Genomic DNA, 55,201 nt, shown 5'->3' with positions numbered 1-55,201 from the left:
CGAACTCGGCGCCCCGGTTCTCGACGATCGCCTCAAGGAAATGCACTTCGGCGAATGGGAACTGCGCCCCTACGCCGACATCGGCACCGCGATCGACACCTGGGCCGACGACCCCCTGGGCTTCCGCGCCCCCGGCGGCGAATCGGCGCGCGACATGAGCGTGCGGGTCTTGCACTGGCTCGACGCCCTGCGCGCCGCAGCGCCCGCTGCCCCCGTCGTCGTGGTCGCCCACGGCGGCCCGCTGCGCGCGATCGCCGGCCACCTGCTGGGCCTGCCCCCCGAACGCTGGCTGGGCCTCGATTTCGCCTGCGGCCACGTCGCGCGCCTCGACGTCGAAGACTGGGGCGTCGTGCTGAGGTGGTTCAACCGCTGAAACATCGCGCACTACCCGGTTCGTGGGATAATCGCAGACTTTTCAACGCGCTGCCCGTAGCAGTCCTTCCCTGATGCTGCCTTCCCTGCCCGATTTTTCCGCCGGTCGCGTCCTCGTCGTCGGCGACGTGATGCTCGACCGCTACTGGCACGGCTCGACGACGCGCATCTCGCCCGAGGCGCCGGTGCCGGTCGTCAAGGTAGAGGGGGACGAATTCCGCGCCGGCGGCGCCGGCAACGTCGCGCTCAATGCGGCTTCGCTCGGCGCCGGCGCCGAGATCGTCGGCCTCGTGGGCCGCGACGAGGCCGCACGCCTGCTGCGCGAGCGGCTCGAATCCGGCGGCGTCGCGTGCCGCCTGCTGGAAGCGCCGCAACACCCGACGATCACCAAGCTGCGCATCATCAGCCGCCACCAGCAACTCATCCGCCTCGACTTCGAGGACAACTTCGCGGTACTCGAGAGCGCCGGCATCGAGCAGGCTTTCGAGGACGCGATCGGTGCGAGCGGTGCGGTGGTGCTATCCGACTACGGCAAGGGCACGCTGGCGCAGGTCGGCAGCCTGATCCGCGTCGCGCGAGAACGCCGGGTGCCGGTGGTGGTCGATCCCAAGGGCACGGACTTCGGCCGCTACTGCGGCGCGACCGTGATCACCCCGAACCTGTCCGAATTCGAGGCGGTCGTGGGCCATTGCGCCGACGAGGCGACCCTGCGCCAGCGCGGCGAGGCGCTGCGTGACGCGCTGGATCTCGAGGCCCTGCTCGTCACCCGCTCCGAGCGCGGCATGACGCTGCTGCAGAAGGGCCAGGCGCCGCTCGACCTGCCGACCCGCGCACGCGACGTGTTCGACGTCACCGGCGCGGGCGACACGGTCGTCGCGGTGCTCGGCGCGGGGCTCGCCTGCGGCCTGTCGCTGCCCGACGCGACGGCGCTCGCCAACGTCGCGGCCGGGGTCGTCGTCGGCAAGCTCGGCACGGCCACCGTCAGCCGCGAGGAACTGCGCGACGCGCTCGGCGCCGCGCACTGATCAAGGAGTCATCATGTACATCGTCACCGGCGGCGCCGGCTTCATCGGCAGCAACATCGTGCAGGGCCTCAACGCCCGCGGCATCACCGACATCCTGGTCGTCGACGACCTCACCGACGGCCGGAAGTGCCTCAACCTCGCCGATGCGCACATCCGCGACTACGCGGACAAGGACGACTTCCTGCGCCGCCTCCAGGCCGGCGAGGACTTCGGCCGCATCGAGGCGGTGTTCCACGAGGGCGCCTGCTCCTCAACCACGGAGTGGGACGGGCGCTTCGTGATGAGCGTGAACTACGAATACACCAAGGCCCTGTTCGCCTGGTGCGTCGAGCGCGGGATTCCCTTCCTGTACGCGTCCTCGGCCTCGGTCTACGGCATGGGCCCGACCTTCCGCGAGGCGCGCGAATTCGAGCGCCCGCTGAACATGTACGCGTACTCGAAGTTCCTCTTCGACTGCCACCTGCGCCCCCTGATGCCGAACATCAAGAGCCAGGTCGCGGGCCTGCGCTACTTCAACGTCTATGGCCCGCGCGAGCAGCACAAGGGCAGCATGGCGAGCGTCGCCTACCACTTCAAGAACCAGCTCGCGGAAAGCGGGCGGCTCCGCCTCTTCGAAGGCTCGGACGGCTACGGCCCGGGCGAGCAGCGGCGCGACTTCATCCACGTCGATGACGTCGTCGCGGTGAACCTGTGGCTGCTCGACAACCCGCAGGTGTCGGGCATCTTCAACGTCGGCACCGGCCGCGCCCAGAGCTTCAACGAAGTCGCGCGCGCCGCGATCAATTGGAGCAAGGCGGCCGGCGGAGGCGGCGGCATCGACTACATCGCCTTCCCCGAGCACCTCAAGGGCCGCTACCAGAGCTTCACCGAGGCCGACATGGGCGCCCTGCGCGCCGCGGGCTACGCGAGTGAATTCATGCCGGTCGAGGTCGGCGTGCCGAAATACATGGAATGGCTGGCGCAGAACCTGGGATGACGCAGCTGCGGCAGGTCCTGGTGGTCGGCCCCTCGTGGGTCGGGGACATGGTGATGGCGCAGAGCCTCTTCATGACCCTTCAGGCGGAGGGCCCGTGCGAGATCGACGTGCTCGCGCCGGGCTGGTCGCTGGCGATCCTCGAACGCATGCCCGAGGTGCGCGGCGGCATCGCGATGCCGCTGGGCCACGGCCAACTGGGCCTCAAGGAGCGCTGGCGGCTCGGACGCGAACTGGCGAAGCGCCGCTACGACCAGGCCATCGTGCTGCCCGGTTCGCTGAAGTCCGCGCTCGCCCCCTTCTTCGCCGGCATCCCGCGGCGCACCGCGTTCCGCGGCGAGATGCGCTACGGCCTCGTGAACGACATGCGACCGCTCGACAAGGCCGCGCTGCCGATGACGGTGCAGCGCTTCGTCGCGCTCGGCCGTGCCGCCGGCAAGCCCCTGCCGCAGCCCTTCCCGCGCCCGCGTCTGGTCGCCAACCCGGCCAACCAGACGCGCCTGTGCAGCGAACTGGGCCTCGACGCGGCGCGCCCCGCAATCGCCTTCATGCCCGGCGCCGAGTACGGCCCCGCCAAGCAGTGGCCGCTCGCCCACTATGGCGCGCTCGCCGCGCTGCTCGTCGCACGCGGCTACCAAGTATGGGTGCTGGGCTCCGCCAAGGACGCCCCCGCCGGCGAGGAGATCGCCGCGCACGCGGGAGAGGGCAAAGGTGAGGGCGTGCATAACCTGTGCGGCCGCACCCAGCTCGGCGATGCCGTCGACCTGCTGGGGCTATGCGCCGCGGCGGTCACCAACGACTCAGGGCTGATGCACGTCGCTGCGGCGCTGGACCGGCCCCTGGTCGCGGTATACGGCTCCTCGACCCCCGACCACACGCCGCCGCTCTCCGAGCGCGTCGCGGTGCGCTACCTGCGTCTCGAATGCTCGCCCTGCTTCAAGCGGGTGTGCCCGCTCGGCCACACCCGCTGCCTGCACGAGATCACGCCCGACAGCGTGCTCGCCGCCCTCGTGACGCTGGGCGTCGCGGCGCAGGACGCGCGCGGAGCCGCCTGATGCGCGTCCTGGTCATCAAGACCTCGTCGCTCGGCGACGTCATCCACACGCTGCCGGCACTCACCGATGCCGCGCGTGCGATCCCCGGCATCCGCTTCGACTGGGTCGTCGAGGAAGCCTTCGCCGAGATCCCGTCCTGGCACCCGGCCGTCGACGAGGTGATCCCGGTCGCGGTGCGACGCTGGCGCAAGTCGCCGCTGGCGGCGCTGCGCAGCGGCGAATGGCGGCGCTTCACGCGGCGCATGCAGCAGGTCCGCTACGACGCGACGATCGACGCGCAGGGCCTGATCAAGAGCGCCTTCCTGACACGCTACGCCAGCCGCCCCGTGCACGGCCTGGACCGCAATTCGGCGCGCGAGCCCTTCGCGACGCGCTTCTACACCCACACCCACGCGGTGCCCATCGGCCGTCACGCGGTCGAGCGCGTGCGCGAACTCTTCGCCCGCGCGCTCGGCTACCCGCTGCCCGAAGGCCCCGGCGAATACGGCCTGGACCGCCGCCGCGTGCTGCCGCCCGGCCGCGATGCCGGCGATTACCTGCTGTTCCTGCACGGCACGACGTGGACGACCAAGCACTGGCCGGAAATCTATTGGCGGCGTCTGCTCGAGCTCGCCCGCGACGGCGGCTGGGCCGTGCGCCTGCCCTGGGGCAACGACGAGGAGCGCGCGCGCGCCGAACGCCTCGCGCGAGACCTACCGAACGTCAGTGTGCTGCCGCGCCTAAAGCTCGCCGGCATCGCCGCCCAGCTCGCCGGCGCGCGCGCTTGCGTCGCCGTCGACACCGGCCTCGGCCATCTCGCCGCGGCCTTCGACGTGCCGACGCTGTCGCTTTTCGGCCCGACCAACCCCGGCTTCACCGGCGCCTGGGGGCACAATCAGTTCCATTTCGCCTCGAACCTACCCTGCGCCCCCTGCCTGCAGCGCCGCTGCACGCACGAGCCGAGCGCCGACGAGCGTGCCCGCTTCGACCTCGCCACCGAACAGCCGCTGTGCTTCACCCGCCTCGCGCCGGATCGCGTGTGGCGCGCGCTGCAGTCGGTGATCGCCGACGGCACGCCGTGCGAGGAAGCCCTGTGCGCCACGCCGGACCCGGACGACGGCCGCCCGGTGCTACGACCCGTATTCGACCGCAAGGCCCGCTGATGCAGCTCGCGTTCTGCCTGTACAAGTACTTCCCCTTCGGCGGCCTGCAGCGCGACTTCCTGCGCATCGCGCTGACCTGCCAGGCGCGCGGCCACGACATCCGCGTGTACGCCCTCGAATGGGACGGCGAAGTGCCGCCCGGCTTCGAGCTCGTGCGCGTGCCGGTGAAGGCCTTCGCGAACCACCGCCGCTACGCCAAATTCACCGAGTGGGTGCAGGCCGACCTCGCGCGCCGCCCCGCCGACCGCGTCGTCGGCTTCAACAAGATGCCGGGCCTCGACGTGTACTACGCCGCCGACCCGTGCTTCGAGGACAAGGCGCGCCGCCTGAGGAAACCCCTCTACCGCTACAGCCCGCGCTACCGCCACTTCTCGGCCTACGAGCGCGCGGTATTCGCACCCGAGGTGCATACCGAGATCCTCACCATCTCGCCCGCACAGCAGGCCCTCTTCGCCAAGTACTACGGCACGCCGCAGCGCCGCTTCCACCCACTGCCGCCGGGCATCGCGCCCGACCGCCGCGCCCCGGCGAACGCCGCCGAGATCCGCGCCGCCTTCCGCCGCGAGTTCCGCCTCGGCGACGACGACCTGCTCATCGTGCAGATCGGCTCCGACTTCCCGCGCAAGGGTCTCGATCGAACGCTCGCGGCGATCGGCGCCCTGCCCGAAGCGCTCAAGCGCCGCACCCACCTCGTCGCGCTCGGCGCCGACGATCCCAAACCCTTTCTCGACCAGGCGCGCACGCTGGGCATCGCCGAGCGCGTGTCGCTGCCCGGCGGACGCAGCGACGTGCCGCGCTTCCTGCTCGGCGCGGACCTGTTCACCCACCCGGCGCGCCACGAAAACACCGGCACGGTGCTCCTCGAAGCGCTCGTCGCGGGACTACCCGCGCTGGTCAGCGGCGCCTGCGGCTACGCCCACTACATCGCGGACGCCGATGCCGGCCGAGTCATCGCAGAACCTTTCGACCAGACCGCGATGAACGCTGCCCTCGCCGAGATGCTCGGCGATGACGCTGCACGCGCCCAGTGGCAGCGCAACGCCCTCGCGTATGCGGACAGCCACGACCTCTACAGCCTTCCCGAGCGCGCCGCCGACGTGATCCTCGGTTCGCGCAGATGAACACGGTCGTCCTCGCCGAGCCCTTCGCCACCCTGTGGGCGGGTCGCGACCCTTTCGAGGCCGCCGCCGCGCTCACCGGCACGGTGGTGCGCGATCTCGAAGGCCGGCGCACCTTCCGCTTCGAGGTCGAGGGACGCGGCTATTACGCCAAGCTGCACCGCGGCGTCGGTTGGGGCGAAATCCTCGAGAACCTCGTGCGCCTGCGCCGCCCGGTGCTCGGCGCCGAGAACGAATGGCGCGCGATCCAGGCCTTCCACGCGCACGGACTGGGCACGATGACGGCGGTGGCCTACGGCGACCGCGGCCACGGGCCGGCGCGGCGCGAGTCCTTCCTGATCACCGAGGCGCTGGAACCGACGGCGGACCTCGACACCTACACCCGCGGCTGGGCCGACAGCCCGCCGCCGGTCGCGCTCAAGCGTGCGCTGCTCAGGGAGGTCACGCGCATCGCGCGCGGCATGCACGAGGCCGGCATCAACCATCGCGACTTCTACCTCGTGCACTTCCTGCTCGATCTCGACCCGCCGCCAGCGCCGGACCGCCTGCGCCTGTCGGTGATCGACCTGCACCGCGCCCAGCTGCGCGAACGCACACCGCGGCGCTGGCGCGACAAGGACCTCGCGGCGCTGTACTTCTCGGCGCTCGACATCGGCCTCACGCAGCGCGACAAGCTGCGCTTCCTGCGCGACTATTTCCCCAGCCCGCTGCGCGAAACGCTCAAGCGCGAAGCCCGCCTCCTCGCCCACCTCGAACGCGAGGCCGCCCGCCTCAAGCGCCGCTACGCGCGCAAGTTCGCCCACCGGCCGGCGTTACAGCGATGAGCAGTTGGAAGCTGAACGCGGACTACCTGCGCACCAACGGCAATGAAGCCGCGTTGCGCGCCGCCTTCGGCTCGCTCGACGCGGTGTTCGCGCTCACCGGCCAGCGGGTCGCGCGCGACCCACTCTCCGAAGTGCTGAAGGTCGAGGTCGCCGGCCGCCACTACTACGTCAAGCGCTACCACGGCGCCGGCAAGCACCTGCGGCGCTGGCTGGGCCGCCCGCGCGTGAAGGCGGAATGGCAGAACCTGCGCCACTTCGCCGCCTGGGGTATTCCGACCGCGACGGTCGTCGCCTGGGGCCTGGAGCGCAAGCTGGGCGCCTTCGACCGCGGCGCGATGATCACCGCCGAGCTGGCGCGCACGACCGACCTCGCCCGGCTCGCCAATACCCGCGACGCACGCCTCAAGGACCGCCGCTGGGTCGCCGGCGTGTCGCGGCAGCTCGCGGACATCACACGCACGCTGCATGCGCACAGCTTCGCGCACAACGACCTGAAGTGGCGGAACCTGCTCGTCGATGAAGGCAGCGGCGGCAATCAACCACGTCTTTTCCTCATCGACTGCCCAGGCGGCACCTTCTGGTGGGGCCCCTTTCTCGCCTACCGTGTGATCAAGGACCTCGCCTGCCTCGACAAGGTCGCCAAATATCACCTCACGCGCACGCAGCGCCTGCGCTTCTACCTCGACTACGCCGACAAACGCCGTCTCGACGCGACCGACAAGGCTCGCATCCGGCGCATCACCGCCTTCTTCGAAGGACGCGAGTAAGGTGAAGGACGACTTCCTCGCCGATTCCGCGCGCGCGCTCTTTGCGCAGCACGGCCTCGACCGCTTCGACGCGCTGTGGGCGCTCGAACTTGACCACGTGGATGCCCCCAACACAGGCCGCGGCGGCTGGAGCAGCGTGAGCCGCCTGGAGCTCGCGGACGCCAACGGCGCGGTGCAGGCCTTCTACCTCAAGCGCCAGATCGACCACCTCAGCCGCAGCCTGCGCCACCCACTCGGCGAAGCCACTTTCGCGCGCGAATTCCGCAACATCCGCCGCTACCAGCACGACGACGTACCGGCGCTCGAAGCGGTATTCTTCGGCCAGCGCCGCATCGCCGGCAAGGTCTGTGCGCTGCTCGTCACGCGGGCGCTCGACGACCACAAGCCGCTCGACCGCTGGCTCGCCGAATGGCCGGCGCTGCCGCGCGCGACCCGCCGCGCGATCGTCGACGCCGTCGCCGGCCTCGCGCGCACGCTGCACGGCGCGGGCCACCTGCACAATTGCCTGTATCCCAAGCACCTCTTCGTGCGTGTCGACGGGGGCCGCGCCACGGCACGCCTGATCGACCTCGAAAAGACGCGCCGCATCGTCCTCGGCACCCGCGACCGCGCACGCGACCTCGACGCACTGAACCGCCACACCAGAGGACCGGCGGCCACCGAGCGACTGCGCTTCCTGCTGCGCTACCTGGGCCGCGACTCCCTCGACGATGCCGCCACACGCCTCGCAGACCATATCCTGCGCCGCCGCCATCGCAAGGCCGCCCGCCGATGACCGACCGTCTTCAATCTGCGCGAACCGCGGCTGACGTTCCGCTCGCGGACGCGGCCACGCTGCGCGCAGCCGGGCGCGCCCCCGCCGTGCCCTTCCGCGTCGCCCTCACCGACGGTCGTGAACTCGTCATGAACCGCCTGCTGCGCGTGCTGCCCGGCAGGCGCGTCGTCGGCGACAGCCTGCTGGACGGACGGCGCGTGCTCGCCAAGCTCTTCATCGACAAGAACAGCGCCCGCCGCGCCGAACGCGAACGCCAGGGCATCGCGGCACTCGCCGCGGCCGGCATTCCGACCCCGGCCCTCATCGCCGCGGCCGCGCTGCCCGGCGGCGGCCACCTGCTCACGACCGAGTTCCTCGACGGCGCGACGACGCTGCTCGAACACTGGCGTCCCCTCGCCGACCGCCTACCCGGCGACGTCGATGCATGCGAGTTGCTCGTGCCGGCCTTCCGCCTGCTCGGCCGGCTGCACCGCGCCGGGCTCGCCCACGACGACCTGCATTTCGGCAATTTCCTGCTGCACAACGGGCATCTTTACATCATCGACGGCGACGCCGTGACAACTGCCCCCGCCCCGCTCGCCGCGAAGCCTGCCGCGCGCGACCTCGCGATGCTGATCGCGCAGTTGCCGCGCGCCTGGGATGGCGCGATCGCGCCACTGCTCGCCGCCTACCGCGACGGCGGCGCGCAGAGTCTCGACGCGGCCGTGCTCGCCCGCGCACTGCGCCACGAACGCGCCTGGCGCTTGCGCGACTACCTCGCCAAGACCGGGCGCGACTGCACGCTCTTCCGCGTGCATCGCAGCCTGCACCGCTTCGAGGCGGTCGTGCGCACGGAGGCCGACGCCCTCGCCCCGCTGCTCGCCGACCCCGACCACTGGGTCGAAACCGGCCACCCGCTCAAGCGCGGCAACACCTGCACCGTCTCGCTCGTCGAACTCGGCGAGCGCCGCTTCGTCATCAAGCGCTACAACCTCAAACACTTCGGTCACGCGCTCTCGCGCGCCTGGCGCCCCACGCGTGCCTGGCACTCGTGGCGTGAAGGGCACCGACTCGCGCTGTTCGGCATCCCCACCCCCAGGCCGCTGGCGCTGATCGAGGAGCGTTGGGGCCCGCTGCGCGCCCGCGCCTGGCTCGTCACCGAATACTGCGGCGGCCCCGACATGCTCACGCACCTGCGTGCCGACGAGGAGCCCGCCCCCGCGGAAGCCGCGTCCCTCAAGACGCTCTTCGACACCCTGTATCGGGAGCGCATAAGCCATGGTGATCTGAAGGCCACCAACCTGCTGTGGGACGGCAACAAGGCCCTGCTGATCGACCTTGATGCCGCCCGTCAGCACGCTACAATCGTCGGCTTCCACCGTGCCTGGCGCCGCGATCGCGCCCGCTTCCTGCGCAACTGGCCCGCGGATACGCCACTCCATCGCTGGCTCGCCGCGATGCTGCCCGGCCGCCCCTGAGCGCACTTTGACCCGCGAACACCCATGCTCCTGACCGATTGGCTCCAGTCCCGCCGCGTGCGCTACCTGCTCGGCGGCACCGCCCTGCTCTTCGCCGTCTTCGCGCTGCTGCGCGGCGCCTTCCTCGCCGGCTTCGCGGACTTCGACGCGATGGGCAACATCGACAGCGAGCGCATCGTCGAGGCCGTCGGCATCGGCCTGCGCTTCGATCTGCGCCTGGCGATCCTGATGATGCTGCCGGTCGCGCTGCTGGCCTTCCTGCCACGCGCGAACCTCGTACGTTGCAGCCTCGTGCGCGGGCTGTCGCGCCTGTACCTGGCCCTCGCGGTGTTCGTGGTGCTGCTCATCTACGTGCTCGACTTCGGCCACTACGACTACCTCGGCCTGCGCGTCAATTCGACCATCCTGCGCTTCCTCGGCAATAAGGACATCTCGGCAGGCATGCTGTGGCAGAGCTACCCGGTGCTGAAGATCACCGCCGGCTGGCTCGCGGCCTCGCTCCTCGTGCTGTGGGCCGCGATCCGTCTCGAACGCCGACTGCTCGACCGGCCGGCACGGATCAATCCGACCTTCTCGCGTGCGGCCGTCGGCGCGTTCGCGCTGGCGATCCTGACCTTGCTGGGCCTGATCGGCCGCGTCACCAGCATCAACCCCTCGAACCCCGTCCCGCTGCGCTGGAGCGACGCCTTCGTGTCCGGCAACTCGGCGGTCGGCGCGCTGGGCCTGAACCCGGTGATCTTCATCTACGACACCATCCGCACCCCGCAGGAAACCTTCGACCGCGCCCAAGTCGCCAAGCACTACGAGCTGATGACGCGCTACCTCGGCGTCACCGAACCCGACCCCGAGAAACTGAACATCACGCGCCACATCGGCCCCCAGCCGCACAGGCTGCAATTCCAGCGCGCACCCAACGTCGTCTTCGTGATGCTCGAATCGCTCGGCGCGAGCCGCGTCGGCAGCTTCGGCAACCCGCTCGACCCGACGCCCAACCTCGACGCAATCGCGCGCGACGGCTGGCTGTTCCGCAACTTCCACGTCCCGGTCTCCGGCACCGCCAAGACCGTGTGGGCCAGCATCACCGGCATCCCCGACGCCGCCCGCGCCGAGAGCGCGACGCGCAACCCCTTCATCAGCAACCAGCACACGCTCATCAACGCGCTAAAGGAACATCGCAAGGTGTACGCGATCGGCGGCAGCGCCGGCTGGGCCAACATGAACGCGCTGATCCAGAGCAGCATCGACGGCATCGAACTTTTCGAGGAAGGCGCGTGGAAGTCACCCAACGACGACGTGTGGGGGATCTCCGACCTCAACCTATTCCGCGAGAGCAGCGCGCTGCTGAAGGACGACGCGAAGAAACGCCCCTTCTTCGCCTACCTCCAGACCGCCGGCAATCACCGCCCCTACACCATTCCCGCCGACAACGAGGGCTTCGAGATCCGCAAGCCCTCGCTGCAGGCAGTGCAGGACGCCAGCTTCCAGGACGTCGACCAGTACAACGCAGTGCGCTTGCTGGATCACAACATCGGCCGCCTGATGGAGATCGCCAAGCGCGACGGCTGGTTCGACAACACCATCTTCGTGCTCTTCGGCGACCACAACGGCCGCATCAGCCGCCTGCCCTTCATGCCGCCCGCGTTCGAGCAGTTGAACCTCGAGAGCACCCACGTCCCCGCGGTGATCTACGCGCCCAAGCTGCTGAAACCGCGCGTCTTCGAGGAAGCCGCGAGCCTCGTCGACCTGCTGCCGACCATCGCCGGGCTGCTCGGCGTCGAGTACCGCAACGGCGCACTCGGCCGCGACCTGCAGCTCCCCGCCCCCGAGGGCGAGCGCGCCGTGCACGTGATCCTGCGCGAAGGCGCCTTTCCGCTGATCGGTGCCGTCACACGCAGTTTCCTTGTGCAGATGAACCACGACGGCAGCAAGGCGACCATGCACGACCTCGCGTCGAAGACCCCGACCGACAACGTCGCCGACGCCCACCCCGAGGAATTTGCCCGCCTCGCGGCGCTCGCGCGGGGGCTGCACGAAACCTCGCGCTTCATGATGTACGACAACCGCCGCGCCGCCCAATGAACGTAGGGCGGGAGTAGCACGGCGCATCCCGCCACGCGGCCGACGAACAGGCACGCCGGGACAACCCGGCTACGACCGGCGGGATCTGCCGCGCGCCTCCCGCCTTAACAGAACGCGGCGACCTTAACCGGCGGCCGCCCCTTCACCCTGCTCCGCGAACTGCATCGCATGCAGCCGCGCATACGCGCCATCGTGCGCGAGCAGTTCGGCATGCGAACCGCGCTCGACAATGCGCCCCTGCTCCATGACCATGATCACGTCGGCCTTCTCGATCGTCGACAGCCGGTGTGCGATCACCAGCGTCGTCCGTCCCGCCATCACGCGGTCGAGCGCTGCCTGGATGTGGCGTTCGGACTCGGTATCGAGCGCCGAGGTCGCTTCGTCGAGGATCAGGACTGGGGCATCCTTCAGCAGTGCGCGTGCGATCGCCAGACGCTGGCGCTGGCCACCCGACAGCATCACCCCGTTCTCGCCGATCTCGGTATCGTAACCCTGCGGCAGGCGTTCGATGAACTCCGCCGCAAAGGCCGCCTGCGCGGCGCGCTCGACGGCCTCGCGCGGCGCCCCGGCGAGGTCGCCGTAGGCGATGTTGTTCGCGACCGTGTCGTTGAAGAGCGTCACCTGCTGCGTCACGAGCGCGATGTGGCGGCGCAGATTCATCAGCGTGTAGTCCTCGACGTCCACGCCGTCGAGCAGGATCCGCCCGCTTTCGTGATGGTAGAAGCGCGGGATCAGGTTCGCGAGCGTGGACTTGCCACTGCCGGAGCGCCCCACCAGCGCGACCATCTGCCCCGGCTCGACGGCGAAGTCGATGCCGTCAAGGACCACCCGATCACTGCCCGGATAGCGGAAGCTGAGGTCGCACACCTCCAGCCGCCCGCTGACCCGCTCGCGTTCGACCGTGCCGCGGTCCTCCTCGGGCGGCGTGTCGAGCTGCTCGAAGATGCTCTCGGCCCCGGCGACGCCCTTCTGGATCGTCGAGCTCACTTCCGACAGCTGCCGGATCGGCTTGGGCAGCAGCCCTGCCGCGGTGATGTAGGCGACGAGGTCGCCCGCCGACGCGTCGCCGCGCAGCCACAGCACGAGGAACAGCAGCACCGACATTGCCGTGTAGCTCACCAGCTGCAGCATCGGGGTATAGGTCGCGCCGGTCTTCACCATCCTGAGTTGCTTGCGCGTGTTGTCCTCGCTGGCCGCGCGGAAGCGCCGCGACTCGTAAGCCTCGCCGCCGAAGCTGCGCACCACGCGGTAGCCCTGGATGGTCTCGGACGCGACGTGCGTGACGTCGCCCATCGCCGCCTGGATCTTCTTGCTCTGCTTGCGGAACTTGCGGCTCGCGCTCGTCACCATCAGCCCGATCACCGGCAGGATCGCGAGCATCACCAGGGTGAGCTTCCAGTTCATCCACAGCAGGTAACCGAACAGGAACACGATCGTGAGCCCCTCGCGGATTACGACCTTGATCGCGTCGGTGGCCGCGCCGGTCACCATCGTCACGTTGAAGGTGATGCGCGAGATCAGGTGCCCGGAGTTGGTCTCATCGAAATAGCGGTTGGGCAGTCGCAACAAGCTGTCGAACAGCGCCAGCCGCAAGTCCTGCACGAGGCCCAGCGAAACCTTGGCGAGGAAATAGTTTCCCAGGTAGGAACCCAACCCCTGCCACACCGCGATCGCCACAATCAGTACTGGCACTGCCTTCATCAGCGGCAGGGATTCAAGCAGCGGCACGCCGGCGAAGGCCGCCGCATCGGGATTCGACAGCCCGTCGACGAAATACTTCAGGATGCCCGCCAACATCGGCTGCGACGACGCGAAGATCAGGAAGCCGACGATGCTCAGCGCAAACGCCGGCACATAGGGCCGGACGTAGCCCAGCAGACGGAAATAGATCTTGAGGCTGGAAGCGGAGTGCGTTTCTTTGGTGCGCTTCAAGTTGTAGGGCTTCCGGAAAGGGGATTCGTGCACTGCCGCGAAATCCGGCCTGCACTGCAACATGCGGGTTAAAATTGTACCTTTGATTCCTCCGGCAGCGCCCAGTGACTCCACTCAACCGTGAAGCCTTTTCCGCCTTGCGCAAGGGCGCGACGGTCATCGAGGCCGACCCGCGCGGCGAAAAGGTCCTGCGTCTCGCCGACGGCTCCTTCCTCAAGCTCTTCCGCCGCAAGCGCTTCCTGTCCTCGGCGCTGTTCTTCCCGCCGGCGGACTGCTTCCGGCGCAACGCCGAAGCGCTCGCCGCGCGCAACATCCCCTGTCCGCAGGTGCTCGACACCTACGACATCGACAGCGAACGCAAGACCGCGGTGCGCTACTGGCCCCTGCCCGGCGATACCATCCGCAGCCTGCTCCCCGGCTTGGGCCCCGATGAGCGCGCCGCGCTGCTGCTGCGCCTCGCGGGCTTCATCGCCAAACTCCACGACGAAGGCATCTACTTCCGCTCGCTGCACCTAGGCAACGTCCTCTTAATGCCCGACGGCGAATTCGGCCTGATCGACGTCTCCGACATGAGCGTGCAGTGCAGCCCGATCAGCCGCCACAAGCGCGTGCGCAATTTCCGCCATGTGTTCCGCTACAAGGCCGACACGCGCCTCATCAACGAGGCCGGTGCGCTCAGTTTCCTCGCGCACTACAACGCAGCGTCCGGCATCCATCTTGAACCGGAACACATGACGCGCATGCCAAACCTCAACCGCGCCGGCTGACCGCGTCGCGGGCGCGGTAGTAGGACTCCAGAGCCGGGCGGCCGCTGTCGAGCACGGCCATCAGCGTCGGAATCCAGAAGAACACCCACAGCGTGCGCGGCGACACGATCACCCCCGGCGTCGTCGTCGCCACGCCGGCCCAACCGACGAGTGCGACCAGCATCCAGCGCGAACGGCTCCGCCAAGTCGTGACGAAGAACACGGCGGCCAGTGCGAGGAAAAGCGCCAGGGCGATCGCTCCGCCCTCGTAGAGAATCGAAACGTAGGCGCTGTGGGCGTGGAAGAACTGCCCGAGAAAACGATAGTCATCCTTGCCGCATCCGACCCAGATGCTGCAATCGGACGACAGACGTCGCAACGCATCGAGCCAGATATCGAGGCGGAAGCTCAAGCCGCGTTCAAGCAAGGTACCGTCCAGCCCGGAAAACGACAGTGTCGCCAACGCGGCCGCTGCCACGATCAACCCGGCATAGACGAGGCGACGCTGAACGAGGTAGGCGGCGAAGAAGGCCGCAAAGCCGATGAGCGCGGAGCGGGCCTGAAAGACGATCGCGCACATTCCGCAAAGTGCAGTCAGGAGCGCGAAGGCGCCCCAGAAGAGCCAACGCGGACGAGACGCCAGACGACGCTCAACGTAAAACAGCCACAGAAATGTGAACGAGGAAGCCATCAGCAGCGCCGCATAGACGGGGTTCTGCCCCTGCCCCCACAGCGCCACGCGTGGCCAGACATCGAGCGTGTCGAGCAGGCGTATCCAGTCGAAGACGGCGTAGGCGAACATGCCTGCGCTGACGAGCGCGAACGCGCCAAACGCCGCAACCACTCCGCGCCCCCGCCGATCCAGCATCGCACAGCATAAGAACAACACGGCGAGGTACGATGAATCCTTCAGGAAGGCGATATCGACGAGGCTGAGCCAGGCCGCGAGCAGCGCGTAGACGACGGAGAACGCGGGCGCCACGCGAAACAGATCGAGCGCCACGCGCGGCCGATACAGCCACCATGTCAGCGCCGGCAGGCCGAGGCCGGCGTAGAAGATGTTGTTCGATGCCTTGGACGAAATCGGCGCGTAGAACGACGCGCAGAAGACGAACAGAATGACGGACCCCAGCCAGTATCCTGCACGGCCGTCGCGCAAATCCAGCTTTAGCAAGAAGACCTCAGAGCGACGGAAACACGGTCAGCAGATTGTCCTTGATAGCCTCTATGCCGGGGCGTCCACAAGCCCCGACGAGCGCACCGAATTCGCCATCGACGCGCGCAAGGATATCCTCCGGAGAGAGGCAGGCGGGTTCGTCGATGCCGAACGCCGAGTAGTAGTCGGCGAACTTGTAGTCCGAGATCTTGCCGCGCGAGATCGCGATGCGTCGATTTGGAACCCCGAAGGCGTCCGAGACGATCAGCCCATGCATGCTCGACGAAACGATGAAGTGGCACTCCTGGACCGCCCTCAGAACTTCTTCGACCGGCCAGTAGACATCGATGACCTTCACCCCGGGCAACGCACCGACGTGCCCGACGATGGGCGCCGCCTGATCGACGTAGTGCGGAATGAAGCCAAGGGTGAAGCGCTTCGCAGGCTTCGGCCGGCCCGCCCACCAACGATCCGCGAGCAGACCCGGATCTCCCTGCGCCACTCCTTTCAGCCCCGCGCCCGCTTCGATCTGCTCGCGGGTGAGGCGGCCGCGCACGGCGTGGTAGTGATGCCGCGCCGAGAACACTCGCTCCGGTGCGTCCGTGCCGCTTCCCCAGACATGCAGGCGGCGCGGCAGGAAGAAGCGCTTCGCCTTCTGTTCGCGGTTCATGATGGAACCGATCGCCATCATGTCGGCCTTGTCGATGGGCGCGTATTCGACCGGTTTGCGCGCAGCCATCTCGACGATCAGCGGCGAAAGGTAGTCGCCGAAATTCCTCTGCCCCGGATCGTCACGCCCCTTGCCGCGACACCAGTACAACTTGATGGCCATGCTCAATTCGCCTCAATAACCCAATAGTTCGTAGTCGCGCTCATACACTCGGCGGATCCGATCGACAGTGCGGGACTCGAAGGTGAGTGCCTGCGGGCGCTCGGCCGAAACATTCACGGACTCGAGACCCGACCCCACACCGAGGCGCGCGCAAACCTGATGAAAATCGTCCGTGATCGTTTCCTGGCGCCCAATGAAATCCATGCGGACTTCACCGAGCGAATCGCATAGGAAGCGCCATTGCGGTGCGAAATGCATCTGCCGATGGGCGTTTTCATCGCACAGCCAGTGTTGCACGAATCGGTCGAAGCTGTCGTAACGCATCGCAAGCTGATGCGCGGCAAAGTCTCGCTCAATGCTCTTGTTCGAACGCAAGTATCGATACGCCGAATAGGCGCGGTCGAGAGGGTTGCGAACGAAACAGAACTTGTACGCCGAAGCGAAAAAGTCAGGAAAGCTCCGCTCGTAAAACCACAAGGGCATGTGGCCGTGGGTGCGTTGCTGAAAAAGCGACTTCTTGACGCTGCTACCGGCACACTTGGGCACGTGGATGAAGATGCAACGCTGACGTTCGAAGTCCACGGGCAGGCGGACGTTATCCGAGAGGATCTTGTCGATGGCGCCGCGATCGACCACCGAGAACCGGTTCAGAATCGTCTCTCGGACTGGCTTGGGAAACAACTTCCAGAGGTACTTTCTCATCGGTATTCGTATTCGCCTGCTTGAGGCGCCGCCGCATATGCGTGCGGGCTGCGCCGGAACGGGTATCAAGGCTCAAATGCCTAGGCTCTGCCGAAGTTTGTCGATCCAATTAAGCGGACGCCGAGCGCGCAAAGGGGGCACCAAGGCCTGCGCGATACGGGCGCCAAGAACATCAAACCGGTACTGGGTTTCGGCCAAAGATTGCCCGGCTGCAGCGATGCGAGCTGCAAGCGATGAATCCGCACGCAAGCGCGCGAGCTTCGCACTCACCTCGGCAGCATCACGATACAGCACGATATTCTCCATGTCGCGAAGACCCAGCGCGACGTTCTCCTGCTCGCCCTGGTCGTAGGCGAACAGCACACAGCCGCAGGCCATCGCCTCGAAATTCTTGATCATGTATTCGCCGATGCCGGCATCGGCACTGATGAAGAAGCGGATGCGGTTGAGCATGCGCAGATACTCGTCGCCGGACGCCGTGCGGGTGATCAGGAGCTGCTCGCGCGCCGCGATGTCGTCGAGCGTGCGGCGACGCTCGGTATACACTGAACTCTTGGTGCTACCGACGAATGCTAGCTCGACATCGCGCTCCAGGCCGAGGTTGCGCAACATCGTCTGGTCGTAGCCCTTGGGCACGAACACCGCATCGGTGCCTTCGGCGCGCAGCTTCTGCGCGACCGTGTATCCGGAACTGATTACGCGCGCCCACGGCAGTCGTGCATAGTGACGGCTGAACGCCCCCTGGTACTTGCCGGGAAAGTAGTTCTGGCAGGCGTCGTGCTCAAGGATCACGAGATTCGGGACCGTCCTGATGAACGGGACTTGTCGGATCTCCTGCTTGAAGCGCAGGAAGAACACGATACGCTCGTAGTCTTCGACCCGGACATTGCGCCGGAAATAACGCCGCAAGTTGGCCTGGTCTTCGCGACTGAGCCAGCGTAGGTCGCAATCGGCGTGTGCGGCGATGCCCTCGTACAGGCGGTCGAGGATCACGCGCTGCTCCTTCTGGACTAGCAGCAGGATCTTCATGCCGCGCCCTCGCCGAGCGGGTGAAAGCCCCCCGCATCGACGGCCCATCGACCCGAGGCGGCGAGCGCGGCAAGCGAGGTGCTGTCCGGCACCGGCAGGCTCTTCCACGCATGCTTCTTCCAGACGACGAAATGCAGGTAGGGAAAGATGCGGTCGCCGTCGCGATCGTTGCTCAGGCGGCCGCGCTCCCAGAACCAGCGCTGAGGAAAATCGAAGCCGCCGTCAACCCATGCGACCTTTGCCCCGGGCGTGCTGAATGCCTCCACGAACTCCGCGCGCCGGTACCACGCATTGAGCAGGCGCGGCAGATGCGCGACGCGATCAGGCAGGTTCTTGTAACGGATGAAGATCCGGCTGAAGGCGCCTTCGTCGAGCGCGTGATGCGTTGGGTCGCTCATGCGTCGCTGCCAATCCCGCATGCGGAAGAAGAGCTCGCGCAGATCCTTGGTGTTCCTCACTAGGCAGCAGTGGCCCGACACGCGCCGCGCGTGGGTCGCAAAAAGGTCCTTGCTCGCGAGACGCTCCGCGGTGAAATACGCCCGAAGGTCGCCCCACACGAGGTCCAAGTCGCCAAAGGCCCAAAAATCGTAGCCGCGCAGCTCCTCGGCATGGATGTAGCCGAAAGCCGGCTTCACGTCGCACAGCTTGTAGGGGTTCTGCGGCGCAAAGGGGATCCCGAGGGCGTGCGCAACGCGGGCGCAGTAGTCCTCGTAGGCGGTCTCGACGACGCGCACATTGGGCGGACAGTCAGGGATCGGACCACAGTCGGAGAAGATCAGCCAGTCCAGAGTCGGGTTGGCGCGGCAGCTCTCGACGAAGAATGGCATCCAGAACGGCCAGCGGCCGAAATACGGCACAACGAAGCAGATCGACGGCAGCTGCACGCTCATCGTAGCCACTCAGCTTCACCGAGCACCGCCCGGACCATAGGTAGCGTGAAGAAGCGGCGCCGCGCTGCCTCGTCGGAGAAATGCTTGAAAAGGCGCGCGATGCCCCGCTCGACGAACAGCTCACGCTCGGCGGCGGGTCTGCGCGCTGCCTTGACGATCAGGCCGGCAAGGGCCGCCGCGTCGCCCAGCGGGAACAGCTCACCGGCATCGCCGACGACTTCCGGCGCCCCGCCGCAGTCGGTGGCGACCACCGGCACGCGGGCGGCCATGGCCTCGAGCAGCACCATGCCGAAGGGCTCATGGTCGGAACTGAGGGCGAACAGGTCGAAGGCCGAAAAGGCGCGGCGGGCATTCGGCACCTGCCCGAGGAAACGCACCCGCGCGGCGATGCCCAGTTCGGCGGCGAGCCTGCGCAGGTCGCCCTCGAGCCGCCCCTTGCCGAGGATTGCCAGCAGCGCATCGCCCGGCATCTCCGGCAGGGCACGAGCAAAGCCCCGCAGCAATGTCGCCTGGTCCTTGTCCGGGTGAAGACGCCCGACGTTGCCGACAACGAAGGCGTCACACGGCAGCCCCAGCAACTCGCGCGCAGCGTCGCGCGGCAGCACGTCGGCACGTACCGCATCGACGTCGATGCGGTTGTGCAGCGTCTCGATGCGATCGGGGGCCCACGACGGCACCCCACGGCGGATGTCGTCACGGATCGCGTCCGACACGCCGAGCAGGCCCAGGCGCTTGCCGAACCAACGCGCGAAGAGCTTGTGCGTGAGCCGCTCGTAATCGCCAAAGGCGTGATGCACGCCAATCACCGGCAAACCGGTGGCCCAGCAGGAAATGTGGATTGGTTTGAATCGGTGCGCGAGAATCAGTGCGAACTCCCGCCTGGCGATGATCCCGCGCAAGCGATGCATCGCGTCGAGCTTGAGGCCGCGCACGTCGGCACCGTCGTAGTCGAAATAGATCACCTCGTCCGACGCCGACAGCGCGGTCACTTCATCGCTGGGCGGATCCGTCAGGTACACCGTCGTGACCTTGTACGGCGAATCCTTGAATAGCACTGCGTACTGACGCGCGACGTCGCCGAACGGCCCGTAGTGGCAGTGGCAGAACTGCAGGATGCGGCGCTCAGCCAAGGGCTGCACCGTTCTTCACGACCAGCACGTCCTCCATGATGAGGTACTGCAGGTCGGAACCGAAGAACATGTTGAGTGCATCGGTCGGCGAGCAGATCATCGGTTCGCCGCGGCGGTTGAGCGAGGTGTTGAGCACGACGCCGTTACCCGTGAGCTTCTCGAGCTCCAACATCAGCTCGTAGTAGCGCGGGTTGTACTCGCGCTTGAGAACCTGGGCGCGCGAGGTGCCGTCCTCATGCACGACCTCGGGCACGCGCGCCTTCCACTCCTCCGCGACCTCGAAGGTGAAGGTCATGAAGGGCGCGGGGTGGTCGGTCTGCAGCATCTGCGGACCGACGGTGTCGAGCATGCTGGGGCAGAAGGGGCGCCAGCGCTCGCGGAACTTGATCTGCTCGTTGATGCGGTCGGCCACGCCTGCCGCGCTCGGGCAGCCGAGAATGGAACGTCCGCCGAGCGCGCGCGGGCCGAACTCCATGCGCCCCTGGAACCACGCCACGGGGTTGCCGTCGGCGAGGATCTGCGCGATGCGTGCGGGCATGTCGTCGATCTTCTGCCAAGCCGGCTGCGCCGGATGCTTCGCGCAGGCGGCGATGACGTCCTCGTTCGTATAGCACGGCCCGAGATAGACGTGCTCCATCTTCTCCACCGGCACGCCGCGCGCGACCGAGACGTAGGCTGCCGCACCGACCGCCGTGCCGGAGTCGCCCGAGGCCGGCTGCACGAAGAGCTCGCGCAAGTCGGGGCGCGCGATGATCTTCTGGTTGAGCTTGACGTTGAGCGCGCCGCCGCCCGCGAACGCCAAGCGCCCGGTGTCGCGCAGGATGTCGCCGAGGTAGTGGTCGATCATCTTGAGCGACAAGTCCTCGAACAGCTTCTGCATGCTCGCGGCGTAGTGGATGTAGGGCTCGTCGGCGATGTCGCCGGCGCGCTTGGGCCCCAGCCAGTCGATCAGCTTGGGTGAAAAGTAGTAGCCCTTGCCGTTTTCCTTGTAGCGGCGGAAGCCGATCACGTTGGCGTAGTCGGTATCGACGACGAGTTCGCCGTTCTCGAATTTCGCCAGGCGCGAGAAGTCGTACTTGTCCGGGTCGCCATAGGGCGCCATGCCCATGACCTTGTATTCACCGTCGAGCATCTCGAAGCCGAGGTACTCGGTGATCGCGCCATACAGGCCGCCGAGCGAATCGGGATCGTAGAACTCCTTGATCTTGTGGATCCTGCCGTTCTCGCCGTAACCGAAGAAGGTCGTCGCGTACTCGCCCTTGCCGTCGATGCCGAGGATCGCGGTCTTCTCGGTGAAGCCGGAGCAATGGTAAGCACTCGACGCGTGCGCGAGGTGGTGCTCGACCGGCACGATCTCGGTCTTTCTGACGTCGAAGCCGAGCTGCGCGAGGCACCATTCGATGCGTTTCTTGTAGCGATGGAAGCGCCGATTGCCGGTCAGGATCGCATCAAGGCCGCGGTCCGGAGCGTACCAGTAGCGCTTCGCGTAGTGCCAGCGCGCCGGCTCCATGATGCTGATCGGCGCGAACGGGATCGCGACCGCATTGACGTCCTTCGGCTTGATGCCGGCAAAGTCGAGACAGAATTTTGCCGCCTCGTAGGGCATGCGGTTCTTGGCGTGCTTGTCGCGAACGAAGCGCTCTTCTTCCGCCGCAGCGACGAGCTTGCCGCCGACATACAGGGCGGCGGAGGGGTCGTGCGTCAGGGCGCCGGACAGGCCGAGAATGGTCAGAGCCAAGGGTGAAGCCTCAATATAGTCGTCGCGCTGACACCTGAAGATACGTCGGCGCATTCATCGCGAAAAATCTTTGAAGTATACCCTCCCACAGGGGGCACTCACAGGACTATCGTCCGGACGTGTAACACATTCCTTATCATCGCGCCTCGCGATTTCCATCTGCCGCGACTTACCGACGCCGACGCACACCCCCTCCACACCCTGGGGAACGGCAGAGCGCCGTCAAGGAACCGGAAGATCGCATCCCACAAGAAGACGACTCAATGGATGCACTCCTTTCAGCCATCGACGGCTACGTCTGGAGCCCGGCGCACGTGTATGTGCCACGGCGTCGGCCGGCATTTCTCGATCCGCACCCGTTTCATGCAGGTCCGCGGCTTCAACGCGATGATCCGCCTGATGTTCCAGCGCAAGAGTGCGGACGCCGGCGTGTCGTCGCTCCGGGCGCTGGCAATGGCGCTGTCGTGCCGCGTGGGCACCGGCAGCATCGCCGGTGTGGCGACCGCGATCACCTTCGGCGGTCCCGGTGCGGTGTTCTGGATGTGGATGACTGCCTTCCTGGGTGCATCGACCGCCTACATCGAATCGACGCTTGCCCAGATCCATCGAGATGGGGCACGCATACACGCAGGACGCGGTCGAGTCGGTGATGCCCGGTGTCCGCGAGCTTCCTCGCGCTGGCGCTGATGTTCTTCGCCGTCACGACCATGGTCGCGTACTACTGCATCGTCGAGACCAATCTCGCCTGCATCAAGCGCAAAGTGCATCGCCCGTGACTGGTGTTCGTGCTTCGCATCGTGATGATGGCGGCAGTGACCTACGACTCGGTACGCAGCGCCGGCGCAGCATGGGATCTCGGCGACATCGGCGTGGGCATCCTGGCGTGGCCCAACATCATCGCCATCCTAATCCTGCCGAAGCCGGCGCTCATCGCGTTGCGCGACTACGAGCAGCAGAAGAAGGAAGGCAAGGATCCGGAGTTCCGCCTGGAAGAGCTGGCGATCCGCAACGCGGATTTCTGGGTCAATCACCGCTGATCAACCTCGGCGAACGCCGGGCGGGCGCTGCAGCCCTCCCTCCGCCCTGGCGTTTCTCGCTGCCGACGAGGGGTTGAGAATGCCCCTCAGTGCGCCTCGTCCCAGTTGTCGCCGACGCCGACCTCGACCAGCAGCGGCACCGCCAGATCGGCGACGCCGCACATCTGCGCCGGCAGTTCCGCGCGCACGCGCTCCAGCTCGTCGCGCGGCACCTCCAGCACCAGTTCGTCATGCACCTGCAGGATCAGGCGTGATTTCAGTCCCGCAGCGGGCAGCCATGCGTGCACGGCGATCATCGCCTTCTTGATCAGGTCCGCCGCCGTGCCCTGCATCGGCGCATTGATCGCCGCGCGTTCGGCGGCCTGACGGCGACCCACCTGCTGGGCGCGGATCTCGGGCAGGTAGAGGCGGCGACCGAACACCGTCTCGACGTAGCCGCGCTCCTTCGCCTCGGCCTTCACGCGGTCCATGTAGGCAGCGACCCCGGGATAGCGCGCGAAGTAGCGGTCGATCCAGCCCTGCGCGGCGGCGCGGTCGATGCCCAGGTTCTTCGCCAGGCCGTGCGCGCTCATGCCGTAGATGAGTCCGAAGTTGATCACCTTGGCGTAGCGGCGCTGCTCGCTCGTGACTTCCGCCGGCGTCACACCGAAGACCTCGGCGGCGGTCGCGCGGTGCACATCCTCGCCCTGCGCGAAGGCTTCCAGCAGGCGCGCGTCGCCCGACAGGTGCGCCATGATGCGCAACTCGATCTGCGAATAGTCCGCGGACACGATCAGATGATCGCGCGGCGCGATGAAGGCCGCGCGGATGCGCCGTCCCTCGGCGGTGCGGATCGGGATGTTCTGCAGATTGGGATCCGAACTCGCGAGCCGGCCCGTGACCGCGACCGCCTGCGAGAAGCTCGTATGCACGCGCCCGGTCTTCGGGTTGACCATGCGCGGCAGCTTGTCCGCGTAGGTGCTCTTCAGTTTCGCGAAACCACGATGTTCGAGCAGCAGCTTGGGCAGCGGATAGTCGTCGGCGAGCTGCTGCAGCACCTCCTCGTCGGTCGAGGGCTGGCCGGTGGCGGTCTTCTTCACGACAGGCAGGCCGAGCTTGCCGAACAGGATCTCACCCAGCTGCTTCGGTGACGCGAGGTTGAAGGGCTGGCCGGCCAGGTTGTGCGCCTCGCGCTCCAGCTCCATCAGGCGGCGCCCCAGCTCCTCGCTCTGCTGCGCGAGCAGGAAGGCGTCGATCAGCACGCCGGTGCGTTCCATATCGAGCAGCACCTGCATCGCCGGCAGCTCGATGTCGCGATACAGCGCCGCCAGCGCCGGCACCGCTTCGAGTTGCGGCCACAGCTTGCGGTGCAGGCGCAGCGTGATGTCGGCGTCCTCGGCGGCGTATTCGGTGGCGCGGTCGATGGCGACCTCGTCGAAACCGATCTGCTTGGCGCCCTTGCCGCACACGTCGGTATAGGGGATCGTCGTCAGGCCGAGATGGCGCTTCGCCAGCGAATCCATGTCATGTGACTTGTCGCTCTCCAGCACGTAGGACTGGAGCAGCGTGTCGTGCGCGATGCCGGCGAGGCGGATGCCGTGATTGGCCAGGACATGCGCGTCGTACTTGAGGTTCTGCCCGAGCTTGGCATGCGCAGCCGATTCGAACCAGGGCTTCAGGCGCGCCAGCACCTCGGCGAGCGGCAGCTGATTGGGCACGTCGGGCCCGCGGTGCGCGAGCGGCAGGTAGGCCGCCTCGCCGGCGACGATCGCGAAGGACATGCCGACGAGCCGCGCGGCCATCGGATCCAGACTGGTCGTCTCGGTATCGAAGGCGACGAGCGCGGCGCCGTCGAGCTTTGCCGCCCACGCGTCGAAAGTCGACCAATCGAGGATCGTCGCATACCCGCCGCGATGCGCCCCCGGCGCCGCAGGGGGATCGTCGCTCACGACCGCTTCGCCCGCCGCGGCAGGCGCGGCCGCCGCACCCTCCCCATCCAGATCCCTCAGCCAGCCACGGAACTCGAACCGCTCGTAGAGCGCGCGCAGCGCCGCCTTGTCGTCGTCGCGCGCCGGCAGATCATCGAGCCCGACCGTCAGCGCGACATCGGTCACGACGGTGACGAGCTTCTTTCCCAGCGGCAGGAAATCGAGGTGCTTCCTCAGGTTCTCGCCCACCTTGCCGCCGACCTTGTCGGCGTTCGCGACGAGATTGTCGAGCGTGCCGTATTCGGTGAGCCATTTCACCGCGGTCTTCGGGCCGCACTTCTCCACGCCTGGCACGTTGTCGACGGTATCGCCGACCAGCGCGAGGTAATCGACGATGCGCTCGGGCGGCACGCCGAACTTCGCCGCAACCCCCGCCTCGTCGAGCACTTCCTCGCTCATCGTGTTCACCCACTTCACGCCGGGACGCACGAGCTGGGTCAGATCCTTGTCGCCGGTGGAGATCACCACCTCCCAGCCGCGCTCCAGCGCCAGGCGCGTCAGCGTGCCGATCACGTCGTCGGCCTCGACGCCCTCGACCGCCAGCAGCGGCCAGCCTTCGGCCTGGACGGCCTCGTGCAGCGGCTCGATCTGCGCGCGCAGGTCATCCGGCATGGGCGGGCGGTGCGACTTGTATTCGGGATACCAGTCGTCGCGGAAGGTCTTTCCCTTGGCGTCGAACACACAGGCGCGGAATTCGGCCTTGTAGTCGCTTTCGAGCCGACGTAGCATCGACAACACACCCCGAATCGCCCCCGTCGGCTCGCCCTTCGAATTGCGCAGATCCGGCAGCGCGTGGAAGGCGCGATACAGATAGCTGGAACCATCGACGAGCAACAGGACGGGCATCGGACAAATTTCCTTGCGGGGATCCGGGCACAACCCGGAATCAGACGAAGCCGGCACACGGACCGGCAGGACGACAAGACGAGAACAACATGACCGCGAAAGAAAAAATCCCGCCAAGCGCTCCCAGCAGCATGGCACCGCGCTTCAACGCCCGCGAGTCGTGGCGGATCTTCGGAATTATGGCAGAGTTCGTCGAGGCGACCGAACGCCTCAACGCGATCCGCCCGGCGGTGTCGATCTTCGGCAGCGCACGCATTCCGCCTGACCACATGTACTACATCCTCGCCGAGAAGATCAGCCGCCTGTTGTCGGACGCCGGCTTCGCAGTGATCTCCGGCGGCGGCCCCGGCATCATGGAAGCGGCCAACAAGGGCGCCTATTTCGGCAAGAGCCCCTCGATCGGCCTCAACATCCAGCTGCCAATGGAGCAGAGCTCCAACCCCTACCAGGACATCTCGCAGACCTTCCAGCACTTCTTCGCGCGCAAGTTCATGTTCGTGCGCTTCGCCTCGGCCTACGTCGTGATGCCGGGCGGCTTTGGCACGCTGGACGAGCTGATGGAGGCCCTGACACTGATTCAGACCGGCAAGAGCCGCAAGATCCCGATCATCCTGGTGCACGGCCCGTTCTGGAAAGGCATGATCGACTGGTTCCGCGAGCGCCTCGTTGCCGAACGCATGATCAACCCCGAGGACCTCGACCTCATCCAGGTGATCGACACGCCCGAGGAAGTCGTCGAGGCGATCTTCAAGCACTACGAACACCGCGGCTTCCTGCCGCTGCCCGAGGAACACGAACTGCTGCTCAACCTGTAGGGATCGTTATTCCCCTGCATGCAACGCCGGACCGGCGACGTACGGGTGAATAGCCCCCGATGACGGACGCACAACGCGGGTCCCTGCTAGAATCCGCGCCATCCAAGGAGAGCACCATGCGCCGCAACCTGATCGTGCTGCTGATGGCCCTCGCAACCCCGGTTGCGGCCCAGCAGACTCCCAAACTCGAACCGATCCCCGAACCGCCGCCGATGCCGGCGAGCGATCCGTCGCTGGATCCCGAAGTCCGCATCGTCCAGCGCGGCGAGGACACCGTGCAGGAGTACCGCATCCGCGGCAAGCTCTACATGATCAAGGTCACGCCGCCGCACGGCGTGCCCTACTACCTGATCGACAACGAAGGAAACGGCGTGATGACGCGGCAGGATGTGCTGCCGACGCTCGCCGTCCCGATGTGGGTGATCAAGTCCTGGTAATGCAATCCCGGCCCGCGGGCCACTGACCCACCCTTTTCAACCTGCCATGTCCGTTTTCACCGCAGTCGCCCCCGAGACGCTGTCGCGCTGGCTCGGCCACTATGCCATCGGCCGCCTCGTCGAGCTGCAGGGCATCTCGGCCGGAGTGCAGAACAGCAACTTCTTCGTCACCACCACCCTCGGCCGCTACGTGCTGACGCTGTTCGAGGCCATCCCGCGCGCCGAACTGCCCTATTTCCTGCACCTCATGGCCCACCTTGCACGTCACGGGCTGCCGGTGCCGGCCCCCATCGCCGACCGCGACAACGAATACCTCGGCACGCTGTCCGAGCGCCCCGCGGCGCTGGTCATGCGCCTGTCGGGCAAGTCCGAGATGGCCCCCGGCGAACGCCACTGCGAGCGCGTCGGCGCAATGCTCGCGGGCCTGCATCTGGCCGGCCTGTCGTACGGGAGACGCCAGGAAAACCCGCGCGGCGCGGCATGGCGCACGGCCGCCGCCGCACGCGTGCGCCCCTTCCTGCCGGAAGACGAGCAGGCCCTGCTGGATGCGGAACTCGCCTTCCAGGCCGCGGCGAACTACGGCCACCTGCCGCGCGGCGTGATCCACGCCGACCTCTTCCGCGACAACGTGCTGTGGGATGGCGACTTCATCGGCGGCGTGATCGACTTCTACTTCGCCGGCCACGACGCGCTGCTCTTCGACGTCGCGGTGACCGTGAACGACTGGTGCACGACCGAGGACGGCGAACTCGATGCGCAACGCACCGCCGCGCTGCTCTCCGCCTACCACGCCGAGCGCCCCTTCACGGACGCCGAACGCGCGAACTGGCCCGCCATGTTGCGCGCCGCGGCGCTGCGCTTCTGGCTGTCGCGCGCCGAGGATTACCACCTGCCCAAACCGGGCGAGATGGTGCTGGTAAAGCCGCCCGCCGAATACCGCGACATACTGCGCCTGCGCATCGCTGGAACGCCACCGCTGCCGCTCTGAACGATGAACGATCCGCACACGACCGATCACGGCGCGTCTCACCGCCGGCACCCCCTCCCCCCGCCCGGGCACGTCACGCCAGCGGACACGCTGCGATGGATCGCCGCGGGCTGGAAGACCTTCATCGTCAATCCCGGCACCTGGGTGATCCTGACCCTGGCGCTGATCGCGGTGCTGTTCGCGCTTGCTGCCGCAGTGGGCTTCATCCCCACCTTCGGCCCGCTGCTCGCCCCGCTGGTCCTGCAGCTCGTGTTCCCGATGCTCGTCGCCGGCATGGTCACCGGCGTGCATGCACAGCACCAAGGCGAACCGCTGCGCGTCGCCCACCTGTTCGAAGGCGCGCGCCGCCATTCAGGCAACCTGCTGATGGTCGGCTTCTTCTACGTGCTCGGCGGACTCGCCGCCGCGCTGGTCGCGGTTCTGGTCGGCAGCAGCGCCGCGGTAACCGGCATGCTGGTGGGCCTGCTCGGCAGCATCGGGCTGGCCAGCGGCGTCGCCCTGCTCTCGGCGGCGCTATGGCCCGTCCTGCTGATCCTGCTGCTGATGGCGCTTTGGTTCGCCCCACCGCTGGTGGTGCTGCAGAACGTGTCACCGCTCGACGCGATGAGGCTCTCGCTGCGCGCCTGCGTTTCCAATCTCGCCAGTTTCATCGTCCTCGGCTTCGTGCTCTACCTGCTCACCTGGATCGCCATGCTGCCGTTCGCGCTGGGCGTCCTGGTGCTCGTCCCAGTGCTGGCCGGCGCACTGTATGCGGCCTGGCAGGACACCTTCGCTCCCCATGCCCCGCAGCCGACACCCGCGCTGCCCGGCCCCACCGACACCCCTGCCGAGTAAGCGCATGCAAGCACGACAACTTCCGGCCGGGCGCGGCTTTGCCTGGCTCGGCGAAGGCCTGCAGCTGTGGCGGCGCAATCCCGCGCTGCTCACCTTCGCGTCCTTCGGCTACCTGCTGCTGCTGATCCTCGTCAGCGTCGTGCCCTTCATCGGACAGATTATCGCGTCGCTGCTGACGCCGGTCCTGTCGCTGGGCGTGCTCAACACCTGCCGCGCCATCGACACCGGCCGCAAGGCGGGCCCGGACGTGCTGTTCTCAGGCTTCCAGCAGAATCTCCCCGCACTGATCGTCATCGGTGGCATCAACTTCGCCGGCGTCTGGCTCGTGCTGGGCCTGACCGCCATTGCAGACGGCGGCACCCTCTTCGGGCTCATGACCAGTGGCGGCAAGCTCGAGCCGGAAATTGCCACCAGCACCGGCTTCACCATGGCGCTGATGATCGCGATCGCGTTGTCGACGCCGGTGATGATGGCCTACTGGTTCGCGCCGCTCCTCGCGGGCTGGTGGCAGGTGCCCGCACCGAAGGCAATGTTCTTCAGTTTCTTCGCCTGCCTGCGCAACTGGCGCCCCTTCCTCGCCTATTCGATCGCACTGGCGCTGTTCGGCGCGGTCCTGCCGGGCATCGTGCTCGGCATCATCGGCACGATCTCGCCGACGCTCGCGACGCTGCTCTCGGTGCCGCTACCGCTGCTGCTGATCCCCATCGTCTTCGCCAGTTTCTACACCAACGCACGCGACATCTTCGGCGAACCCGGGAATGGCCCCGAAGAAGCCTGACGCGAGCGCGCTGGGGCTGCTGGGCGGCACCTTCGATCCCATCCATTTCGGCCACCTGCGTCTCGCCGAGGAGGCCCGCGAAGCGCTCGGGCTCGCGCGGGTCGCCCTCATCCCGGCCGGCCAGCCGCCACATCGCGATGTGCCGCAGTCCGCGGCTACCGACCGCTTGGCGATGGTGCGACTGGCGAGCGCAGGCAATCCGGGACTCGTCGTCGACGACGGCGAAGTATTCGCGCCCAGCAAGAGCTACACGATCCGCACGCTCGAGCGCCTGCGCGCCCTGCATGGCGCGCAACGCCCGCTGGTGCTGATCCTCGGTGCCGATGCCTTCAACGGCCTGCCGAGCTGGCACCGCTGGCAGGAGCTTTTCGACCTCGCCCACATCGCGGTCGCCAACCGCCCCGGCTTCGCGCCGCACGGTCGCCGCTGGCCGGGCACGCTGTCGCCGGAACTCGACGCCGCGTGCGCCGGTCGCATCGATACGGACCCCGCCGCCCTGCACAACAGCCCTGCCGGGCGGGTGATCCCCTTCGACATGACGCCGCTGGCCATTTCAGCTTCGCTGATCCGCGAGCTCATCCACGGCGGGCACAGCGCCCGCTATTTGCTGCCCGATTCCGTTCTCGACTATATTGGGCTGCACCACCTTTACCGCAGAACCTGATGGACACCCGCACACTCGAAAAAACCGTCGTCGCCGCCCTCGAAGACATCAAGGCCAAGGACATCGAAGTCATCGACACCACCCGCCTGACCTCGCTGTTCGACCGCATCGTCATCGCCACCGGCGACTCCAACCGCCAGACGCGTGCACTGGCGCGCAACGTGCAGGAAAAGGTCCGTGAAGCCGGCGCCCGGGTGGCCAGCGTGGAAGGCGAGGAAACCGGGGAGTGGGTGCTCGTCGATCTCGGCGACATCGTCGTGCACATCATGCAGCCGGCGATCCGCAGCTACTACAACCTCGAAGAACTGTGGGCCGCCCCCTCGACCCCGAGGCGCGGCCACACGGCCACGGGCGTCGCGGCGCAGTGACACGCCCCCTGCGGGCGGCTTCGGGCCGGCCGCAGCGCCTGCACGCTCACCGATGAAACTACTGATCGTCGCCGTCGGCACGCGCATGCCCGCGTGGGTCGAATCCGGTTTCGACGAGTTCGCGCGCCGCATGCCGCGCGAGCTGCCGCTGCAACTCATCGAGGTGAAGGCCGAACCGCGCACGACGGGCAAGACCGTCGACGCGATGATGGCGGCCGAAGCCGCGCGCATCGAAGCGGCGCTGCCACCGCGTTGCCGCCGCGTGATCCTCGACGAGCGCGGCAGCGATCTCACCACCATCGCGCTCGCCGGCAAGCTGGAGGCGTGGCAGGCAGAAGCAGCGGACGTCGCACTGATCGTCGGCGGCCCCGACGGCCTGTCGCCGGCGCTGAAGGCAAGTGCGCACGAGCGCATCCGCCTGTCGAGCCTCACGCTGCCGCATGCGCTGGTACGCCCGCTGCTCGCCGAGGCCCTGTACCGCGCCTGGACGGTGCTGAAGAACCACCCCTATCACCGGGAGTGAGCGGTCCGCGGGCTCAGGGAACGATGCGGACGACGCCTTCCATGCCGTCCTCGCGATGCCCCGGCAGGCTGCAGAAGAAGGAATACTCGCCCGGCTTGAGCGGCACGAGCCAGAGTTCGATGTCGTTGCGCGAGCGCACGTACACCGAATTCACGTAATCGGCGATCACCCGCCCGACGCTGGAATTCACCATGCGCAGTGCAATCACCTTCTCGTCGAAGAGCGAGCCGCCGACCATGTCGTGCGCCACCGCGCCCACGTTGCGCAGCACCAGCTTGTACGGCTGGCCGACCTTCAGGCGGATCTCGTCGGGCTCGTAGCTGTGATCCTTGAGCGCGACCTCGACGACGGCCACTTCGGTCCAGTCGATGCCGGCGAGCGCCGGATGCATGCGCACCACCGGCTCGTCCTCGGCCGCCGCGGCTCCAGCTGTGCACGCCAGCAGAAATGCGAGCAGCGCCCCCCGCAGGACGCCGACCAGGTTCTTCCCCGTGCTCATTTCACTGCACCGAAATCGAACACCAGCGGCTCCGATACGCTCTTGTGCTCGGCATTGGCCTTGTTGAACACGGCGATCTGCGCAGAGATCCGCGTTCCAGCCTTGAACGTGGCGTCATCCGCGTGACCAGGATCGAGGGCGCGGGCGAATTCGAGATTCCAGTACCCGGCCTTCCACACCCCCTTGGCAGCGACGTCTGCGGCGCTACCCGCGGCGTTCGTGGCGGCGAACGAGGGCAGTCGATCCCCCTTGTTCTCCTTCGGGCGCGGCAGCATCTCGTAGGACGCGGCGCCTTCGTCGCGACGCTTGGAGATGTAGATCACCGGACCGTCCTTGACCTGATACTCCGCGGCCGAATCCTGCATCTTCGTCGTGACGTGATGCATCATGTCCTCGGCGATGCCGGACGGATTGGTCCGCGCCGCCGACCACAGCCAGACGTCGACCTTGTAGTCCTTGGTCGACAACATGGTCCGGTCGAAGTCGCCGGCAAGATGGAAACGCACCGCGAACATGTCCTCGAGCTGGTTCTCGCGCTGGTACTTGTCGCCGCGCCAGCTCCATTCCTTGTGCACGGTGTCGGCGGCATCGTCCGGGTAACGCACGGCGAGGTAGAACCGCCCCGCCGCGACGCCCGCCTTCAGTTCCACCGTGAGGCGGCCCGCCGTGTTGCGCTCGCCGGCCGGGTCAAGCCCGTATTTCGCCCGCTCCTCGCGCTCCAACGCCGGCTTCACGGGCACCTTGACCCATCCGCTGCCGCCCCATTCGCTCAGGTCGCCATCGGGCTTCGGGGCCGCGGCGAGGTTGGCCACCGGAATCACCTGCGGCGTCGGGGCCTGCGCGTGCACCACCAAGGGCAGCAACGAAAGGAGCGGAACAAGAAACTTCATGGGCGGCTCGGCGTTTTGGGAGAAAGAACTTACTCGACGACAATCGAGCCGTGCATGCCCTGATCCTTGTGGTCGTCGATCGTGCACACGACCTCGAACTCGCCCTTGTTCACGGTGACGAAGAACAACTCGACCGTCCCGCCGTTCTTGTAGGCCTCGACGGCCGTGAAATACGGCGCCTTGATCTCGCCGCCATTCGGCTTGGGCGTCTGCACCTTGCGCCACGCAACCGACTTGAAGAATTCCGCCGCGGTGTAATAGTGGTCTTTCTGCCCCGCGTTCTTGATCACCAGACGGTAGGGCTGGCCGGCCTTGAGCTTGAGATCCTGCGGGGTGAAGCTATGCTCGGTGAGCTCGACCGTGATCGTCTCCATCGCGTCCCAGTTGGCAGCCTTCACGATCGCGGCGGCATCGGCGACCGGCTCGGCAGCGCCGGCGGTGAAGGGCGCGGCAAGGATCGCCCCGGCGAAAAGAGAAATGAGGGACGTGCGCATACGGACTTGCTCCAGGGTAGACCGGCGACGCCGCGGCGTCGGCCGAAAGTGACGATGTCGGATTGGCCTGCTTGACGACGTGGTGCGCAGGCGGGCAGGCATTTGATGACCGGGGAATTGTATCAATTAAATGCAATGACAACGACGATGGGGCGCCCCGCACACGCTCCGGGTCGCGACGCAGCCAAGAGGGTAGAATCCGCCCCAACAGCCGCCGGCATCCCGCACTCGACCTCATGAGCAACCTCCAAGCCCGCATCTACCTCGCCTCGCGCAGCCCGCGCCGCCGCGAGCTCCTGCGCCAGATCGGCGTGCATTTCGACCTGCTCGTATTCCGGGGCGCGGAGCGCGGTGCCGACGCCGACGTCGACGAGACACCGCTGCCGGACGAGGACGTCGAACGCTACGTCGAGCGTGTCGCGCTCACCAAGGCCGAGGCCGGATGTCGGCGCCTGCAGTGGCGCACGCTGCCGCAGCACCCGGTGCTATCGGCGGACACGACGCTGGAACTCGACGGTCAGATCATCGGCAAACCGACCGACGCCAGCGACGCCGCGACAATCCTGCGCCGCCTGTCGGGGCGCACGCACCGCGTGCTGACCGCAGTGGCGATCAGCGACGGCGTGCGCACGCGCAGCTGCATCAACATCAGCGAAGTCCGCTTTCGCGCCCTCACCGACGCCGAGATCCGCCACTACGTCGCGACCGGCGAGCCGATGGACAAGGCCGGAGCCTACGGCATCCAGGGGCGCGCGGCGATCTTCATCGAGGAAATCCGCGGCAGTTACACCGGGATCATGGGGCTGCCGCTGTTCGAGACGGCGCAGCTCCTCGACGCCTTCGGCTATCCCCTGTAAGCTCGGCACGTTCCCGCCCGCTATCCGCCGGTCGGCGCCCTCGATGGGCAATGCGCAATCGGTGCCTCACGTCTGCGCTTGCGCATTTCCCATTGGCAGCAATTTCATGAGTATCGAATTCCTCATCAACTTCACGCCGCAGGAGACGCGCGTAGCGATCGTCGAACAGGGTGTGGTGCAGGAGCTGCACGTCGAACGCACCGCCAGCCGCGGCATCGTCGGCAACATCTACCTCGGCAAGGTGGTGCGCGTGCTGCCGGGCATGCAGTCGGCCTTCATCGACATCGGTCTCGAGCGCACCGCCTTCCTGCACGTCGCCGACATCTGGAGCGACCGCCACAACGGCGACACCGGCAAGCCGATCGAGCGCATCCTCGTCGAAGGCCAGAATCTCACCGTGCAGGTGCTGAAGGATCCCATCGGCACGAAGGGCGCGCGGCTGTCGACACAGATCAGCATCGCCGGACGGTTGCTCGTCTACCTACCGCAGGAAAAGCACATCGGCATTTCCCAGCGCATCGAGGACGAGGCCGAGCGCGAGGCCCTGCGCGAACGCCTCACCCGTCTCGTGCCCGCGGACGAGACAGGCGGCTTCATCGTGCGCACGATGGCGGAATCCGCGTCCGATGAAGAGCTCGCCGCCGACATCGCCTACCTGCGCAAACTGTGGGGCGAGATCCGCAACAGCGCGACCGGGCGCTTCCCGCCTGAGGTGCTCTACGAAGACCTCAGTCTCGGCCAGCGCGTGCTGCGCGATCTGGTCAATGACGACACGACGCGCATCCTCGTCGACTCGCGCGAAAACTTCCAGAAGCTCACCGCCTTCGCCTCCGAATACAGTCCCAAGGTCCTGCCCCTGCTCGAACACTACGGCGGCGAGCGCCCGCTCTTCGACCTGCACAGCGTCGAGGAAGAGATCCAGAAGGCGCTCGCGCGGCGCGTGAACCTGAAATCCGGCGGCTACCTGATCATCGACCAGACCGAGGCGATGACCACCGTGGACGTGAACACCGGCGGCTTCGTCGGCGCGCGCAACTTCGACGACACGATCTTCAAAACCAATCTCGAGGCCGCTCAGACGATCGCGCGCCAGCTGCGCCTGCGCAACCTCGGCGGCATCATCATCATCGACTTCATCGACATGGAAAACCCCGAGCACCGCGACATGGTGCTCGACGAGTTCCGCAAGGCGCTCGCGCGCGACCACACCAAAATGACGGTGAACGGCTTCACCGCGCTGGGACTGGTCGAGATGACGAGAAAGCGCACGCGCGAATCGCTCGCCCACTTGCTGTGCGAACCCTGCCCGACCTGCGGCGGCCGCGGCGAGGTGAAGACCGCGCGCACGGTGTGCTACGAGATTCTGCGCGAACTGCTGCGCGAGGCGCGCCAGTTCAACGCGCGCGAATTCCGCGTGCTCGCCGCCCCCAACGTGATCGACCTCTTCCTCGACGAGGAGTCGCAATCGCTCGCGATGCTGTCGGACTTCATCGGCAAGAAGATCTCCCTGCACCCGGAAGCGAGCTACTCGCAGGAACAGTTCGACATCGTGCTGCTGTGACGCTCCCCGCGACACCCCGAGGCAGGGAGCCGACGACGCAGCGTTTCGGCAATGCGCCGCTGCGTTACCTCGCCGCAACGCGCCCCGCCTTCCTCAGCGTGACCCTGGTCGGCTGCCTGATCGGCCTGGCCGCAGCGCGGGCGGACGGCGTCGCGCTCGATGCGCTGCGTGGGGTGGCGACGGTGCTGTTCGCGCTGCTCGCACATGCCGGCGCCAACGTGCTCAACGACTACCACGACGCCCTGAGCGGCGCCGACGACGCGAACCCCGACCGCCTCTACCCATTCACCGGCGGCAGCCGCTTCATCCAGAACGGCGTGCTGACGACGGCCCGAACCGCACGCTTCGCCTACGCACTGCTCGGACTGGTCGTGCCGGCCGGGCTGTGGCTCGCGTACGGTTCGGGGGGCGGCCTGCTTGCGATCGGGTTCACGGGACTCGTCCTCGGCTGGGCGTACTCGGCGCCGCCGCTCAAGCTCGCGAGCCGCGGGCTGGGCGAATTTGCGATCGCCGGCGCATGGCTGTTGGTCGTCGTCGGCACGGATTTCGTACAGCGCGGCACGTTTGCGTGGACGCCCGTCACCGCCGGCCTTTCGTTCGCGCTGCTGGTCGCGAACCTGCTGTTCATCAACCAATTCCCCGACCGTGCGGGCGACGAGGCCGCCGGCAAGCGTACGCTGGTCGTGCGCCTCGGCGCCGACACCGCAAAGTGGGGCTATTTTGCGATCGCGATCGCGGCCTACGGCTGGCTCGTGCTGCAGGTCGGACGCTACAACCTTCCCCAGGCGTGCGCCGCCGCGGCGCTGACGCTGGTGCTGTCATTCAACGCGGCACGGCAGCTGCGCGAGCACGCGAGCGAACCGGCGGAACTTCGCCCGGCGATCAAGCTGACGATCGCGGCGGCAAACCTGCACGGCCTCGCGCTCGCCGCGACACTTGCCTTCGCGCGTCACACCTGACCCAAACCCCGGACCTGAATTCATGATCGGACGCATCGCCGGCATCCTGCTCGAAAAGAATCCGCCCCAGATCGTCGTCGATGTGCATGGCGTCGGCTACGAGATCGACGTGCCGATGAGCACCTTCTACGGCCTGCCCGCGACCGGGCAGCCGGTAACGCTGTTCACCCATCTCGCGGTGCGCGAGGACGGCCACTTCCTCTACGGCTTCGCCTGCGCCGACGAGCGCGCCGCCTTCCGCCAGCTGTTGAAGGTCTCGGGCATCGGCGCGCGCACCGCGCTCGCGGTGCTGTCGGGCCTGTCGGTGACGGATCTCGCCCAAGCGGTGGCGCTGCAGGAGGCGGGGCGCCTGGTGAAGATCCCCGGCATCGGCAAGAAGACCGCCGAGCGCCTGCTGCTGGAGCTGCGAGACAAGCTCGGCAAGGCGCTGCCGACACTGGGCGCAACCGTTCCGGCCGGAGCGGCGGCGCTGCCCGCCGACAGCCGCAGCGACATCCTCAATGCGCTGCTCGCGCTCGGGTACAACGAGAAGGAAGCGCTCGGCGCAATGAAGGCCGTGCCCGAGGACAGCGGCGTGTCCGACGGTATCCGCCTCGCGCTAAAGAGCCTGTCGAAGGCCTGAAACGCCGGCTCGCGCTGCGCTAAACTTCCGTCATGATCGAAACCGACAAGCTGCACGCCCCGCGCATCATCTCCGCGCAGACCGCCAACCGTCAGGAAGACGTCGTCGAGCGCGCGTTGCGCCCGAAACGCCTGACCGAGTATGTCGGCCAGGCGAAGATCCGCGAGCAGCTCGAGATCTTCATCGCCGCGGCGCGCCAGCGCGGCGACGCCCTCGACCACGTGCTGCTGTTCGGCCCGCCGGGACTGGGCAAGACCACGCTCGCGCACATCGTCGCCGCCGAGATGGGCGTGAATCTGCGTTCGACCTCCGGCCCGGTGCTCGAGCGCGCGGGCGACCTCGCCGCGCTGCTGACCAACCTCGAACCGCACGACGTGCTCTTCATCGACGAGATCCACCGCCTGTCGCCGGTCGTCGAGGAAATCCTGTACCCCGCGCTGGAAGACTTCCAGATCGACATCATGATCGGCGAAGGCCCCGCGGCGCGCTCGGTCAAGCTCGACCTGCCGCCCTTCACGCTGGTCGGCGCGACAACCCGTGCGGGCATGCTGACGAACCCGCTGCGCGACCGCTTCGGCATCGTCGCGCGCCTGGAGTTCTATACCCCCGAGGAGCTCGCCTTCATCGTCAGCCGCTCGGCGCACCTACTCGATGTCACCATCGACGACGCCGGCGCCTTCGAGATCGCGCGCCGCTCGCGCGGCACCCCGCGCATCGCCAACCGCCTGCTGCGCCGCGTGCGCGACTACGCGCAGGTAAAGGCCGGCGGCGACATCACCGCCGCCGTCGCCGATGCGGCGCTGCGCATGCTCGACGTCGACCACCTGGGTCTTGACCTGATGGACCGCAAACTATTGGGTGCGATGCTGGAGAAGTTCGCCGGCGGACCGGTCGGCCTCGACAACCTCGCTGCTGCGATCGGCGAGTCGAGCGACACCATCGAGGACGTACTCGAACCCTACCTGATCCAGCAAGGCTACCTGCAACGCACCCCGCGCGGGCGCATCGCCACCGCTGCCATCTGGGAACACTTCGGGCTCGCACGCCCGTCGCGCGACGGCGACCTGTTCGGCGCCTGAGCCCGCGCGATGCGCACTTTCATTGCCTTCACGATGGCGCTGTGCCTGCTCGGCGGTGCCTGGCTGCTGCGGGGACCGGACTTCTTCTGGCCCGATCAGTTCGACCCGTCGCAAGGCGTTTTCCTCGGCGGCCTGTCGGCTCAACTGCTGGGGGCCGGCCTGCTGACGATCGCAGCACTCGGCGCCATGGTGATCGCGCGCGCCGCCCGCGGCGTTCGCGGGACGCCGACGCGTGGCTGGCAGGTCCGCTACTTCCTGCTGATCCTGGTTGCGCTGGGCCTCGTCAGCGCGGCCTTCAGCCTCGGCGAACGCGGACCGAACCCGGACTGGCGCGCACCGGGCAGCGCCACCGATCCGCTGTAGCGACGACGATTCGCCGTCCGTCTCAGCCGACCTGAACGGCCAGCCCCTTCAGGTACTCTCCTTCCGGCACCGCGAGCCCGATCGGATGATCCGCCGCGGCCGACAGCCGGTGCAGGATGCGCGCGTCGACGCCGGCATCGCTCGCCGCCCCGGCGACGATCTTCTGGAAGAGCTCCAAACCGATGCCGCCCGAGCACGAGTAGGTCATCAGGATGCCGCCCGGGTTGAGCAGGCGAAAACCGAACAGATTGATGTCCTTGTACGCACGCGCGGCACGATCGGCGTGCGCTGCGGACGGCGCGAACTTCGGCGGGTCCAGCACGATGAGGTCGAAAGTTCGCCGCTCTGCCTTGAGCGCGCGCAGCGCCTCGAACACGTCGGCTTCCAGCCACTCGGCGCGCGTCGCGTCGAGTGGCGGATTGAGCGCGACATTGCGGCGCGCGACTTCCAGCGCCGGGCCGGACGAATCGATCGACAGCACCGAGCTCGCCCCGCCCGCAAGCGCCTGCAGCGAAAAGCCACCGGTGTAGCAGAAACAGTTGAGCACGCTCCGGCCGGCGGCGAGCAGTCCGGTGAGATGGCGGTTGTCGCGCTGGTCGAGGTAGAAGCCGGTCTTGTGCCCGGCCACGACATCGACTTCCATGCGCACGCCATTCTCGACAATGGTCAGCGCCTCCGGCGGCAACTCGCCGTACACACAGCCCGTCTTCGGCCCCAGCCCTTCGAGCTTGCGCACGTCGGAATCGGAACGCTCATACACCGCCTTGCACCCGGTAGCCTGCACCAGTCCGGCGACGATCGCGTCACGCCATTTCTCCGCACCAGCGCTGGTCAGCTGCACGACGACCACTTCGCCGAAGCGATCCGCGATCACCCCCGGCAGGCCGTCCGACTCGCCGTGGATCAGACGCACGCCGCTCTCGTTCGCGAGCAAGGGATGGGTCGCGCGGCGCGCCACGGACTCCGCGACGCGGCGCTTGAAGAAGGCGTGGTCGATCGAGGTGTCGGGCGTGAAGGTCCACATGCGTGCGCGGATCTGCGACTCTGGCGACCACGCGGCGCGACCCAGCGCGCGACCGTCGTCCGCGACGACCTCCACCGTATCGCCAGGCCGCGCGCGCCCTTCGAGGCGAGCCACGGAGCCCGCGAACACCCACGGGTGGCGGCGCAGGAGCGAACGCTCCTTGCCGGGATTGAGAACGAGCTTGGACATGGCGCAGACGGCGGAAGGAATCAGGCGCGTGAGTGTATAGGCATGCGCCGCCGCTCGCCAGCGGACGATCGTCCTCGCCGCACCGCGAACCGGCTCAGTCCTGCATGCGCTTGCGGATGCGATCCGCGGTATCGAGCAGTTCGGGCAGATCGCGCGAACCCAGCAATCCGCCAAAATGCTCGATCGCCCGCGGGGTGAGGAACAGGTGGCCGTTGCCGCGACGGGTGATCCAGCCGAGCTCCACCAGACGCACGATCTTGCGCCTCACCGTCTCGCGCGGCAGCCCCGTGGCGGCGGCGATCGAGTAGGCATTGCACGGGCGCATGACCGCGGCAAACCGGTCGCCATCGATGCTCACATTGGCCTCGCCGCTGTTCTCGAGCGCACCGATGTTGTGCAGGGCAATTTCGCCGAGCAGCAGCGGCAGCAGGATGTCGCGCTCGAACTCCTCGAACAGGCGTCGCAGGCTCTTGACCTGATAACGGGCCAGCAGGATCGCAGCGGTACGAATGGGCGAGGGACAGGAACCCTCCGCCACGGCATAGCCCCGCGCTTCGGCGTCAGGGCTGTTTGCTTCGCGATTATTTGTCGTGCGGCGCATGGCTGCCTATCTCCCAACGCCTGCAGAATATGGACGTAAGGCAGACTTGTCGGGGGCGGATGACGTGGTTTTATTCGGAACCTGTTGCTCTCAGCATAGCGCAGACCCGCAGCGCGACCGGGAAATTCGCTACCCGACTTGGGCAGGATTTCACAAGCCCAAATCTTTAAGTGAATGTTTCGGACGCGCGGTCCGTCAGCGGCGACGCGCGCGCGGATGCGCGCTGTCATAGACCTTGGCGAGATGCTGGAAATCCAGGTGGGTATAGACCTGCGTGCTGCGGATGCTCGCGTGACCGAGCAATTCCTGCACCGCCCGAAGGTCGCCGCTGGATTGCAGCACATGGCTCGCGAAACTGTGGCGCAGCATGTGCGGATGCACGTGCACACCGAGGCCGCACTGCTGCGCCCAGCGCGCTAGACGCGAGCGGATCGCCCCCGAACTCATGCGCGTGCCGCTGCGCGTGACGAACAGCGCCGCCTCGTCGGCGAGCGCCACTTCGCCGCGCAGTGCGAGCCATGCCTGCAGGGCCGCGACGGCCTGCGTGCCGACCGGCACGCTACGCATCTTGTTACGTTTTCCGCGCACCGTGACCATGCGCTCGACCAGATCGAGCGCCGGCCCGACATCGAGCGCCGCAAGCTCCGCAAGACGCAGACCCGACGAGTACAGCAGTTCGAACATTGCATGATCGCGCACTTCCAGCCCGTCCCCCGCCTCGGCATCGAGCAGCGCCTGCGCCTGGTCGGGCGAAAGCGCCTTCGGCAAGGGCTGGGGCGACTTCGGCGGGCGCACCCCCTCGGCGGGGTTCAGCTCCAGTTCGCCGCGCTGGCGGATGAACCAGCGGAACAGCCCGCGCCAGGCCGACAGCACGCGCGCGATCGAGCGCCCGCCCAGGCCGTCGCCGTGCATGCGCGCGACGAAACGGCGGATGTCGTGAGCAGACAGGGTCTGCGGCGCGCGTCCGTCGGCGAGGCGATGCAGGCGTTCGAGATCGCGCCGGTAGTTCTCCAGCGTGAGCGCAGCCGCGCGCCGCTGGGTCGCGAGATAACCGAGATAGGCCGCCAGCCACTCGGGCGGCGGCTCCGCGACAACGGCGGGGTCGTCGCGGCCCGTCATGTTCAGCCCAGTTGCCGCCGCAGCGCGGCGGCGACGATGTCACCGATGCGCGAGACGTAGAGCGTGCCCATCTCGGGGTAAAAGCGCTCGCCCTCCTGGCTGCCGAGGGCAAGGAGGCCGAATGTCTGCGCGTCGCGGCGCAGCGGGATCAGCGCGACCGACCGCACGTGCGCGGAGTCGGCACCGAACCATTCCAGCACTTCGAGATTGGCAGGCGCGCCGCAATACGGATGGCGCAGGTCGCCGGCGAAGAAACGCATCGCCTCGCTGATCGGGGCGAAGTCCTCGCCCTCGCGCGTGAGCACCGAGTTCCAGATGCGCACGGCGACGCTGGGCACGGAGAAATCGTCGCGCAGGTTCTCGAACAGCGTATGGCGCAGCGCTTCATAGTCCTCCGCCTCGAGCAGCGCGACGGTCAGGCGGTGCACCTTCTCGCCGATCTCGTCGTTCTCCTCGCCGAAGCGGATCAGCTCGGCGAGCTTGCCTTCGAGGAGACGGATCTTGTCACGCAGTGCATGCAGCTGGCGCTCGGCGAGCGAGATCGCCTGCCCGCCGTGGGGATGCGGCACGGTCAGCTGCGTGAAGAGCTCACCGTGCTCGGCGAGAAAATCCGGGTGTTCCTTGAGATATCGTGCGACGTCGGCTGCGTTCATGTAAGGACCATTCCCTGCGGACGGTTGGCGTCCGCGCGTGTTCATTGGCAACCGGCCCGGCGCGTGGGTTGCACGGCGCCGTCCGGCTGTATCATGCGAGTTCGATCTCGCCGGCAAAAACCGTCACGGCCGGACCGGTCATCAGCACCGGCTCGCCGACACCCGTCCACGCGATCTCCAGCTCGCCGCCGCGCGTCTCCACGCGCACCGGCGACACAAGCAGCTCGCGCCGGATGCCTGCAACGACGGCGGCGCACGCGCCCGTGCCGCACGCGAGCGTCTCGCCCGCGCCGCGCTCGTACACGCGCAGGCGGATGCGATGCTCATCCACCACCTGCATGAAGCCCGCATTGACGCGAGCCGGGAAGCGCGGATGGTTCTCGATCAATGGGCCCTGCGCCGCCACCGGGGCGCTGTTGACGTCGGCGACGACCTGCACGGCGTGCGGGTTGCCCATCGACACCACCGTGATCGCGATCGACGAGCCCGCGACGTCGAGTGGCTGCACGACCGCGTCCGAATCCGACACGAAGGGCACGCGTGCGGGCTCGAACACCGGCACCCCCATGTCGACCGTGACCAGGCCGCTGTCTTCGAAGCGCGGCGCGATCACCCCGGATTTCGTCTCGACGCGGATCTCGCGCTTGGCCGTGAGCCCCTGCTCATGCACGAAGCGCACGAAGCAGCGCGCGCCGTTGCCGCACTGCTCGACCTCGCCGCCGTCGGCATTGAAAATGCGATAGCGGAAATCCACGCCCGGCCGCGATGCCGGCTCCACGACGAGGAGCTGGTCGCAGCCGACGCCGAAATGGCGATCGGCGAGGAAGCGGACGCGCTCAGGCGTAAGTTCGACGTGCTGGCGCACGGCGTCGATGACGACGAAGTCATTGCCGAGGCCGTGCATTTTGGCGAAGCGCAGGTGCATGGAAGGTGTTCCGCTCAGAAGGTTCGAATCGGCGCGAGCCGAACTTTGGAATTTTCGCGCAGCGTCCCGGGGGAGTCCAGCGACCTTCGCCGATGGCACGGGCTCTCGCTGGGCGGGAGCTACGCAGCGTATCCCGACACGCGACGGTCGGACGGATTCCGGCGACCGGCTCCGTCCGTACCGCGCCGCTCAGTACGGCCGTTTCTCCCCCGGCGGACGCGTCTTGAAGCGGCGATGCACCCAGTAGTACTGCTCGGGCATCGTGCGCACGACCGACTCGATCCACTGGTTCATACGCAGCGTATCGGCCTCCACGTCCGCGGTCGGGAAATCCGCCCACGGTTCGCCCAGCCGCGTCACATAGCCCTTGCCGCCCGGCAGCATCTCGGTCACCACCGGCACGACGGCCGCGCGCGCGAGGCGCGACAGGCGCGACAGGCCGGTGATCGTCGCCGCCGGCACGCCGAAGAAGGGCACGAAGATCGAATCCTCGCGCCCGTAGTCCATGTCCGGCAGATAGTAGAATGGGCGCCCCGCCTTCATCGCCTTCACGGTGCCGCGCACGCCGTCCTGGCGCGACAGCAGCAGCTGGTCGCCGAAGCGACTTCGGCCGTGGAACAGCCAGCGGTCGAACACCGGATTGTTCTGGCGCGCATAGACGCTCACACTGTCGAACTCCATCGCGAAGCGCGCGCCGCCCATGTCGAGACCGAGGAAGTGCGGCGCCAGCAGCAGCACCGGCCGCCCCGCGGCAATCAACGCATCGACGTGCTCGTGCCCTTCGAGCCGGATCATGCCCTTCAGGCGCGCCTCGCTCGCCCACCACAGCAGCCCGCGCTCGAGCATGCTGCGGCCCAGCGCGTGGAAGTGCGCCCGCGCGATGCGGTCGCGTTCGGACTCGTCCATTTCGGGAAAGCACAGGCGCAGATTCACATTGACGATATGGCGGCGCCGGCCCGCGAAGCGGTACAGCAGCTCGCCCACCGCGGCGCCGACGCGCGCCTGCACGCCCAGCGGCAGCCAGTGCAGCAACCAGAAGATCGCAACGGCGAGCCAGCTCGCGATGCGCGCCATCACCGTTCGCCCTCCGGCGCCGGCACGCCCGACGGCTTCTTGTAGCGGTTGTAACCCCACAGGTACTGCGACGGCCCCGCGAGGATCAGGCGCTCGATCTCGCGGTTGATCGCGACGCAGCGCTCCTCCAGCGTGCCGGCGATGGGCTCGACCGGCTCGGAGATGCGCACGACGTAGCCCTCGCCGCGCGGCAGACGCTCGGTCCAGATCATCAGCACCTTCACGCCCTTCACTTCCGACAGGCGCGCCGCCAGCGTCATCGTCCACGCCTGGCGACCGAAGAACGGTGCCCACACACCCTCGCCCTCCGCCGGGGCCTGGTCGGGCAGCATGCCGACCATCTCGCCGCTCCTGAGCGCCTTCACGAGACGCCGCACGCCCGACACGTCGGCCGGCGCCACGCGGATCTCGCCGCGCGAGCGCCCCGCCTCCATCAGCGGGCCGAGCGCCTCCTTGCGTGGCGGGCGGAACAGCACGGTGATCGGACCGTGCGTCGAGCAGTACTGCGCGCACATCTCGAAACAGCCCAGATGCGGCGTCAGGAACAGCACGCTCGCGCCCTCGGCGCGGGCACGTTCGATCAGTTCGCGCCCCTCGACGCGCACGACGCGCGACAGCACCTCCTCCTGCGGCCGCAGCCACACGAACGGCAGTTCCAATGCCTGGCGGCCGGCCTCGGCGATGGCGGCCTTCAGCAACGCGGGATCCGAGCGCCCCAGCGCGTTGGCGAGGTTGGCCTCGAGCCTGCGGGCATAGGATGGCGAGAGACGCCACGTGAGCCAGCCGGCCCAGCCGCCGAGGCGGTGCAGCCAGGCGAGCGGCAGTTGCGCGAGAATCCGGAAGAGTAGATTGACGATCACGTGCACGAAGGGCCGGCGCATGCGGGATAGCCGCAACATTGACCGACCGTGTCCAAAGATTATAATTATCGCTTAGCCGCCGAGTTAATACGACAACTTGCAGGGCGGCGCCACGAACGTACCAGAGCGGTCGTGGCAAACAAGTACTGCTAAAGCGTCGGCTGCTCGCCGAAATCCCCCGAGCCGGCCACGACGCCGGAACACTCCGGGGATTTTTGTTTTCAGGAGCAGTGCATGAGCAGGGAATTCCTCTTCACCTCGGAATCGGTCTCCGAAGGCCATCCCGACAAGGTCGCCGACCAGGTCTCCGACGGCGTCCTCGACTCGATCCTCGCCGAGGACCCGAAGGCGCGCGTCGCCTGCGAGACGCTGGTGTCGACCGGCCTCGTCGTGATCTCGGGCGAAATCACCACCACCGCGCATCCCAACTACCGCGAGATCGCGCAGGAAGTCATCCGCCGCATCGGCTACGACAACTCCGACATCGGCTTCGACTACAAGAGCTGCGCGGTGCTGGCCGCGATCAACCGCCAGTCGCCGGACATCGCCCAGGGCGTCAATGAAGGCGAAGGCCTCGACCTCGACCAGGGCGCAGGCGACCAAGGCCTGATGTTCGGCTACGCCTGCACCGAGACTCCTTCGCTGATGCCGCTGCCCATCTACTATGCGCACCGCATCATGCAGCGCCAGGCAGAGCTGCGCAAGGACGGCCGCCTGCCCTGGCTGCGCCCGGACGCGAAGAGCCAGCTGACGGTGAAATACGTCGATGGCAAGCCGGTCGCGATCGACACCGTGGTCGTGTCCACGCAGCACAGCCCGGAAGTGTCGCACGCGCAGATCACCGAAGCCGTCATCGAGGAGATCATCAAGCCGGTGCTGCCCAAGGAGCTGATGCAGGGAGAGGTGCGCTACCTGATCAACCCGACCGGCCGCTTCGTCATCGGCGGACCGCACGGCGACTGCGGCCTCACCGGGCGCAAGATCATCGTCGACACCTACGGCGGCGCCGCCCACCACGGCGGCGGTGCGTTCTCGGGCAAGGATCCGTCCAAGGTCGACCGCTCGGCGGCCTACGCCGGCCGCTGGGTCGCGAAGAACATCGTCGCGGCCGGCCTCGCCGAGCGCTGCGAAGTGCAGGTCGCCTACGCGATCGGCGTCGCGAAGCCCGTTTCGATGATGGTCGAGACCTTCGGCACCGGCAAGATTGCCGACGAGAAGATCGTCGAACTGGTGCAGCGCCACTTCGACCTGCGTCCGAAGGCGATCATCCAGGATCTCAAGCTGCTGCGCCCGATCTACGGCAAGACGGCCGCCTACGGCCACTTCGGCCGCGACGAGCCCGAGTTCTCGTGGGAGAACACCGACAAGGCGGCCGCGCTGCGCACCGACGCCGGACTGTAAGCCCGCGCATGGGGACGGCCGCGAGGCCGTCCCGGTTTTTCAGCGACTCCGTGACGCAGTCGCTACCGGATCTCCGGTACGCCGACGCGCGCGAGCAAATTTCGGTTTATCCTCGCCCCGGCCCCGCATTCCTGCATTCCTGCACCCGCGGCAGCCCCCGAGGAGAGAAACCGGCGTCACGGACAAGCAGACGGCACCAAGCCGCGCCCGGACGTCCGATCAATGCATCGGATAACAAAGTCCTTGGAGCGTCCGTTGGGACCCACGCATCTTTTCGGGTTGCTGCGCCCGAACCTCTCCCGCACCGCCCCCGAGCCGCTCTGCCGCCTGCTGATGGCAGCAAGCGGCCTGCTCGCACTCGAGCTCGACCCGCCGGACTTCTCGATCGCGCCCTCCGCGATCACGCCGCTGCTCCTCGGCTATCTGGCCTTCGCCGCCTGGCTGCTCGCACGCGAGCTGCGGGGAAGGCCCCCGCTCGCACACACCGCTTGGGCTGACCTGGCATGGTGCCTCGCCCTCACCGCGATGACCGGCGGCACGAGCAGCGTGCTGTTCTTCTTCCTGCTACTGCCGATCATGTCCCATGCGTTCCGGGACGGCTATTCGGCGGGCTGGACGATGACCTGGGTCACCACCGCCGGATTCCTCGCGATCGGGCTGCCAGCCTCGCCGGGCGGCATCCTGTTCGAGTTCAACCGCGCCATGATCCGGCCGCTCACGCTCCTGATCCTGGGCTACATAATCGCGCGCGAGGGGGGTGTGCAGTTCCGGGCACGCAGGCGACTGTCGCTGCTCGCTCGCATCGATACCGTGGCAAACCCCCGCTTCGGCGCAGACCGCACCCTGCTCAACGCCGCCGAACAGCTGCAGACCGCCTACGGCGTGCGCGAATGCCTGATTGTGCTGCAGCACACAGATTCCGGCGAGAGCCTACTCGCCCGCGCTACCGCGGATTGCCCTGCAACCGAGACGCTACCGGCCGGTGCGGCCGCCCCGCTCCTGACCTTGCCACAGGAAGCGCTCGTCGTGCATGCCCCCCGCGCATCTCTGTGCCTGGGCGCTTCGGCCGAGACGGTGCTGCCGCAGTGCCAAGGGCTTGGCGATCTCCTCGAAACACGGGCTTTTGCATCGGTTCCGATGAGCCGCGCCGGGTGGTCCAAAGGGCGGATATTCCTCTGCGACGACGCGCTCCCGCCCTTCGACGAGGCCGAGCTGACATTCCTCGCCGAAGCCGGCATGCACCTCGCCCATATCGTCGAAAAGGTGGACCTCCTCGACCGACTGGCCTCGCTCGCCGCCGAGCGCGAACGGCGCCGCATGGCTCACGACCTTCACGACCGGGCAATTCAGCCATATCTCGGACTCCAGCTGGGCCTCGAAGCCGCGTTGCGGCGCCCGGATTGCCCGCTGCCCCTTGCAGACGAACTGCGCGCCCTGCAAGAACTCGCCCATCAGAGCGCCGACGAGCTGCGCGGAATGCTCGACGGGCGCCGTGCGGAAGGTGCAGGCGACGACATCCTGCGGGACTCGATCACCCGGCTCATGAAGGAATACCGCGACCACTTCAGCATCGATCTCACCTGCGACTGCCCGCCGGGATTCAAAGTCAACGACCGACTCGCCGTTGACCTCGTCGGCCTCATCAGCGAGGGACTGAGCAACATCCGCCGCCACACCGCGTCACGCTGGGCGCGGCTTTCGCTGCGGGGCGACGACGGCATCTTGCGTCTCGCACTGACCAACGAACGTCCGCCGTCGGGCAACGCCGACTTCGTGCCAAAATCGATCCGGAACCGCGCACGCGAACTCGGCGGCGACGCCCGGGTGGACCAAGGCACCGCCCCCAACACCACCGTTCACGTCCAGATACCCCTGTGAGGCCGCCGTGACGATCCGCGTAGCCATCATCGACGACCACCCCAGCATCACCTGGGGTTTCGAACGCCTCATCGCCACCGAAATGCCGCGCATGTCGCCCGTCGGCGCCGCACACGACCTCGCTGGCGCGCGGCGGCTGCTTCACGATGCACACCCCGATGTCGCGCTTATCGACCTGGACCTCGACGGCGCGAGCGGCATCGAACTGATTTCCGAATTTACTGACGATGCAATCCGCTTTCTCGTCCTGACCGGGCTGCGCGATGACAACGCACGCCAGGAGGCAGTGCGTGCCGGCGCACGCGGGGTGCTGAGCAAGAGCGAACAACCGGCAATGATCATCCGTGCCATCGATCGCGTGCATGCCGGCGAGCTGTGGCTCGACCGCGCCCGCACCGGCGAACTCGTCGACAGCCTGCGTCGCCAGGCCCGCACGGCCGCCGACCCCTTCGCAACGCTCACGCCGCGCGAGAAGCAGATCGTCGCCGTCGCGCTGGAACACAACGGCGCCCCCAACAAGCGCATCGCCGAGCATCTGGGCATCGGCGAAAATACGCTGCGCAACGCCCTGTCGACGATCTACTCGAAGACCGGCGCATCAAACCGGCTGCAGCTGTACGCGCTGGCGCTGCGCCATCCGATGCGATGACCGTGCGATTCGTCACGGCGATGCTCATCCACATGACGAATGTAATGCGCCCCGAGTGACACCACTAACTGTCCGCCCCTCATCGAACCGAATAGCATTGTTACAACCAGTAGCAAATTCAGCGCCACTACGCGGGAAGTGGCCTTTCGGATCGAGAGGGAAGATACAAAATGAGCACCTACGTCGGCGACGACCAAAATAACGTCTACATTTCCGGCAGTGGCGACGACACCCTGAGCGGCGGGGAAGGCAGCGACCTCCTGGTCGGCGCCAATGGCGAAGACATCCTCAACGGAGATGCAGGGAACGATCAGCTGTTCGGCGGCAACGACAGCGACACCCTCAACGGCGGAGAGGGGAATGACACCCTCGGTGGCACCTATACGTACACCGAAGCCGTGGGTAAGACCGAAAAAACCGTGGACATCGTCGAGAATGGCGACGACACGCTCGACGGCGGAGCCGGCGATGACACGCTCAACGGCGGCAAGGGCGACGACACCCTCATCGGCGGTGCAGACAACGACATGCTCACGGGCGGCTCCGGGGATGACACCTTCGTCTTCAATTTCACCGTGACGAATGTTACCGAGAAGACCACCGTTTATTTCCGTGACGGCGACGCACCCAGCCTGACCGCGGACTACAAGGCATGGTCCAACTATGACACGCAGCTAGACGCATGGCGCGCACTCATGGACGGAACATACGGCGGCGATCTCGACGCAGGAAATACTTATGCCGTCGACATCACTGTCAATGGCGGAACCCTAAAGAAACCGGTGACGAGCACTTTCAGCTTCGAAGGCGACAACAGCTACTCGTACTACGAGACGAGCTCGCAGGCGACGATCGACGGCGACGACTACGACGTCGTGTTCGACTGGATGGACGGAAACGACAAGCTGCAGCTGAATGGCTTGAGCAACAATGCCGGCGACGTGAACTATTGGGGTAATTTCCTGACGTCCGACACGGCACTTGACGGCCAGACGGTCATCAGCTTCGACGGCGGCTCAATCACCATCATGGGAACGGACATGTCGATCTCGGACCTGGTCGCCGGCGACTACGTCCTCTTCGCTTGATCCTCCGCAACCGCCAGCGCAGCCTGATCAGCCGGTGACCGATAGACGGGCCCGGACAGAACGCAGCTCCGGGCACGTCGCACAGAAATCGCACACCCGGCTCCGCACAACTCTCGGGAACCTCGCCGACTGCCGGACACCGCCCGACCCGCATTGCCCGGTCGGGCGGCGTCGATCTTGCTACGGCAACTCCGCCGGATGCGTGAACACGAAGTCCCGATCCTTCACCGGCTGGTGGCAGCCGAAGCATTCCTGCACGAAGTTCGCGTCGGCGCCGTAAGGCTTCTGCGCCTTGCCGAGCCAACGCGCGAAACCCCAGCCGCCCGTCGCGGCATACTTGACGCTGTCCTTGACCATGAACTCGGCGTGGACGAAGTCGCCCGGCGCGAGCGCCGTGTCCCAGCGGTCATGCTTGACCGCCTTCCACACCAGCTTGCCGAGGATCGCGCCGTCGGGCCACGGATTGGTCCGCCCCTCACGCGCCGCCTTCGCGGCCGCCTCGTTGCCGAGTACCGCGCGCAGCGTGTTGTTGTCGGAACGCTGATGAACCGAAAGCACCTGCCACTGGCGGTAGCCTTCCGGCAACTGAATGCCGTTGGGGGCGGGATCGGTCGAGGAAGCGGAGGCCGCTGCGCATAGCAGCGCACCGGCCAGCAATGGGAATCGTCTACTCATGGAACATCCTCCGTGTCGGTGGTCGCGCTCGCCGGTTGCGCGAGTCACGTCCAGACCAAACAGCCGACGCGGGGGAAATGTTCCCGGAATTACGAAAGAAAAATCAACGGCGGCGCCGCTGCTGCGGACTCACCGGACCGCGGCCTTCGATGTGGCGGAAGGTGATGCGACCCTTGCTCAGGTCGTAGGGCGACAGTTCCAGGGAAACCTTGTCACCGCACAGGATGCGGATGTGGTGCTTGCGCATCTTGCCGGCCGAATAGGCTACGAGGTCGTGACCATTGTCCAGCGTCACACGGAATCGGGCATCGGGCAGGACCTCGGTCACCACGCCACCCATTTCGATCAGTTCTTCCTTGGCGATGACAGTTTCTCCTCGGGAAGCAGAAAAAAGAAAAGGCCGGGCTTGTGCCAGGCCTTTCGGGGATGCGTACCGGAACTGATTCCGGTTACCGGCCCCGCCAGGGACCGGAGGCGCGGCGCTGCGGCCGCGCCGGCGCGGGCTTAGTCAGCCGCGCGGATGTTCGACGCCTGCTGGCCCTTGGGACCGGTCGTCACGTCGAACGTGACGCGCTGACCTTCGGCGAGGGTCTTGAAACCCGAACCCTGAATCGCCGAGAAATGAGCGAACAGATCGTCACCGCCGTTTTCCGGGGTGATGAAACCGAAGCCCTTGGAGTCATTGAACCACTTCACAGTACCGTTTGCCATGTCTTGTATTTCCTGAAAATTAAGGGACTTGCCCATAGAGTGAGGGCGAAGGTCAAGACGGCAGGGTGAAGAGGAAAGGCATACCGCAGAAACAGCAGAAACCGGACCAGACAACAACTATGCTACTTGAAGATCGCTGCCGCGCACTATGGACTGATTTGCTCCGCCCTGCAAACTAAATATTGTTTGTTACATTTCACGACACCCGCAAAGGCGCCGGATTCGGCCACCGCTCCGCAGGCCTCGAACCCGCACCGGCCATGGGCATTGACAGGCGTGGGCGCCGAACCCGACCATCGGGCGCACCGAACCGCAAGGCGCCGCGATGTTCTAATATCTGCTTTTGCACCTCCATTGCGGATTCACCCCATGCTGCATCTCGCGCGTCGCGCCCAAATGCTGTCGTTGTCCGGGCTGCTGCTCGCCGGCTGTGCATCGGCGCCGCCTCCCGCCTATCGCAGCGAAACCTTCGCCGCCGAATCGCCCTTCGTCACGTGGAGCACGCGCGACCCCGACGCCGCCTGCGAAGTCGGCAAACGCGCCCTGCTGAGCCAGGGCTACCAGGTCGATGCATCGAACACGACGCGCATCCGTGGTGAGAAGTTCTTCCTGCCGAAGACCGACTACGGCATGACGCTCCACATCACCCTGGTGTGCCTGCCGAGCAACGTAGGCACCGCGATCTACGCCAACGCGCTGCAGACCCGCTACGAGCTGAAGTCCGCCGCGACCAGCGCCGGCGTCGGCGTCGCGGGCATCGGGTCGATCTCGCTGCCGTGGACCGCCGACAAGGAGGCGCTGGTCAAGGTCGGCGAAGAAACGATTTCCGATCCTGACTTCTACAAGCGCCTCTTCGGCCTGATCGACTCGCTGCAGGGCACCTGACCGCCGACCGCCAGCGCCTTGCGGTATCCGGGAACAGCTACGCTATAATCTGCCCTTGCCGAGGAGCGCTGCGAGACTTTCGTCCCAGGCTCGGCTTTCCGGAACTGCGCTCACCTTAACCCGTGCCGGGCACGGGGTGACGAGGTGAGTTCACCCGCAGCACCCCTTCCCGGCCACACGTTCAGGAGTTCACATGAACACTGTGGCTGATACCTTCACCGATTACGTCGTCGCCGACCTCAAACTCGCCGACTGGGGCCGCAAGGAAATCCGCATCGCGGAAACCGAGATGCCAGGCCTGATGGCGATCCGCGAGGAATTTGCCGCCGCGCAGCCGCTCAAGGGCGCGCGCATCACCGGCTCGCTGCACATGACGATCCAGACCGCGGTGCTGATCGAGACGCTGACCGCGCTCGGCGCCGATGTGCGCTGGGCCTCGTGCAACATCTTCTCGACGCAGGACCACGCCGCCGCCGCGATCGCCGCCGAAGGCATCCCCGTCTTCGCGGTGAAGGGCGAGTCGCTCGCCGACTACTGGGATTACACGCACCGCATCTTCGAGTGGGCCGATGGCGGTTATTCCAACATGATCCTCGACGACGGCGGCGACGCGACGCTGCTGCTGCACCTCGGGGCCCGTGCCGAGAAGGACATCGCGGCGCTGGCGAAGCCGGGCTCCGAGGAAGAGACCATCCTCTTCGCGGCGATCCGCGCCAAGCTCGCGCAGGATCCGACGTGGTACTCGACCCGCCTCGCGCAGGTGAAGGGCGTCACGGAAGAGACCACGACCGGCGTGCATCGCCTGTACCAGATGCACGAGCGCGGCGAGCTGAGGTTCCCGGCGATCAACGTCAATGACTCGGTCACCAAGTCCAAGTTCGACAACCTGTACGGCTGCCGCGAGTCGCTGGTCGACGGCATCAAGCGCGCAACCGACGTGATGGTCGCGGGCAAGATCGCGGTCGTGTGCGGCTACGGCGACGTCGGCAAGGGTTCGGCGCAGGCGCTGCGCGCGCTCTCGGCGCAGGTGTGGGTCACCGAGATCGATCCGATCTGCGCGCTGCAGGCGGCGATGGAAGGCTACCGCGTCGTGACGATGGAATACGCCGCCGAGCACGCAGACATCTTCGTGACCGCCACCGGCAACTACCATGTGATCACGCACGACCACATGGCGAAGATGAAGGGCCAGGCCATCGTGTGCAACATCGGCCACTTCGACAACGAGATCGACGTCGCGTCGATCGAGCAATACCAGTGGGAGGAGATCAAGCCGCAGGTCGACCACATCATCTTCCCGGACGGCAAGCGGATCATCCTGCTCGCCAAGGGCCGCCTCGTGAACCTCGGCTGCGCCACCGGCCATCCGTCCTACGTAATGAGCTCATCCTTCGCGAACCAGACGATCGCGCAGATCGAGCTCTTCACGCGCACCGCGGACTACCCGGTCGGTGTCTATACGCTTCCCAAGCACCTCGACGAGAAGGTCGCACGCCTGCAGCTGAAGAAGCTCAACGCGCAGCTCACGGAGCTCACCGACGCGCAGGCCGCCTATATCGGCGTACCCAAGCAGGGGCCGTACAAGGCCGACCACTACCGCTACTGATCGGAGCGCGCCATGACGAAACCTGAAGTCTCGATCGAGTTCTTCCCGCCGCAGACGCCCGAAGGCGACGAGAAGCTGCGCGCCACGCGCGACAAGCTCGCGCGCCTGAAGCCCGCCTTCTTCTCCGTGACCTACGGCGCCGGCGGTTCGACGCGCGAGCGCACCTTCGCGACGGTCAAGGAAATCGCCGCGCAGGGCTTCGAGGCCGCGCCACACCTGTCGTGCATCGGCTCGACCCGCGCCGGCATCCGCGAAATCCTCGCCGACTACACCGCCGCCGGCATCCGCCGCATCGTCGCCTTGCGCGGCGACCTGCCTTCCGGCGTCGGCGACCCCGGCGAGTTCCGCTACGCCAACGAGCTGGTGGAGTTCATCCGCGCCGAAACGGGCGACCGCTTCCGCATCGAGGTCGCGGCCTACCCGGAATGGCACCCGCAGGCGAGGAGCCCGCAGGACGACCTGCAGGCCTTCAAGCGCAAGGTCGAGGCCGGCGCAGACTCGGCGATCACGCAGTACTTCTACAACACCGAAGCCTACCTGCACTATGTCGATGCGGTGCGGGCGATGGGCCTGGACACGCCCATCGTGCCCGGCATCATGCCGATCGTGAGCTTCTACAAGCTCGCGCGCTTCTCCGACGCCTGCGGCGCCGAGATCCCGCGCTGGATGCGGCGGAAGTTCGAGTCCTACGGTGACGACACGGAATCCATCCGCGCCTTCGGGCTCGACGTGGTGACCGCGCTGTGCCAACGCCTGCTGGCGAACGGCGCCCCGGGGCTGCACTTCTATAGCATGAACCAAGCCAGCCTCACAACGACGATCTGCGAGCGCCTCAAGCTCGTCTGATACGAAGGGCACCCCCACTCGGGCGGGGGTGCCCTTGTTCGTCCACGCCTCAGCGCGAGAGCGTGCCCACCCCGTTCGCAATGTCCTGCAGGCAGTCCAGCACTTCCATGCTCGCGGCCTCCATCGCCGCGATGTCCTGCAGCCCCGACTGGCTGTCGCCTGCCAGCAGGCGCTCGAGACCGCGCCGACCGCTCTCATGCACGCGCGCGTGCGGCGCTTCCAGCCTGCGATAGCCGGGCAGGGACGCAAAGCGCTTGCCCGGCCCCTCGTAATACCACAGGCCGAGCCGGCACTTGTGATGGCTGGAAAACTCGTCGGGACGCTTCGCGGAATTGCCTGACGCGGCCTTGTACACCTCCATCTTGAAGATCAGGTGGTCGAGTTTCGCAAGCTCGACGAAGCTGCGCACCGCCGCCCCTTCCATCATGTCTCCCATCTCGCGCGACAGCCCGAACAGCTCGGTCATGCTGCCGCGCGCGCTGCGCCCGTCTTCGGCGGCTTCGGACGCCTTTCCGGCGAGCGTCTGGATCATCGCCTGCGTCTGTCCGGTCTCGCCCTGGATCGCGCCGACCAGCTCGGAGATCTCGTTCGTGGCCGCCGCAGTACGCTCGGCGAGCTTGCGGACCTCGTCAGCCACCACCGCGAAGCCGCGGCCCTGCTCGCCCGCGCGGGCGGCCTCGATGGCCGCGTTCAA

57 protein-coding genes, 2 pseudogenes and 1 riboswitch (2 of these 60 cut by a window edge) are annotated in these 55,201 nt (G+C 67.0%); of the genes and pseudogenes, 35 read left to right on the top strand and 24 right to left on the bottom strand.

What is annotated here, in order from left to right; genetic code table 11:
* The 11 genes from cobC to ToN1_RS15000 form a co-directional block, all read left to right on the top strand.
* Positions 1 to 373 carry the 3' portion of an alpha-ribazole phosphatase family protein gene (cobC, locus tag ToN1_RS15050; protein WP_169205808.1) on the top strand. 179 nt of this gene lie to the left of the window's left edge, so 373 of the gene's 552 nt are visible here — the last part of the coding sequence; the start codon falls outside the window, past its left edge; its stop codon occupies positions 371 to 373.
* 73 nt (positions 374 to 446) lie between these two features.
* On the top strand, positions 447 to 1,397 hold the full coding sequence (gene rfaE1, locus ToN1_RS15045; protein ID WP_169205807.1) for a D-glycero-beta-D-manno-heptose-7-phosphate kinase: 951 nt from the start codon (positions 447 to 449) through the stop codon (positions 1,395 to 1,397).
* A gap of 13 nt (positions 1,398 to 1,410) precedes the next feature.
* A complete protein-coding gene (gene rfaD, locus ToN1_RS15040; protein ID WP_169205806.1) occupies positions 1,411 to 2,373 on the top strand; it encodes an ADP-glyceromanno-heptose 6-epimerase in 963 nt (320 codons plus the stop codon).
* Positions 2,370 to 3,425: a lipopolysaccharide heptosyltransferase II gene (gene waaF / locus ToN1_RS15035; protein ID WP_169205805.1), complete on the top strand. Its 1,056-nt coding sequence runs from the start codon at positions 2,370 to 2,372 to the stop codon at positions 3,423 to 3,425. The genes rfaD and waaF overlap by 4 nt, the downstream gene beginning before the upstream one ends.
* Entirely contained in the window at positions 3,425 to 4,567 is a 1,143-nt protein-coding gene (gene waaC, locus ToN1_RS15030; RefSeq protein ID WP_169205804.1) for a lipopolysaccharide heptosyltransferase I, read from the top strand. The genes waaF and waaC overlap by 1 nt, the downstream gene beginning before the upstream one ends.
* Positions 4,567 to 5,688: a glycosyltransferase family 4 protein gene (locus tag ToN1_RS15025; protein ID WP_169205803.1), complete on the top strand. Its 1,122-nt coding sequence runs from the start codon at positions 4,567 to 4,569 to the stop codon at positions 5,686 to 5,688. Before waaC ends, ToN1_RS15025 begins: the two co-directional genes overlap by 1 nt.
* Positions 5,685 to 6,509 (top strand): lipopolysaccharide core heptose(I) kinase RfaP, encoded by an 825-nt coding sequence (gene rfaP, locus ToN1_RS15020; RefSeq protein ID WP_169205802.1) that lies wholly within the window; start codon positions 5,685 to 5,687, stop codon positions 6,507 to 6,509. The genes ToN1_RS15025 and rfaP overlap by 4 nt, the downstream gene beginning before the upstream one ends.
* Positions 6,506 to 7,276 (top strand): lipopolysaccharide kinase InaA family protein, encoded by a 771-nt coding sequence (locus ToN1_RS15015; RefSeq protein WP_169205801.1) that lies wholly within the window; start codon positions 6,506 to 6,508, stop codon positions 7,274 to 7,276. Before rfaP ends, ToN1_RS15015 begins: the two co-directional genes overlap by 4 nt.
* A gap of 1 nt (position 7,277) precedes the next feature.
* The gene (locus ToN1_RS15010; RefSeq protein WP_169205800.1) at positions 7,278 to 8,051 is read left to right on the top strand and encodes a lipopolysaccharide kinase InaA family protein; all 774 of its coding nucleotides are present in this window, start codon (positions 7,278 to 7,280) and stop codon (positions 8,049 to 8,051) included.
* Positions 8,048 to 9,508, top strand: a complete 1,461-nt coding sequence (locus ToN1_RS15005) for a lipopolysaccharide kinase InaA family protein (RefSeq protein ID WP_169205799.1) — start codon at positions 8,048 to 8,050, stop codon at positions 9,506 to 9,508. Before ToN1_RS15010 ends, ToN1_RS15005 begins: the two co-directional genes overlap by 4 nt.
* 24 nt (positions 9,509 to 9,532) lie before the next feature.
* Positions 9,533 to 11,587, top strand: a complete 2,055-nt coding sequence (locus ToN1_RS15000) for an LTA synthase family protein (protein ID WP_169205798.1) — start codon at positions 9,533 to 9,535, stop codon at positions 11,585 to 11,587.
* Between the two features lie 123 nt (positions 11,588 to 11,710).
* Here the strand turns inward: ToN1_RS15000 and msbA are convergent, their stop codons facing one another.
* Positions 11,711 to 13,582, bottom strand: coding sequence for a lipid A export permease/ATP-binding protein MsbA (gene msbA, locus ToN1_RS14995; protein ID WP_169205797.1), 1,872 nt, complete (start codon positions 13,580 to 13,582; stop codon positions 11,711 to 11,713).
* A gap of 41 nt (positions 13,583 to 13,623) precedes the next feature.
* Between msbA and ToN1_RS14990 the strand changes: the two genes are divergently transcribed.
* Complete coding sequence (locus ToN1_RS14990) at positions 13,624 to 14,286, top strand: phosphotransferase (RefSeq protein ID WP_210147828.1); 663 nt, start codon at positions 13,624 to 13,626, stop codon at positions 14,284 to 14,286.
* Here ToN1_RS14990 and ToN1_RS14985 read toward each other — a convergent pair.
* The 7 genes from ToN1_RS14985 to ToN1_RS14955 form a co-directional block, all read right to left on the bottom strand.
* Positions 14,270 to 15,439, bottom strand: a complete 1,170-nt coding sequence (locus ToN1_RS14985) for a hypothetical protein (protein ID WP_244860792.1) — start codon at positions 15,437 to 15,439, stop codon at positions 14,270 to 14,272. The two genes, ToN1_RS14990 and ToN1_RS14985, sit on opposite strands and share 17 nt — an antisense overlap.
* A 7-nt stretch (positions 15,440 to 15,446) precedes the next feature.
* The gene (locus ToN1_RS14980) at positions 15,447 to 16,253 is read right to left on the bottom strand and encodes a polysaccharide pyruvyl transferase family protein (protein WP_169205796.1); all 807 of its coding nucleotides are present in this window, start codon (positions 16,251 to 16,253) and stop codon (positions 15,447 to 15,449) included.
* Between the two features lie 12 nt (positions 16,254 to 16,265).
* Positions 16,266 to 16,955: a sulfotransferase family 2 domain-containing protein gene (locus tag ToN1_RS14975; protein ID WP_169205795.1), complete on the bottom strand. Its 690-nt coding sequence runs from the start codon at positions 16,953 to 16,955 to the stop codon at positions 16,266 to 16,268.
* A gap of 72 nt (positions 16,956 to 17,027) precedes the next feature.
* On the bottom strand, positions 17,028 to 17,984 hold the full coding sequence (locus ToN1_RS14970; protein ID WP_169205794.1) for a glycosyltransferase family protein: 957 nt from the start codon (positions 17,982 to 17,984) through the stop codon (positions 17,028 to 17,030).
* A complete protein-coding gene (locus tag ToN1_RS14965; protein WP_169205793.1) occupies positions 17,981 to 18,874 on the bottom strand; it encodes a DUF6625 family protein in 894 nt (297 codons plus the stop codon). Before ToN1_RS14965 ends, ToN1_RS14970 begins: the two co-directional genes overlap by 4 nt.
* On the bottom strand, positions 18,871 to 20,013 hold the full coding sequence (locus tag ToN1_RS14960) for a glycosyltransferase (protein WP_169205792.1): 1,143 nt from the start codon (positions 20,011 to 20,013) through the stop codon (positions 18,871 to 18,873). The genes ToN1_RS14965 and ToN1_RS14960 overlap by 4 nt, the downstream gene beginning before the upstream one ends.
* Positions 19,997 to 21,742, bottom strand: coding sequence for a carbamoyltransferase family protein (locus ToN1_RS14955; protein ID WP_169205791.1), 1,746 nt, complete (start codon positions 21,740 to 21,742; stop codon positions 19,997 to 19,999). The genes ToN1_RS14960 and ToN1_RS14955 overlap by 17 nt, the downstream gene beginning before the upstream one ends.
* A 318-nt stretch (positions 21,743 to 22,060) precedes the next feature.
* On the opposite strand from ToN1_RS14955, the gene ToN1_RS24825 reads away from it, so the two are divergent.
* The gene (locus ToN1_RS24825; protein ID WP_244860791.1) at positions 22,061 to 22,429 is read left to right on the top strand and encodes an alanine:cation symporter family protein; all 369 of its coding nucleotides are present in this window, start codon (positions 22,061 to 22,063) and stop codon (positions 22,427 to 22,429) included.
* Positions 22,429 to 22,779: pseudogene (locus ToN1_RS24820) on the top strand (alanine:cation symporter family protein). The gene ToN1_RS24825 and the pseudogene ToN1_RS24820 overlap by 1 nt, the downstream one beginning before the upstream one ends.
* An 86-nt stretch (positions 22,780 to 22,865) precedes the next feature.
* Here ToN1_RS24820 and polA read toward each other — a convergent pair.
* On the bottom strand, positions 22,866 to 25,592 hold the full coding sequence (gene polA, locus ToN1_RS14945; protein ID WP_169205790.1) for a DNA polymerase I: 2,727 nt from the start codon (positions 25,590 to 25,592) through the stop codon (positions 22,866 to 22,868).
* Positions 25,593 to 25,681: 89 nt separating this feature from the next.
* Between polA and ToN1_RS14940 the strand changes: the two genes are divergently transcribed.
* The 8 genes from ToN1_RS14940 (at position 25,682) to rlmH (ending at position 30,999) form a co-directional block, all read left to right on the top strand.
* Entirely contained in the window at positions 25,682 to 26,407 is a 726-nt protein-coding gene (locus ToN1_RS14940; RefSeq protein ID WP_169129460.1) for an LOG family protein, read from the top strand.
* Between the two features lie 116 nt (positions 26,408 to 26,523).
* A complete protein-coding gene (locus ToN1_RS14935; RefSeq protein ID WP_169205789.1) occupies positions 26,524 to 26,844 on the top strand; it encodes a DUF2782 domain-containing protein in 321 nt (106 codons plus the stop codon).
* A 46-nt stretch (positions 26,845 to 26,890) separates the two neighbouring features.
* Positions 26,891 to 27,832: a homoserine kinase gene (locus tag ToN1_RS14930; RefSeq protein ID WP_169205788.1), complete on the top strand. Its 942-nt coding sequence runs from the start codon at positions 26,891 to 26,893 to the stop codon at positions 27,830 to 27,832.
* Between the two features lie 3 nt (positions 27,833 to 27,835).
* The gene (locus tag ToN1_RS14925) at positions 27,836 to 28,666 is read left to right on the top strand and encodes a BPSS1780 family membrane protein (RefSeq protein WP_169205787.1); all 831 of its coding nucleotides are present in this window, start codon (positions 27,836 to 27,838) and stop codon (positions 28,664 to 28,666) included.
* Between the two features lie 4 nt (positions 28,667 to 28,670).
* A complete protein-coding gene (locus ToN1_RS14920; protein ID WP_169205786.1) occupies positions 28,671 to 29,444 on the top strand; it encodes a BPSS1780 family membrane protein in 774 nt (257 codons plus the stop codon).
* Positions 29,425 to 30,108 carry a nicotinate-nucleotide adenylyltransferase gene (gene nadD / locus ToN1_RS14915; RefSeq protein WP_169205785.1) on the top strand — a complete coding sequence of 228 codons (684 nt, stop codon included), beginning with the start codon at positions 29,425 to 29,427 and terminating at the stop codon, positions 30,106 to 30,108. Before ToN1_RS14920 ends, nadD begins: the two co-directional genes overlap by 20 nt.
* Complete coding sequence (gene rsfS / locus ToN1_RS14910) at positions 30,108 to 30,476, top strand: ribosome silencing factor (protein WP_169205784.1); 369 nt, start codon at positions 30,108 to 30,110, stop codon at positions 30,474 to 30,476. Before nadD ends, rsfS begins: the two co-directional genes overlap by 1 nt.
* Before the next feature lie 52 nt (positions 30,477 to 30,528).
* Positions 30,529 to 30,999 (top strand): 23S rRNA (pseudouridine(1915)-N(3))-methyltransferase RlmH, encoded by a 471-nt coding sequence (rlmH, locus tag ToN1_RS14905; RefSeq protein ID WP_169205783.1) that lies wholly within the window; start codon positions 30,529 to 30,531, stop codon positions 30,997 to 30,999.
* A 13-nt stretch (positions 31,000 to 31,012) separates the two neighbouring features.
* Here the strand turns inward: rlmH and ToN1_RS14900 are convergent, their stop codons facing one another.
* Genes ToN1_RS14900 through ToN1_RS14890 form a run of 3 tightly spaced genes read right to left on the bottom strand, consistent with a single transcriptional unit; the run spans position 31,013 to position 32,882 of the window.
* Positions 31,013 to 31,498: a cupredoxin domain-containing protein gene (locus ToN1_RS14900; protein WP_169205782.1), complete on the bottom strand. Its 486-nt coding sequence runs from the start codon at positions 31,496 to 31,498 to the stop codon at positions 31,013 to 31,015.
* Positions 31,495 to 32,388 carry an ethylbenzene dehydrogenase-related protein gene (locus ToN1_RS14895; protein ID WP_169205781.1) on the bottom strand — a complete coding sequence of 298 codons (894 nt, stop codon included), beginning with the start codon at positions 32,386 to 32,388 and terminating at the stop codon, positions 31,495 to 31,497. The genes ToN1_RS14900 and ToN1_RS14895 overlap by 4 nt, the downstream gene beginning before the upstream one ends.
* Before the next feature lie 29 nt (positions 32,389 to 32,417).
* The gene (locus ToN1_RS14890; RefSeq protein ID WP_169205780.1) at positions 32,418 to 32,882 is read right to left on the bottom strand and encodes a cupredoxin domain-containing protein; all 465 of its coding nucleotides are present in this window, start codon (positions 32,880 to 32,882) and stop codon (positions 32,418 to 32,420) included.
* 236 nt (positions 32,883 to 33,118) lie between these two features.
* On the opposite strand from ToN1_RS14890, the gene ToN1_RS14885 reads away from it, so the two are divergent.
* The 6 genes from ToN1_RS14885 (at position 33,119) to ToN1_RS14860 (ending at position 38,323) form a co-directional block, all read left to right on the top strand.
* On the top strand, positions 33,119 to 33,739 hold the full coding sequence (locus ToN1_RS14885) for a Maf family protein (RefSeq protein WP_169205779.1): 621 nt from the start codon (positions 33,119 to 33,121) through the stop codon (positions 33,737 to 33,739).
* A 106-nt stretch (positions 33,740 to 33,845) separates the two neighbouring features.
* Complete coding sequence (gene rng, locus ToN1_RS14880; protein ID WP_169205778.1) at positions 33,846 to 35,300, top strand: ribonuclease G; 1,455 nt, start codon at positions 33,846 to 33,848, stop codon at positions 35,298 to 35,300.
* Complete coding sequence (locus ToN1_RS14875) at positions 35,297 to 36,259, top strand: prenyltransferase (RefSeq protein ID WP_425305820.1); 963 nt, start codon at positions 35,297 to 35,299, stop codon at positions 36,257 to 36,259. Before rng ends, ToN1_RS14875 begins: the two co-directional genes overlap by 4 nt.
* 22 nt (positions 36,260 to 36,281) lie before the next feature.
* Positions 36,282 to 36,881, top strand: coding sequence for a Holliday junction branch migration protein RuvA (gene ruvA, locus ToN1_RS14870; protein ID WP_169205777.1), 600 nt, complete (start codon positions 36,282 to 36,284; stop codon positions 36,879 to 36,881).
* Positions 36,882 to 36,913: 32 nt separating this feature from the next.
* Entirely contained in the window at positions 36,914 to 37,960 is a 1,047-nt protein-coding gene (gene ruvB / locus ToN1_RS14865; RefSeq protein WP_169205776.1) for a Holliday junction branch migration DNA helicase RuvB, read from the top strand.
* Between the two features lie 9 nt (positions 37,961 to 37,969).
* Positions 37,970 to 38,323 (top strand): hypothetical protein, encoded by a 354-nt coding sequence (locus ToN1_RS14860; RefSeq protein ID WP_169205775.1) that lies wholly within the window; start codon positions 37,970 to 37,972, stop codon positions 38,321 to 38,323.
* A gap of 22 nt (positions 38,324 to 38,345) precedes the next feature.
* Here ToN1_RS14860 and ToN1_RS14855 read toward each other — a convergent pair whose 3' ends face one another.
* From ToN1_RS14855 to ToN1_RS14825, 7 genes are all read right to left on the bottom strand, one after another.
* Positions 38,346 to 39,536, bottom strand: a complete 1,191-nt coding sequence (locus ToN1_RS14855) for a class I SAM-dependent rRNA methyltransferase (protein WP_169205774.1) — start codon at positions 39,534 to 39,536, stop codon at positions 38,346 to 38,348.
* 94 nt (positions 39,537 to 39,630) lie between these two features.
* Positions 39,631 to 40,137 (bottom strand): IclR family transcriptional regulator, encoded by a 507-nt coding sequence (locus ToN1_RS14850; RefSeq protein ID WP_210147826.1) that lies wholly within the window; start codon positions 40,135 to 40,137, stop codon positions 39,631 to 39,633.
* 195 nt (positions 40,138 to 40,332) lie between these two features.
* Positions 40,333 to 41,256 carry a tyrosine recombinase XerC gene (locus ToN1_RS14845; protein ID WP_169205773.1) on the bottom strand — a complete coding sequence of 308 codons (924 nt, stop codon included), beginning with the start codon at positions 41,254 to 41,256 and terminating at the stop codon, positions 40,333 to 40,335.
* Positions 41,257 to 41,258: 2 nt separating this feature from the next.
* The gene (locus tag ToN1_RS14840; RefSeq protein WP_169205772.1) at positions 41,259 to 41,909 is read right to left on the bottom strand and encodes a DUF484 family protein; all 651 of its coding nucleotides are present in this window, start codon (positions 41,907 to 41,909) and stop codon (positions 41,259 to 41,261) included.
* A gap of 91 nt (positions 41,910 to 42,000) precedes the next feature.
* On the bottom strand, positions 42,001 to 42,834 hold the full coding sequence (gene dapF / locus ToN1_RS14835) for a diaminopimelate epimerase (RefSeq protein WP_169205771.1): 834 nt from the start codon (positions 42,832 to 42,834) through the stop codon (positions 42,001 to 42,003).
* 189 nt (positions 42,835 to 43,023) lie between these two features.
* Positions 43,024 to 43,908 carry a lysophospholipid acyltransferase family protein gene (locus ToN1_RS14830; RefSeq protein WP_169205855.1) on the bottom strand — a complete coding sequence of 295 codons (885 nt, stop codon included), beginning with the start codon at positions 43,906 to 43,908 and terminating at the stop codon, positions 43,024 to 43,026.
* Entirely contained in the window at positions 43,908 to 44,807 is a 900-nt protein-coding gene (locus tag ToN1_RS14825; RefSeq protein WP_244860789.1) for a lysophospholipid acyltransferase family protein, read from the bottom strand. The genes ToN1_RS14830 and ToN1_RS14825 overlap by 1 nt, the downstream gene beginning before the upstream one ends.
* 195 nt (positions 44,808 to 45,002) lie before the next feature.
* On the opposite strand from ToN1_RS14825, the gene metK reads away from it, so the two are divergent.
* The 4 genes from metK (at position 45,003) to ToN1_RS24925 (ending at position 49,784) form a co-directional block, all read left to right on the top strand.
* A complete protein-coding gene (metK, locus tag ToN1_RS14820) occupies positions 45,003 to 46,169 on the top strand; it encodes a methionine adenosyltransferase (protein WP_169205770.1) in 1,167 nt (388 codons plus the stop codon).
* Positions 46,170 to 46,424: 255 nt separating this feature from the next.
* The gene (locus tag ToN1_RS14815; RefSeq protein ID WP_169205769.1) at positions 46,425 to 48,047 is read left to right on the top strand and encodes a sensor histidine kinase; all 1,623 of its coding nucleotides are present in this window, start codon (positions 46,425 to 46,427) and stop codon (positions 48,045 to 48,047) included.
* 7 nt (positions 48,048 to 48,054) lie between these two features.
* Positions 48,055 to 48,696 (top strand): response regulator, encoded by a 642-nt coding sequence (locus tag ToN1_RS14810; RefSeq protein ID WP_169205768.1) that lies wholly within the window; start codon positions 48,055 to 48,057, stop codon positions 48,694 to 48,696.
* A 170-nt stretch (positions 48,697 to 48,866) separates the two neighbouring features.
* Positions 48,867 to 49,784: a calcium-binding protein gene (locus ToN1_RS24925; protein WP_169205767.1), complete on the top strand. Its 918-nt coding sequence runs from the start codon at positions 48,867 to 48,869 to the stop codon at positions 49,782 to 49,784.
* Between the two features lie 180 nt (positions 49,785 to 49,964).
* On the opposite strand, the gene ToN1_RS14800 is transcribed toward ToN1_RS24925, so the two are convergent.
* From ToN1_RS14800 to ToN1_RS14790, 3 genes are all read right to left on the bottom strand, one after another.
* Positions 49,965 to 50,459 (bottom strand): cytochrome P460 family protein, encoded by a 495-nt coding sequence (locus ToN1_RS14800; protein ID WP_169205766.1) that lies wholly within the window; start codon positions 50,457 to 50,459, stop codon positions 49,965 to 49,967.
* A gap of 103 nt (positions 50,460 to 50,562) precedes the next feature.
* Positions 50,563 to 50,823 carry a translation initiation factor IF-1 gene (infA, locus tag ToN1_RS14795; RefSeq protein WP_169129604.1) on the bottom strand — a complete coding sequence of 87 codons (261 nt, stop codon included), beginning with the start codon at positions 50,821 to 50,823 and terminating at the stop codon, positions 50,563 to 50,565.
* A 140-nt stretch (positions 50,824 to 50,963) separates the two neighbouring features.
* Positions 50,964 to 51,170: a cold-shock protein gene (locus tag ToN1_RS14790; RefSeq protein ID WP_015434198.1), complete on the bottom strand. Its 207-nt coding sequence runs from the start codon at positions 51,168 to 51,170 to the stop codon at positions 50,964 to 50,966.
* 369 nt (positions 51,171 to 51,539) lie between these two features.
* Here ToN1_RS14790 and ToN1_RS14785 point away from each other — a divergent pair, with 369 nt between their 5' ends.
* The 3 genes from ToN1_RS14785 to metF all read left to right on the top strand — a co-directional run bounded on the left by ToN1_RS14785 (position 51,540) and on the right by metF (position 54,507).
* Entirely contained in the window at positions 51,540 to 52,055 is a 516-nt protein-coding gene (locus ToN1_RS14785; RefSeq protein ID WP_169205765.1) for a DUF2242 domain-containing protein, read from the top strand.
* A gap of 54 nt (positions 52,056 to 52,109) precedes the next feature.
* Positions 52,110 to 52,174, top strand: a riboswitch (S-adenosyl-L-homocysteine riboswitch).
* A gap of 74 nt (positions 52,175 to 52,248) precedes the next feature.
* Positions 52,249 to 53,661 (top strand): adenosylhomocysteinase, encoded by a 1,413-nt coding sequence (gene ahcY, locus ToN1_RS14780; RefSeq protein WP_169205764.1) that lies wholly within the window; start codon positions 52,249 to 52,251, stop codon positions 53,659 to 53,661.
* Between the two features lie 12 nt (positions 53,662 to 53,673).
* The gene (gene metF, locus ToN1_RS14775) at positions 53,674 to 54,507 is read left to right on the top strand and encodes a methylenetetrahydrofolate reductase [NAD(P)H] (protein WP_169205763.1); all 834 of its coding nucleotides are present in this window, start codon (positions 53,674 to 53,676) and stop codon (positions 54,505 to 54,507) included.
* Between the two features lie 49 nt (positions 54,508 to 54,556).
* Here the strand turns inward: metF and ToN1_RS25040 are convergent, their stop codons facing one another.
* Together ToN1_RS25040 and ToN1_RS25035 are read right to left on the bottom strand one after the other, a co-directional pair.
* Complete coding sequence (locus ToN1_RS25040) at positions 54,557 to 54,868, bottom strand: CZB domain-containing protein (RefSeq protein ID WP_244861065.1); 312 nt, start codon at positions 54,866 to 54,868, stop codon at positions 54,557 to 54,559.
* 108 nt (positions 54,869 to 54,976) lie between these two features.
* Positions 54,977 to 55,201: pseudogene (locus tag ToN1_RS25035) on the bottom strand (methyl-accepting chemotaxis protein) (its annotated part continues 327 nt past the right edge of the window); the annotation flags it as partial.

This window comes from Aromatoleum petrolei (genome assembly GCF_017894385.1).
GTDB classification, from domain to species: domain Bacteria; phylum Pseudomonadota; class Gammaproteobacteria; order Burkholderiales; family Rhodocyclaceae; genus Aromatoleum; species Aromatoleum petrolei.
Note: the sequence above shows the minus strand (reverse complement) of the source record. Positions and strands in the feature narration are given on the sequence as shown.

What these genes read in the sequence shown, in the direction of transcription:
- rfaE1 (WP_169205807.1), top strand. Translation starts at nt 447, where the DNA reads ATGCTGCCTTCCCTGCCCGATTTTTCCGCCGGTCGCGTCCTCGTCGTC.
- rfaD (WP_169205806.1), top strand. Translation starts at nt 1,411, where the DNA reads ATGTACATCGTCACCGGCGGCGCCGGCTTCATCGGCAGCAACATCGTG.
- waaF (WP_169205805.1), top strand. Translation starts at nt 2,370, where the DNA reads ATGACGCAGCTGCGGCAGGTCCTGGTGGTCGGCCCCTCGTGGGTCGGG.
- waaC (WP_169205804.1), top strand. Translation starts at nt 3,425, where the DNA reads ATGCGCGTCCTGGTCATCAAGACCTCGTCGCTCGGCGACGTCATCCAC.
- ToN1_RS15025 (WP_169205803.1), top strand. Translation starts at nt 4,567, where the DNA reads ATGCAGCTCGCGTTCTGCCTGTACAAGTACTTCCCCTTCGGCGGCCTG.
- rfaP (WP_169205802.1), top strand. Translation starts at nt 5,685, where the DNA reads ATGAACACGGTCGTCCTCGCCGAGCCCTTCGCCACCCTGTGGGCGGGT.
- ToN1_RS15015 (WP_169205801.1), top strand. Translation starts at nt 6,506, where the DNA reads ATGAGCAGTTGGAAGCTGAACGCGGACTACCTGCGCACCAACGGCAAT.
- ToN1_RS15005 (WP_169205799.1), top strand. Translation starts at nt 8,048, where the DNA reads ATGACCGACCGTCTTCAATCTGCGCGAACCGCGGCTGACGTTCCGCTC.
- ToN1_RS15000 (WP_169205798.1), top strand. Translation starts at nt 9,533, where the DNA reads ATGCTCCTGACCGATTGGCTCCAGTCCCGCCGCGTGCGCTACCTGCTC.
- msbA (WP_169205797.1), bottom strand. Translation starts at nt 13,582, where the DNA reads ATGTTGCAGTGCAGGCCGGATTTCGCGGCAGTGCACGAATCCCCTTTC.
- ToN1_RS14980 (WP_169205796.1), bottom strand. Translation starts at nt 16,253, where the DNA reads ATGGCCATCAAGTTGTACTGGTGTCGCGGCAAGGGGCGTGACGATCCG.
- ToN1_RS14975 (WP_169205795.1), bottom strand. Translation starts at nt 16,955, where the DNA reads ATGAGAAAGTACCTCTGGAAGTTGTTTCCCAAGCCAGTCCGAGAGACG.
- ToN1_RS14970 (WP_169205794.1), bottom strand. Translation starts at nt 17,984, where the DNA reads ATGAAGATCCTGCTGCTAGTCCAGAAGGAGCAGCGCGTGATCCTCGAC.
- ToN1_RS14965 (WP_169205793.1), bottom strand. Translation starts at nt 18,874, where the DNA reads ATGAGCGTGCAGCTGCCGTCGATCTGCTTCGTTGTGCCGTATTTCGGC.
- ToN1_RS24825 (WP_244860791.1), top strand. Translation starts at nt 22,061, where the DNA reads ATGTGCCACGGCGTCGGCCGGCATTTCTCGATCCGCACCCGTTTCATG.
- polA (WP_169205790.1), bottom strand. Translation starts at nt 25,592, where the DNA reads ATGCCCGTCCTGTTGCTCGTCGATGGTTCCAGCTATCTGTATCGCGCC.
- ToN1_RS14940 (WP_169129460.1), top strand. Translation starts at nt 25,682, where the DNA reads ATGACCGCGAAAGAAAAAATCCCGCCAAGCGCTCCCAGCAGCATGGCA.
- ToN1_RS14935 (WP_169205789.1), top strand. Translation starts at nt 26,524, where the DNA reads ATGCGCCGCAACCTGATCGTGCTGCTGATGGCCCTCGCAACCCCGGTT.
- ToN1_RS14930 (WP_169205788.1), top strand. Translation starts at nt 26,891, where the DNA reads ATGTCCGTTTTCACCGCAGTCGCCCCCGAGACGCTGTCGCGCTGGCTC.
- ToN1_RS14925 (WP_169205787.1), top strand. Translation starts at nt 27,836, where the DNA reads ATGAACGATCCGCACACGACCGATCACGGCGCGTCTCACCGCCGGCAC.
- ToN1_RS14920 (WP_169205786.1), top strand. Translation starts at nt 28,671, where the DNA reads ATGCAAGCACGACAACTTCCGGCCGGGCGCGGCTTTGCCTGGCTCGGC.
- nadD (WP_169205785.1), top strand. Translation starts at nt 29,425, where the DNA reads ATGGCCCCGAAGAAGCCTGACGCGAGCGCGCTGGGGCTGCTGGGCGGC.
- rsfS (WP_169205784.1), top strand. Translation starts at nt 30,108, where the DNA reads ATGGACACCCGCACACTCGAAAAAACCGTCGTCGCCGCCCTCGAAGAC.
- rlmH (WP_169205783.1), top strand. Translation starts at nt 30,529, where the DNA reads ATGAAACTACTGATCGTCGCCGTCGGCACGCGCATGCCCGCGTGGGTC.
- ToN1_RS14900 (WP_169205782.1), bottom strand. Translation starts at nt 31,498, where the DNA reads ATGAGCACGGGGAAGAACCTGGTCGGCGTCCTGCGGGGGGCGCTGCTC.
- ToN1_RS14895 (WP_169205781.1), bottom strand. Translation starts at nt 32,388, where the DNA reads ATGAAGTTTCTTGTTCCGCTCCTTTCGTTGCTGCCCTTGGTGGTGCAC.
- ToN1_RS14890 (WP_169205780.1), bottom strand. Translation starts at nt 32,882, where the DNA reads ATGCGCACGTCCCTCATTTCTCTTTTCGCCGGGGCGATCCTTGCCGCG.
- ToN1_RS14885 (WP_169205779.1), top strand. Translation starts at nt 33,119, where the DNA reads ATGAGCAACCTCCAAGCCCGCATCTACCTCGCCTCGCGCAGCCCGCGC.
- rng (WP_169205778.1), top strand. Translation starts at nt 33,846, where the DNA reads ATGAGTATCGAATTCCTCATCAACTTCACGCCGCAGGAGACGCGCGTA.
- ruvA (WP_169205777.1), top strand. Translation starts at nt 36,282, where the DNA reads ATGATCGGACGCATCGCCGGCATCCTGCTCGAAAAGAATCCGCCCCAG.
- ruvB (WP_169205776.1), top strand. Translation starts at nt 36,914, where the DNA reads ATGATCGAAACCGACAAGCTGCACGCCCCGCGCATCATCTCCGCGCAG.
- ToN1_RS14860 (WP_169205775.1), top strand. Translation starts at nt 37,970, where the DNA reads ATGCGCACTTTCATTGCCTTCACGATGGCGCTGTGCCTGCTCGGCGGT.
- ToN1_RS14855 (WP_169205774.1), bottom strand. Translation starts at nt 39,536, where the DNA reads ATGTCCAAGCTCGTTCTCAATCCCGGCAAGGAGCGTTCGCTCCTGCGC.
- ToN1_RS14850 (WP_210147826.1), bottom strand. Translation starts at nt 40,137, where the DNA reads ATGCGCCGCACGACAAATAATCGCGAAGCAAACAGCCCTGACGCCGAA.
- ToN1_RS14845 (WP_169205773.1), bottom strand. Translation starts at nt 41,256, where the DNA reads ATGACGGGCCGCGACGACCCCGCCGTTGTCGCGGAGCCGCCGCCCGAG.
- ToN1_RS14840 (WP_169205772.1), bottom strand. Translation starts at nt 41,909, where the DNA reads ATGAACGCAGCCGACGTCGCACGATATCTCAAGGAACACCCGGATTTT.
- dapF (WP_169205771.1), bottom strand. Translation starts at nt 42,834, where the DNA reads ATGCACCTGCGCTTCGCCAAAATGCACGGCCTCGGCAATGACTTCGTC.
- ToN1_RS14830 (WP_169205855.1), bottom strand. Translation starts at nt 43,908, where the DNA reads ATGGCGCGCATCGCGAGCTGGCTCGCCGTTGCGATCTTCTGGTTGCTG.
- ToN1_RS14825 (WP_244860789.1), bottom strand. Translation starts at nt 44,807, where the DNA reads ATGTTGCGGCTATCCCGCATGCGCCGGCCCTTCGTGCACGTGATCGTC.
- metK (WP_169205770.1), top strand. Translation starts at nt 45,003, where the DNA reads ATGAGCAGGGAATTCCTCTTCACCTCGGAATCGGTCTCCGAAGGCCAT.
- ToN1_RS24925 (WP_169205767.1), top strand. Translation starts at nt 48,867, where the DNA reads ATGAGCACCTACGTCGGCGACGACCAAAATAACGTCTACATTTCCGGC.
- ToN1_RS14800 (WP_169205766.1), bottom strand. Translation starts at nt 50,459, where the DNA reads ATGAGTAGACGATTCCCATTGCTGGCCGGTGCGCTGCTATGCGCAGCG.
- ToN1_RS14790 (WP_015434198.1), bottom strand. Translation starts at nt 51,170, where the DNA reads ATGGCAAACGGTACTGTGAAGTGGTTCAATGACTCCAAGGGCTTCGGT.
- ToN1_RS14785 (WP_169205765.1), top strand. Translation starts at nt 51,540, where the DNA reads ATGCTGCATCTCGCGCGTCGCGCCCAAATGCTGTCGTTGTCCGGGCTG.
- ahcY (WP_169205764.1), top strand. Translation starts at nt 52,249, where the DNA reads ATGAACACTGTGGCTGATACCTTCACCGATTACGTCGTCGCCGACCTC.
- metF (WP_169205763.1), top strand. Translation starts at nt 53,674, where the DNA reads ATGACGAAACCTGAAGTCTCGATCGAGTTCTTCCCGCCGCAGACGCCC.
- ToN1_RS25040 (WP_244861065.1), bottom strand. Translation starts at nt 54,868, where the DNA reads ATGGAGGTGTACAAGGCCGCGTCAGGCAATTCCGCGAAGCGTCCCGAC.